The sequence below is a fragment of the Psychroflexus sp. MES1-P1E genome, assembly GCF_002836055.1.
Taxonomy (GTDB): Bacteria; Bacteroidota; Bacteroidia; order Flavobacteriales; family Flavobacteriaceae; genus Psychroflexus.
Genome location: NZ_PJBS01000159.1, coordinates 1 through 57,671, shown reverse-complemented (window position 1 = coordinate 57,671; position 57,671 = coordinate 1). Strand labels below are relative to the sequence as shown.

General features: G+C 34.7%; 57 protein-coding genes and 1 tRNA gene (1 of these 58 running past the window's edge). 26 read left to right on the top strand and 32 right to left on the bottom strand.

The features are described from left to right. Positions 1-302, top strand: partial view of a hypothetical protein gene (locus tag CXF67_RS06720; RefSeq protein ID WP_102088050.1) — the 3' portion only. Its footprint begins 298 nt before the window's first position; 302 of the gene's 600 nt are visible here — the last part of the coding sequence; the start codon falls outside the window, past its left edge; its stop codon occupies positions 300-302. Here CXF67_RS06720 and CXF67_RS06715 read toward each other — a convergent pair. The 4 genes from CXF67_RS06715 to CXF67_RS06700 form a co-directional block, all read right to left on the bottom strand. After that, positions 294-494: a hypothetical protein gene (locus CXF67_RS06715; protein ID WP_257984615.1), complete on the bottom strand. Its 201-nt coding sequence runs from the start codon at positions 492-494 to the stop codon at positions 294-296. The two genes, CXF67_RS06720 and CXF67_RS06715, sit on opposite strands and share 9 nt — an antisense overlap. Before the next feature lie 78 nt (positions 495-572). Then, on the bottom strand, positions 573-1,886 hold the full coding sequence (gene murA, locus CXF67_RS06710) for a UDP-N-acetylglucosamine 1-carboxyvinyltransferase (RefSeq protein WP_102088049.1): 1,314 nt from the start codon (positions 1,884-1,886) through the stop codon (positions 573-575). Beyond that, positions 1,887-2,528 (bottom strand): DUF4290 domain-containing protein, encoded by a 642-nt coding sequence (locus tag CXF67_RS06705; protein ID WP_102088048.1) that lies wholly within the window; start codon positions 2,526-2,528, stop codon positions 1,887-1,889. Positions 2,529-2,581: 53 nt separating this feature from the next. Beyond that, a complete protein-coding gene (locus CXF67_RS06700; RefSeq protein ID WP_102088047.1) occupies positions 2,582-2,878 on the bottom strand; it encodes a DUF493 family protein in 297 nt (98 codons plus the stop codon). A gap of 67 nt (positions 2,879-2,945) precedes the next feature. Here CXF67_RS06700 and CXF67_RS06695 point away from each other — a divergent pair, with 67 nt between their 5' ends. From CXF67_RS06695 to CXF67_RS06675, 5 genes are all read left to right on the top strand, one after another. Further along, the gene (locus CXF67_RS06695; RefSeq protein WP_102088046.1) at positions 2,946-3,494 is read left to right on the top strand and encodes an AAA family ATPase; all 549 of its coding nucleotides are present in this window, start codon (positions 2,946-2,948) and stop codon (positions 3,492-3,494) included. Continuing rightward, on the top strand, positions 3,491-5,404 hold the full coding sequence (locus CXF67_RS06690; RefSeq protein WP_102088045.1) for a RecQ family ATP-dependent DNA helicase: 1,914 nt from the start codon (positions 3,491-3,493) through the stop codon (positions 5,402-5,404). The genes CXF67_RS06695 and CXF67_RS06690 overlap by 4 nt, the downstream gene beginning before the upstream one ends. Further along, on the top strand, positions 5,401-6,354 hold the full coding sequence (gene fmt, locus CXF67_RS06685; protein ID WP_257984614.1) for a methionyl-tRNA formyltransferase: 954 nt from the start codon (positions 5,401-5,403) through the stop codon (positions 6,352-6,354). The genes CXF67_RS06690 and fmt overlap by 4 nt, the downstream gene beginning before the upstream one ends. Positions 6,355-6,519: 165 nt before the next feature. Beyond that, entirely contained in the window at positions 6,520-6,792 is a 273-nt protein-coding gene (locus CXF67_RS06680) for an HU family DNA-binding protein (protein WP_003438613.1), read from the top strand. A 113-nt stretch (positions 6,793-6,905) separates the two neighbouring features. Beyond that, entirely contained in the window at positions 6,906-7,469 is a 564-nt protein-coding gene (locus CXF67_RS06675; protein WP_102088044.1) for a YqgE/AlgH family protein, read from the top strand. Here the strand turns inward: CXF67_RS06675 and CXF67_RS06670 are convergent. Both CXF67_RS06670 and CXF67_RS06665 read right to left on the bottom strand, forming a co-directional pair. Next, a complete protein-coding gene (locus tag CXF67_RS06670) occupies positions 7,466-8,320 on the bottom strand; it encodes an aminotransferase class IV (RefSeq protein ID WP_102088043.1) in 855 nt (284 codons plus the stop codon). The genes CXF67_RS06675 and CXF67_RS06670 overlap by 4 nt on opposite strands. Before the next feature lie 13 nt (positions 8,321-8,333). Beyond that, positions 8,334-8,726, bottom strand: a complete 393-nt coding sequence (locus tag CXF67_RS06665) for an START-like domain-containing protein (RefSeq protein WP_102088042.1) — start codon at positions 8,724-8,726, stop codon at positions 8,334-8,336. A gap of 127 nt (positions 8,727-8,853) precedes the next feature. Between CXF67_RS06665 and CXF67_RS06660 the strand changes: the two genes are divergently transcribed. Continuing rightward, positions 8,854-8,927, top strand: a tRNA-Met gene (locus tag CXF67_RS06660). A 278-nt stretch (positions 8,928-9,205) separates the two neighbouring features. Here the strand turns inward: CXF67_RS06660 and CXF67_RS18125 are convergent. The 7 genes from CXF67_RS18125 to rpsF form a co-directional block, all read right to left on the bottom strand. Continuing rightward, positions 9,206-9,373, bottom strand: coding sequence for a hypothetical protein (locus tag CXF67_RS18125; protein WP_180957912.1), 168 nt, complete (start codon positions 9,371-9,373; stop codon positions 9,206-9,208). A gap of 72 nt (positions 9,374-9,445) precedes the next feature. Continuing rightward, complete coding sequence (gene hisS / locus CXF67_RS06655) at positions 9,446-10,819, bottom strand: histidine--tRNA ligase (protein ID WP_102088041.1); 1,374 nt, start codon at positions 10,817-10,819, stop codon at positions 9,446-9,448. Between the two features lie 37 nt (positions 10,820-10,856). After that, a complete protein-coding gene (locus CXF67_RS06650; protein WP_102088040.1) occupies positions 10,857-11,330 on the bottom strand; it encodes a DUF6495 family protein in 474 nt (157 codons plus the stop codon). A gap of 65 nt (positions 11,331-11,395) precedes the next feature. Continuing rightward, positions 11,396-14,551 (bottom strand): TonB-dependent receptor, encoded by a 3,156-nt coding sequence (locus CXF67_RS06645; RefSeq protein WP_102088039.1) that lies wholly within the window; start codon positions 14,549-14,551, stop codon positions 11,396-11,398. 91 nt (positions 14,552-14,642) lie between these two features. Further along, entirely contained in the window at positions 14,643-15,092 is a 450-nt protein-coding gene (rplI, locus tag CXF67_RS06640) for a 50S ribosomal protein L9 (protein WP_102088038.1), read from the bottom strand. Between the two features lie 12 nt (positions 15,093-15,104). Next, positions 15,105-15,401 carry a 30S ribosomal protein S18 gene (gene rpsR, locus CXF67_RS06635; RefSeq protein ID WP_003438584.1) on the bottom strand — a complete coding sequence of 99 codons (297 nt, stop codon included), beginning with the start codon at positions 15,399-15,401 and terminating at the stop codon, positions 15,105-15,107. Positions 15,402-15,403: 2 nt separating this feature from the next. Further along, positions 15,404-15,742, bottom strand: coding sequence for a 30S ribosomal protein S6 (rpsF, locus tag CXF67_RS06630; protein WP_102088037.1), 339 nt, complete (start codon positions 15,740-15,742; stop codon positions 15,404-15,406). Between the two features lie 138 nt (positions 15,743-15,880). Between rpsF and deoC the strand changes: the two genes are divergently transcribed. Genes deoC through CXF67_RS06615 form a run of 3 tightly spaced genes read left to right on the top strand, consistent with a single transcriptional unit; the run spans position 15,881 to position 18,088 of the window. Beyond that, positions 15,881-16,540, top strand: coding sequence for a deoxyribose-phosphate aldolase (gene deoC / locus CXF67_RS06625; RefSeq protein ID WP_102088036.1), 660 nt, complete (start codon positions 15,881-15,883; stop codon positions 16,538-16,540). Positions 16,541-16,551: 11 nt separating this feature from the next. Next, positions 16,552-17,250 carry a purine-nucleoside phosphorylase gene (deoD, locus tag CXF67_RS06620; protein WP_102088035.1) on the top strand — a complete coding sequence of 233 codons (699 nt, stop codon included), beginning with the start codon at positions 16,552-16,554 and terminating at the stop codon, positions 17,248-17,250. Next, positions 17,243-18,088 carry a DUF1853 family protein gene (locus CXF67_RS06615; protein ID WP_102088034.1) on the top strand — a complete coding sequence of 282 codons (846 nt, stop codon included), beginning with the start codon at positions 17,243-17,245 and terminating at the stop codon, positions 18,086-18,088. The genes deoD and CXF67_RS06615 overlap by 8 nt, the downstream gene beginning before the upstream one ends. Position 18,089: 1 nt before the next feature. Here CXF67_RS06615 and CXF67_RS06610 read toward each other — a convergent pair whose 3' ends face one another. Beyond that, on the bottom strand, positions 18,090-18,653 hold the full coding sequence (locus tag CXF67_RS06610; protein WP_102088033.1) for a pseudouridine synthase: 564 nt from the start codon (positions 18,651-18,653) through the stop codon (positions 18,090-18,092). 48 nt (positions 18,654-18,701) lie between these two features. Between CXF67_RS06610 and CXF67_RS06605 the strand changes: the two genes are divergently transcribed. The 5 genes from CXF67_RS06605 to CXF67_RS06585 all read left to right on the top strand — a co-directional run bounded on the left by CXF67_RS06605 (position 18,702) and on the right by CXF67_RS06585 (position 22,813). After that, positions 18,702-19,337 carry a Crp/Fnr family transcriptional regulator gene (locus CXF67_RS06605; protein ID WP_102088032.1) on the top strand — a complete coding sequence of 212 codons (636 nt, stop codon included), beginning with the start codon at positions 18,702-18,704 and terminating at the stop codon, positions 19,335-19,337. Positions 19,338-19,492: 155 nt separating this feature from the next. Then, the gene (locus CXF67_RS06600) at positions 19,493-19,762 is read left to right on the top strand and encodes a heavy-metal-associated domain-containing protein (RefSeq protein WP_102088031.1); all 270 of its coding nucleotides are present in this window, start codon (positions 19,493-19,495) and stop codon (positions 19,760-19,762) included. Positions 19,763-19,777: 15 nt separating this feature from the next. Further along, the gene (locus CXF67_RS06595; protein WP_102088030.1) at positions 19,778-21,121 is read left to right on the top strand and encodes an MBL fold metallo-hydrolase; all 1,344 of its coding nucleotides are present in this window, start codon (positions 19,778-19,780) and stop codon (positions 21,119-21,121) included. Between the two features lie 74 nt (positions 21,122-21,195). Beyond that, on the top strand, positions 21,196-22,248 hold the full coding sequence (locus CXF67_RS06590) for a thioredoxin-like domain-containing protein (protein ID WP_102088056.1): 1,053 nt from the start codon (positions 21,196-21,198) through the stop codon (positions 22,246-22,248). Positions 22,249-22,285: 37 nt separating this feature from the next. After that, positions 22,286-22,813: a porin family protein gene (locus tag CXF67_RS06585; RefSeq protein ID WP_102088029.1), complete on the top strand. Its 528-nt coding sequence runs from the start codon at positions 22,286-22,288 to the stop codon at positions 22,811-22,813. Here the strand turns inward: CXF67_RS06585 and CXF67_RS06580 are convergent. After that, a complete protein-coding gene (locus CXF67_RS06580; protein ID WP_102088028.1) occupies positions 22,779-23,090 on the bottom strand; it encodes a carboxypeptidase-like regulatory domain-containing protein in 312 nt (103 codons plus the stop codon). The genes CXF67_RS06585 and CXF67_RS06580 overlap by 35 nt on opposite strands. A gap of 35 nt (positions 23,091-23,125) precedes the next feature. On the opposite strand from CXF67_RS06580, the gene CXF67_RS06575 reads away from it, so the two are divergent. Further along, complete coding sequence (locus CXF67_RS06575; protein WP_102088027.1) at positions 23,126-24,775, top strand: M1 family metallopeptidase; 1,650 nt, start codon at positions 23,126-23,128, stop codon at positions 24,773-24,775. Positions 24,776-24,784: 9 nt separating this feature from the next. On the opposite strand, the gene CXF67_RS06570 is transcribed toward CXF67_RS06575, so the two are convergent. The 10 genes from CXF67_RS06570 to CXF67_RS06530 all read right to left on the bottom strand — a co-directional run bounded on the left by CXF67_RS06570 (position 24,785) and on the right by CXF67_RS06530 (position 38,015). Beyond that, positions 24,785-25,879: an AMP-binding protein gene (locus CXF67_RS06570; protein ID WP_102088026.1), complete on the bottom strand. Its 1,095-nt coding sequence runs from the start codon at positions 25,877-25,879 to the stop codon at positions 24,785-24,787. Between the two features lie 74 nt (positions 25,880-25,953). After that, entirely contained in the window at positions 25,954-26,898 is a 945-nt protein-coding gene (locus tag CXF67_RS06565) for a CPBP family intramembrane glutamic endopeptidase (protein WP_102088025.1), read from the bottom strand. Next, a complete protein-coding gene (locus tag CXF67_RS06560; protein WP_102088024.1) occupies positions 26,895-27,935 on the bottom strand; it encodes an o-succinylbenzoate synthase in 1,041 nt (346 codons plus the stop codon). The genes CXF67_RS06565 and CXF67_RS06560 overlap by 4 nt, the downstream gene beginning before the upstream one ends. Positions 27,936-28,011: 76 nt before the next feature. Next, positions 28,012-29,964, bottom strand: coding sequence for an endonuclease (locus tag CXF67_RS06555; protein WP_102088023.1), 1,953 nt, complete (start codon positions 29,962-29,964; stop codon positions 28,012-28,014). A 125-nt stretch (positions 29,965-30,089) separates the two neighbouring features. Beyond that, entirely contained in the window at positions 30,090-31,781 is a 1,692-nt protein-coding gene (gene ettA, locus CXF67_RS06550; RefSeq protein WP_102088022.1) for an energy-dependent translational throttle protein EttA, read from the bottom strand. Positions 31,782-31,799: 18 nt separating this feature from the next. Then, positions 31,800-31,976: a CAL67264 family membrane protein gene (locus CXF67_RS18120; RefSeq protein WP_003438524.1), complete on the bottom strand. Its 177-nt coding sequence runs from the start codon at positions 31,974-31,976 to the stop codon at positions 31,800-31,802. A gap of 108 nt (positions 31,977-32,084) precedes the next feature. Further along, entirely contained in the window at positions 32,085-32,771 is a 687-nt protein-coding gene (locus tag CXF67_RS06545; RefSeq protein ID WP_102088021.1) for an N-formylglutamate amidohydrolase, read from the bottom strand. Further along, positions 32,768-33,991: a carboxylate-amine ligase gene (locus CXF67_RS06540; RefSeq protein WP_102088020.1), complete on the bottom strand. Its 1,224-nt coding sequence runs from the start codon at positions 33,989-33,991 to the stop codon at positions 32,768-32,770. The genes CXF67_RS06545 and CXF67_RS06540 overlap by 4 nt, the downstream gene beginning before the upstream one ends. Continuing rightward, on the bottom strand, positions 33,988-35,448 hold the full coding sequence (locus tag CXF67_RS06535; RefSeq protein ID WP_102088019.1) for a RimK family protein: 1,461 nt from the start codon (positions 35,446-35,448) through the stop codon (positions 33,988-33,990). The genes CXF67_RS06540 and CXF67_RS06535 overlap by 4 nt, the downstream gene beginning before the upstream one ends. 68 nt (positions 35,449-35,516) lie before the next feature. After that, positions 35,517-38,015 carry an ATP-binding response regulator gene (locus CXF67_RS06530; RefSeq protein WP_102088018.1) on the bottom strand — a complete coding sequence of 833 codons (2,499 nt, stop codon included), beginning with the start codon at positions 38,013-38,015 and terminating at the stop codon, positions 35,517-35,519. A gap of 576 nt (positions 38,016-38,591) precedes the next feature. On the opposite strand from CXF67_RS06530, the gene CXF67_RS06525 reads away from it, so the two are divergent. After that, positions 38,592-39,959, top strand: a complete 1,368-nt coding sequence (locus CXF67_RS06525; RefSeq protein ID WP_102088017.1) for a sigma-54-dependent transcriptional regulator — start codon at positions 38,592-38,594, stop codon at positions 39,957-39,959. A 120-nt stretch (positions 39,960-40,079) separates the two neighbouring features. Here CXF67_RS06525 and CXF67_RS06520 read toward each other — a convergent pair whose 3' ends face one another. Both CXF67_RS06520 and CXF67_RS18115 read right to left on the bottom strand, forming a co-directional pair. Next, positions 40,080-40,712, bottom strand: coding sequence for a peroxiredoxin (locus CXF67_RS06520; protein WP_102088016.1), 633 nt, complete (start codon positions 40,710-40,712; stop codon positions 40,080-40,082). Positions 40,713-41,230: 518 nt separating this feature from the next. Continuing rightward, positions 41,231-41,377: a hypothetical protein gene (locus CXF67_RS18115; RefSeq protein WP_180957911.1), complete on the bottom strand. Its 147-nt coding sequence runs from the start codon at positions 41,375-41,377 to the stop codon at positions 41,231-41,233. A 165-nt stretch (positions 41,378-41,542) separates the two neighbouring features. Between CXF67_RS18115 and CXF67_RS06515 the strand changes: the two genes are divergently transcribed. The 5 genes from CXF67_RS06515 (at position 41,543) to CXF67_RS06495 (ending at position 46,839) form a co-directional block, all read left to right on the top strand. Then, positions 41,543-43,144, top strand: coding sequence for an ABC transporter substrate-binding protein (locus tag CXF67_RS06515; RefSeq protein ID WP_102088015.1), 1,602 nt, complete (start codon positions 41,543-41,545; stop codon positions 43,142-43,144). 62 nt (positions 43,145-43,206) lie between these two features. Next, on the top strand, positions 43,207-44,532 hold the full coding sequence (rmuC, locus tag CXF67_RS06510; RefSeq protein ID WP_102088014.1) for a DNA recombination protein RmuC: 1,326 nt from the start codon (positions 43,207-43,209) through the stop codon (positions 44,530-44,532). A gap of 9 nt (positions 44,533-44,541) precedes the next feature. Then, positions 44,542-45,084: an acyl-CoA thioesterase gene (locus tag CXF67_RS06505; protein WP_102088013.1), complete on the top strand. Its 543-nt coding sequence runs from the start codon at positions 44,542-44,544 to the stop codon at positions 45,082-45,084. 184 nt (positions 45,085-45,268) lie between these two features. Then, positions 45,269-45,607 carry a P-II family nitrogen regulator gene (locus tag CXF67_RS06500; RefSeq protein WP_015025800.1) on the top strand — a complete coding sequence of 113 codons (339 nt, stop codon included), beginning with the start codon at positions 45,269-45,271 and terminating at the stop codon, positions 45,605-45,607. Between the two features lie 5 nt (positions 45,608-45,612). Continuing rightward, positions 45,613-46,839: an ammonium transporter gene (locus CXF67_RS06495; protein WP_102088012.1), complete on the top strand. Its 1,227-nt coding sequence runs from the start codon at positions 45,613-45,615 to the stop codon at positions 46,837-46,839. Position 46,840: 1 nt separating this feature from the next. On the opposite strand, the gene CXF67_RS06490 is transcribed toward CXF67_RS06495, so the two are convergent. Next, positions 46,841-47,554 (bottom strand): DUF4294 domain-containing protein, encoded by a 714-nt coding sequence (locus CXF67_RS06490; protein ID WP_102088011.1) that lies wholly within the window; start codon positions 47,552-47,554, stop codon positions 46,841-46,843. 107 nt (positions 47,555-47,661) lie between these two features. On the opposite strand from CXF67_RS06490, the gene CXF67_RS06485 reads away from it, so the two are divergent. After that, complete coding sequence (locus CXF67_RS06485; protein WP_102088010.1) at positions 47,662-48,732, top strand: M42 family metallopeptidase; 1,071 nt, start codon at positions 47,662-47,664, stop codon at positions 48,730-48,732. A 64-nt stretch (positions 48,733-48,796) separates the two neighbouring features. Here CXF67_RS06485 and CXF67_RS06480 read toward each other — a convergent pair whose 3' ends face one another. From CXF67_RS06480 to aroC, 3 genes are read right to left on the bottom strand one after another with little or no spacing between them, the layout of a single operon-like run. Then, entirely contained in the window at positions 48,797-49,768 is a 972-nt protein-coding gene (locus tag CXF67_RS06480) for a T9SS type A sorting domain-containing protein (protein ID WP_102088009.1), read from the bottom strand. A gap of 29 nt (positions 49,769-49,797) precedes the next feature. Further along, complete coding sequence (locus CXF67_RS06475) at positions 49,798-51,114, bottom strand: dicarboxylate/amino acid:cation symporter (protein WP_102088008.1); 1,317 nt, start codon at positions 51,112-51,114, stop codon at positions 49,798-49,800. 5 nt (positions 51,115-51,119) lie between these two features. Next, on the bottom strand, positions 51,120-52,178 hold the full coding sequence (aroC, locus tag CXF67_RS06470; RefSeq protein WP_102088055.1) for a chorismate synthase: 1,059 nt from the start codon (positions 52,176-52,178) through the stop codon (positions 51,120-51,122). 205 nt (positions 52,179-52,383) lie between these two features. Here aroC and CXF67_RS06465 point away from each other — a divergent pair, with 205 nt between their 5' ends. Continuing rightward, positions 52,384-53,199, top strand: coding sequence for a UDP-2,3-diacylglucosamine diphosphatase (locus tag CXF67_RS06465; RefSeq protein ID WP_102088007.1), 816 nt, complete (start codon positions 52,384-52,386; stop codon positions 53,197-53,199). 38 nt (positions 53,200-53,237) lie between these two features. Next, entirely contained in the window at positions 53,238-54,044 is an 807-nt protein-coding gene (locus CXF67_RS06460) for a hypothetical protein (protein WP_102088006.1), read from the top strand. On the opposite strand, the gene CXF67_RS06455 is transcribed toward CXF67_RS06460, so the two are convergent. Further along, positions 54,033-56,963, bottom strand: coding sequence for an FAD-binding and (Fe-S)-binding domain-containing protein (locus CXF67_RS06455; RefSeq protein ID WP_102088005.1), 2,931 nt, complete (start codon positions 56,961-56,963; stop codon positions 54,033-54,035). The two genes, CXF67_RS06460 and CXF67_RS06455, sit on opposite strands and share 12 nt — an antisense overlap. 311 nt (positions 56,964-57,274) lie before the next feature. Between CXF67_RS06455 and hpf the strand changes: the two genes are divergently transcribed. Continuing rightward, positions 57,275-57,577 (top strand): ribosome hibernation-promoting factor, HPF/YfiA family, encoded by a 303-nt coding sequence (gene hpf, locus CXF67_RS06450; protein ID WP_015025792.1) that lies wholly within the window; start codon positions 57,275-57,277, stop codon positions 57,575-57,577. Positions 57,578-57,671 lie beyond the last annotated feature (94 nt).

The window sequence follows — 57,671 nt, the reverse complement described above, 5'->3', positions numbered from 1 at the left end:
AAGTAATAGGTAATTCTGCTAATTACATCGCCCCAGCAAGAAGTGTATTTTGGCAACCTTTACAAATTAGTAACAACCTAGATGGGCAAAAAAATTTCTCGCTTGCTTTTTATGGTTTATTGTACGGGTTACAAAGAACCAACGAAAAGGGATTTAATACAACCTTAGAATTTGGATTTGGTTATTACGATGGTTTTGGTGTCCCTAGTGGTTATGGACCTTTATTCAATTTTACTTTTGGTTGGGTAGCCACAAATAGAAAATCTAGGAAAGCAATTGTAGACCCCGTTATATTAGATTAAATAGTGATTCTCAGACGATCCCAGAATAGCTTCACTTCGCCTGCGTATATCTTCCAAGTCATGGCTTTTTTCAAAAGAGTTTTCAGCTACTTTCATGATCATCTCGGCATGCTGTCTCACTGCTTTTTTATGAATGCTGTGATGTGTGTAGTTATAAATAGTGATCATCGCTTCCATAAGCCGAATCACCACAGAAGGACTTCCTTTTGAAAATTGACGGATTTGTAAAAAAGCGGCATCCAGAGCACCTCGATAAGGTAAAGGCCTGTTTTAGTCGTAGCGGTTTATTTTTGCTCCAATAGCTTTTAGCCTCCCATCGATATCTTCATATCCTCGGTCGATCTGTTCTATATTGTGGATAGTAGAGGTGCCTTTTGCAGACAAGGCCGCAATTAAAAGGGAAATACCAGCTCTTATATCTGGACTGGTCATCGTTGTCGCTTTGAGCTCTGACTCAAAATCGTGACCTATAACTGTCGCCCGGTGAGGATCACAAAGTATGATCTTAGCACCCATATCAATTAATTTATCCACGAAAAAAAGTCGACTTTCAAACATTTTTTGATGAATCAAAACACTTCCTCTAGCTTGAGTGGCAACTACCAAAATGATACTGAGCAAGTCTGGTGTAAATCCTGGCCATGGCGCATCACTAATGTTCATGATGGACCCATCTATAAATGAAGCGATTTCATAACCATTTGTATGCGCAGGAATATAAATATCGTCTCCTCTTTTTTCTAATTGAATTCCTAGCTTCTTAAAAGTAACAGGGATAATACCTAAGTTGTCCCAGCTCACATTTTTGATAGTGATTTCACTCTTGGTCATCGCAGCCAGACCAATCCAAGATCCAATTTCAATCATATCTGGGAGAACGCGATGCGTACATCCCGATAAACTTTCAACACCTTCAATTTTTAATAAATTAGAACCAATGCCTTCAACTTTTGCGCCCATAGACACCAACATTTTGCACAATTGCTGGATATAGGGCTCGCAAGCAGCATTGTAGATACTTGTTTTACCTTCAGCAAGAACAGCTGCCATCAAAATATTGGCAGTTCCAGTGACCGAAGCTTCCTCCAAAAGCATGTCGGCTCCCTTCAACCCTTTTGTGGCCTCTACCCCATAAAAACGTTCTTCTCTGTTGTATCTAAATTTTGCACCGAGTTTTACAAATCCACCAAAGTGAGTATCTAAACGTCGTCTTCCAATTTTATCGCCTCCTGGTCTGGGAATATATCCTTTACCAAAACGGCCTAAAAGCGGTCCAACAATCATGATAGACCCTCTTAAACTAGTGCCTTCATCCTTAAATTTTTGACTCTCTAAGTAATCCAAATTTAGCTCATCCGACCTAAATGAATAACTTCCTTTGCCTAATTTCTGAATTTTCACTCCCAAGTTTCCAAGTATTTCGATGAGTTTATTTACATCTCTAATATCTGGAATGTTATGGATTCTGACTTCATCTGGAGTTAATAAGACAGCACAAAGAATCTGCAAAACTTCATTTTTCGCCCCTTGAGGTTGGATTTCACCTTTAAGTTGATGTCCTCCTTCAATTTGGAAAGTTGCCATTTAGTATTTGCGTTTTCTATTGTGGTTGTTGTTCTTGAAGTTTTTCTTTTGTGGCTTTGAGCGCTTGTTGGCTTGGCGAACCAAAGCATTGGCATCACTAAGCTCTTCATCGTCACTTTTCAAATCGAGTTGACCTTCACTTAAATCCCTTAAATGATCGAAAATAATTTTATCAGACACGGTATCTTTATTCCAGTTCAAATAGCATTTTTTCATGTGATTGGCGATGTTGAACATCAAACCATCTTTCATTTCACCATCCTCAATTTTAATAGCTTCATCAATCATACGTTTGATGTTATTACCATAAAATCTATATTTAGGAAAGTTTTGTGGATATGGCAATGGTTCTGGTCGAGCATATAGCTCTTCTCTGGAAGGCATAGGGAACGGAGACTCTACATCCAACTCAAAGTTGCTGATGATAAAAAGTTGGTCCCAAAGTTTATGTTGAAAATCTGGAACATCTCTTAAGTGAGGGTTCATATTTCCCATCACATCTATTATACCTCTAGCGGTTCTGTTCCGCTTCTCATCATCTTCGATGGTCTTGGCGTATTCTACCATTTTCTGAATATGTCTTCCATATTCTGGTATCTTTAGTTCGTTTCTTTCGGAATTATACTCTAAGTAAGTTATCAATGGTCTATGTGTTTTAATATTAATGCAAAATAAGCATTTAATTTTATTTCTATTTAAAGGGAGATCACATTTTCAATCTCTTCTCCGACTTGTTTGTATTTTTCAATGACAATATCTGGAGATTTTAGGGTAACATTTATAGAAACGCTGGTATATTTGCCCTTTGAAGATTGTTTAGTCGAAATTACAGCGCCAAGATTATCAAAAATGGAAATCAATTTATCCAAATTAGCTTGATCTGATGAGGGGACAATGAATTTATACAAGTACTCAGAAGGCCAATCGCTGGTTTTCTTGAGTCTTTTTCGCAACTTTGCATAAAATTCATCTGAAGAATTATCGGATGTCATTTTAATTTTTTAATGCAAATATACTGTTATTCGTCGTTTTTATAAATCATAGCCTTATAAATCCCCAATGAAAATAAAGTCCGTCAAAAATTTACTCATAGGTGGCCCAAGTACTGGAAAATCTACAGTTATAGAAGCACTGTCCGACTTAGGTTATTTTTGTTTCCCCGAAATATCAAGAGAAGTCACCTTGGAAGCAAGACAGTTAGGGATAGAGCATTTGTTTTTGGACGACCCTTTGCGGTTTAGTGAAATGCTCTTAAAAGGGCGCATAAAGCAATTTGAAGAAGCTGAAACTCTAGATACGCGTCATGTTTTTATGGATAGGGGCATCCCCGATGTGACCGCTTATATGGATCACTTTCAAGAGGATTATCCCAAGGAATTCCAAAAGGCAAACAAAACTCATGTGTATGACAATGTCTTTCTATTTCCCATCTGGAATGATATTTACACCCAAGACAATGAGCGTTTTGAAGATTTAGATCTTGCTGAGAGTCTACAAGATTCACTAGTGAAAACTTATCGAGACTTAGGCTATCCATTGATAGAAGTACCCAAAACGAGAATCCATGTGCGCATGGACTTTATTCTTAACAGCATAAAAACCAAATGAAACCGATTCCTCTAGATATACTAAAGACCTATTGGGGATATGATCAGTTCAAACCCTCACAGGAACTCGCGGTAAATTCTATTTTGATACAAAAAGATACTTGTGTGTTTTTACCTACTGGTGGAGGAAAGTCTATCTGTTTTCAAGTGCCTGCACTAGTAGAACCGGGCATTTGTATTGTGATATCGCCATTGGTCGCTTTAATGCAAGATCAAGTTGAAAATTTAAAATCTAGAGGAATAAAAGCACAACTGCTTAAAAGTGGCATGTCCCATGTCGAGGTAGACCAAAGACTAGATAATTGCATTTATGGCAACTATAAATTTCTATACCTTTCTCCAGAGAGACTTCAGCAGGAATTGGTTAGGGAGCGCATCAGAAAAATGAATGTTAATTTTATAGCTGTCGATGAAGCACATTGTATTTCACAATGGGGTCACGATTTTAGACCTGCTTACAGAGAAATTCATTTGTTGAAGGAGTTACAGCCTGGTATTTCCATCATCGCTCTTACGGCCACTGCCACAGAGAAAGTTAAACAAGATATCATCACAGAACTTGAGCTTGAAGACCCTGCGATTATTTCGGAAAGTTTTCGGCGTCCTAATATTGTTCTTCTTACTGATTTTACGGCAGATAAAATGAATGCCTTGTATTCACAACTTAATATCGCTACAGAAAACAGCATTGTCTATGTTAGAAATCGATCTGCCTGTGTAGAGTTATCTGAGTTTTTAAATAAGAAGGGACTCCGCTCGACTTATTTTCATGGTGGCATTTCACAAACAGACAAACAAAAAAAACTAGCGAACTGGTTGAAAGAAGACTATCCTATTATGATAGCGACCAATGCTTTTGGAATGGGAATCGACAAAGCCAACGTAAGACAAGTGATCCATTACCATCTGCCTGAAAGTTTAGAAAGTTATTATCAGGAAGCAGGAAGAGCGGGTCGGGATGGAAAGCCTTCTAAAGCTATCGTCCTGTTCAACGAAAGTGACAAGCAGAGGCTCAAAAATCAGTTTATCAAAACCATTCCTAGTTTCGAAGCCATAAAAAATGTCTATAAAGCTTTAATGAGCAATTTCAGAATAGCATATGGAGAGGGAGAAAATGAAGTTTTCGATTTCAATTTTTACGAGTTTTGCACTCATTATAAGCTACATACGATATTAACTTACAATACACTAAATCTTTTAGACAGACTAAGTGTCATCAGCTTGGACAAATCTTTTCAGAAAAAAGCAAAACTGAAATTTTTAGTAACCAGTAAGGCCGTGATAAACTTTATAGATAGTCACACGCGATTTGCCTTGTTAATCAGAACTATTTTGCGAACCTATGGAGGAGTTTTTGACAATGAGTTGACCTTAAACATGCAACTCATAAAAAAGAAAACAGGTTATAATAACAAAGAGGTTTATGACCAACTTGAAGCTTTAAAAAAACATGGCATCCTGTCAGCAGAATTTATCAAGCAAGATTTGAGCATTACTTTCATTCTCCCTCGTGAAGATAAATACACTTTGAATCCTTTAAGAAAGTATGTAAATGATTATCAAAATAACAAGCTTCAAAAAGCAGAAACGGTTTTGCTGTACATCGAGGAAAAGACGCTGTGTTTACAAGGTTTTATTTTAAATTATTTTGGCGAAAAAGAGCTAAAACCTTGCGGAAAATGTTCTGTTTGTTTAGCAAGTCAAACCAAAATAAATCCACAGTTATCTTCCAAATATCAAGACTTAAATGGTTGTATTTTGGAAGAATTAAAGCTATCCAACTTAAGTTCAAAAGAACTTTCTCTAAAGATCAAATATCCCAAAGAAGCGCTACTGAAATCGTTACAACAACTTCTAGAAAGCGAGAAAATAACATTAGAATCTAATAACACCTATAGTCTTAACCTATGAGAACCTTACGAATACTATTTATGGGAACGCCAGAATTTGCTGTTGGCATTTTAGATCGTTTACAAACGTCCAGCTTTAATATTGTTGGAGTGGTCACTGCACCAGATAAGCCAGCTGGACGTGGTAAGCAATTGAAATCTTCTGCAGTGAAGACTTATGCGCTTCATCACGATTTGGAAGTCTTGCAGCCTACAAATTTAAAATCTGAAGATTTCCAAGATGATTTAAAACGCTTAGACCCCAACTTGATTGTAGTGGTGGCTTTTAGAATGCTTCCAAAAGCGGTCTGGGATTTTCCCGATTATGGCACTTTTAATCTTCATGCTTCTTTACTTCCTCAGTATCGTGGTGCAGCACCAATCAATTGGGCAATTATTAATGGAGAAAAAAAGACAGGTGTCACTACCTTTTTTATCGATGAAGAAATCGACACTGGAAAGATTATTGACTCTAAGTCTATTTCTATAGCTGAAAAAGACAATGTAGAGACCTTACACGACAAATTGATGACTCTAGGAGCAGATGTCGTTATAGAAACCGTAAAGGCCATTGAACAAGCTAAAGTTGAGCCTCAAGCTCAAGCCAATATTTCTGAGTTAAAAGCAGCTCCCAAGCTAACAAAAGAGAATACCAAAATCGATTGGAAACAATCCGGGGATGCTATTGTTGATTTTATAAGAGGCTTATCCCCCTTTCCTGTGGCTTGGACTGAACTTACTATAGAAGATGAAATAAAAAAGATTAAAGTGTATAAGGCTAGCTTTGAGATATCAGACCATCAAAAGAAAATTGGATCAACAGGCTTAAATACTGAAATAAAAACAATTGATGTTGCTGTAAAAAATGGATACGTACACCTCGAAGAACTCCAATTTCCAGGGAAAAAGAAGATGGAAGTGAAGGCCTTGCTCAACGGAATGGAGTGGAAAAGTGATTACCAATTTTGTTAAAATCAATTTCAATCTTGGATTATTTTAAAGATATAGGAGAAAAAAGCCCATTTTTCGCCTATTCAGCAAGGATTTTACCCGCAATCTCTTGCACAGTAATATTTTCCATATAAATTTGTAATGTGTTAATACGATGTTTAATCAACAAAATCTAAAATTTTAATTATGAACAAAACAAATTTAATTGATGCCATGGCTGAAGATGCCGGTGTTACAAAAGCAGAAGCTAAAAAAGCATTGGAGTCTTTTCTTGAAAATGTAGAAGGTGCTCTTAAAAAAGGAGATCGTGTATCTTTAGTTGGATTTGGATCTTGGTCGGTATCTAAAAGAGCTGCTCGTGAAGGTAGAAACCCACAGACTGGAAAGACTATCAAAATTGCTGCTAAAAATGTAGTGAAATTTAAAGCTGGATCTGATTTGCAAAAAGCAGTTAACTAAAATTATAAAAGTTACATTTCTTCAGAAATTAAAGACCTTTCTTTCAAAAGGTCTTTTTTTTATTGATAAATTTTTATACTTTTAGTTAAATTGTTAAATCTTACACGTTCACTATGGAAAAACTTCAACCCCACCGAGGAGATGTTTTAGTATCAGAACCTTCTACGATTGGCGATTTAACTTTCAATCGCTCTGTTATACTCTTAGCCCACTTGGATGCTGAAGGTGTAGTAGGCTTTATTCTGAACAAACCTTTAGATATTAATCTTGGAGAATTGATTCCTGAAATAGAGGAAAATTTTAAAATTTTTAACGGAGGGCCTGTTGAACAGGAAAATTTATACTTTATTCATAATGTTCCTAACCTCATTTTAAAAAGCGTGAAAATCAAAGAGGGCATTTACTGGGGAGGCTCATTTGAAACTATCGTAGAATTGATCAATACTAGACAAATTACTTCGGCTAACATTAAATTTTTCTTGGGCTATTCCGGCTGGGATCCTTCTCAATTAGAATCTGAAATCGATATGGATACTTGGGTCATAGACTATGAGACTAAGGCGAATGACATTCTCAACTCACTGAAATACGGTCAATTCTGGCAAGAAAAAATGAAGAAACTTGGTGGAGATTATCTTATTTGGTCCAATGCGCCTGAAAACCCAAACTACAATTAAATATCTACCAATCTTGCTTTAGCATTTAGCTTTCCAACAAGGTTTCTAGCCACTGTATTGGTATACGTCTTCTTTCTATATTTAGTAATCGATTGAATTCCTTGTATGGCATTGGTAAAGAATATTTCATCTGCCTTTTGAAGTTCAAAAGGAGAAACAGACTCCTCTTTTAAAGTGAAGTCTTCAGATTTATTGAGTATTTCTATAAGCTGTTTTCTGATAATTCCATTCAAACATCCATCAGATAATGGCGGTGTTTTTATGTTTTGCCCCTTAATAATGAATACATTACCATTGGTCATTTCAAGTACTGATTTATTTTGGTTGATTAAGAAACAATTATCAAATCCATTTTCTTTAGCATAGATCCCTGCTAAAATATTTACCAACTTATTGTTAGACTTAATCGTCGAAAGCATCCCAGAAAGCACATAATGATCTTTGAATAACTCCACTTCATAAGGATCATCACTAATTGTAAAAAAAGCACCATCTAAAGGTTTTGCACTTATAAAATAACCAATTGAATTTCTTTCGGGTGTATAATAACCCCCTGCTTCTCTATGGATATTAATTTTAATGCGAACAGGTGAAGACCCTAAATCATTAGCTTTTATAAGCTCTATGATTTTTTCTTCAAGAAATTCTGGGGAAAAGTTCATCGGGATAGACATTCTTAAGATTCTCATAGATGACATTAATCTAAAGTAATGGGATTCCCAAAACATAATTTTAGAATTAATGACTCTCATAGTTTCAAAGAGACTATCGCCATAATTATAACCTCTGTTATTGAGATTTAGTGTTGCTTCATCAGATGGTAAAAGATCACCATTAAAACTTACTTTCATAACGTGTTTGATTTTAAGAAGATCCTAGAATTTGTTTTAAACCTGATACCATGTTATCCCAAAGCATCTTGCCCTCATCTTCTTCGCCTTCTTCAGCAAAATCTGTAATCATCAAAGAGACGTCTTTAGTGATCTCATCTACTTGAATTTTCATTTCAAAGAAGTAATTTAAGCCCTCTTCTTCATCTTCAGTCCATCTTAACTTGATTCTATCGTCTGCTTTTTTAGAGAGAAGTTTTGCTTCCTCTTCGCTCCCTTCCCACATAAATGTAAATAACTCGCCTCTGGAATTTACATTGTCCGCAAACCACTCGCTTAATCCAGAAGGTGTTGAAATATATTGGTATAGCAAAGATGGGGAAACCTGTATAGGAAATTCCATCTCGTATTTTACTTTATCACTCATTGCACTAAATTTTATTTTGAAAAGCAATATATGGATAATTGCGTGAAGAATAAAAACTTTATTTAAAATTATTGTACAATCAAATTTGTTAAAGCAAAAGATAATATTATCTTTGCAAAACTTAAATGGCGTGGTAGCTCAGTTGGTTAGAGCGTCGGATTCATAACTCGGAGGTCACGAGTTCAATTCTCGTCCACGCTACATAAAAAAACCTCACTATTAGTGAGGTTTTTTTATATATAAATTTTTCGAAAAAAGACTTTTAGGGCATTTAAATAAACTCTTCATATTGTTGCTAAATAACTTATAATCAAAGTTTTAAACATAGTCAAACTTATTATTTAAATGTTTTTAATATCTATAAAGCTCAAACTACATCATTTTTTACAGGATATAAAAGGCATAAGTTTAAGCCTTCGAGTACAAAAAAAGCTTTGAAGTTAACAGACCTTGGGACCATTCTAATTTTTACTCTTATCTTAAGCTTCTATTTCTTTATCAGATTGTTCTTTAAGTTTTGCTTTTGCTAAAAGTTCTCTATCAAAATGAACACCATCACCATGCATATCAGCTAAATGCAATTCGTTTTCAGCTTTGCCTCCATCCTTCTGAGGTCTAATGCCTTTATATTTATCAGTTGATCCCATAATTTTTCACTAAATATAACTATAAATTCACATTTAAATTATCTAATGAAGCGTTAAAAGTTGAGATCATTATTAATTTGATAGTTTATTTATTAATTCTTCTAGATTAAATGATTCTTGTTCTCCAGAGTTCATGTCTTTAAAATTGTAAACTTCAGATTCCATTTCAGTACTTCCCGCTAAAACCACATAAGGAATATTTCGTTTATCAGCATAAGTCATTTGTTTTTTCATTTTAGCAGCATCGGGATATAATTCAGCAGCTACAGAAGAAGTTCTTAGAGCGTTAACCGCTTTCAAAGCATACAAAGCTTCTTCTTCACCAAAGTTTATAAACAAGACTTTTGTGGATTCCTCTATAGCCTTTGGAAATAAACCCAACTCCTCTAAGACTAGATAAATCCTATCTAGTCCAAATGAAACTCCTACTCCACTCATCTTCTTTAGCCCAAAAATACCGGTGAGATCATCGTATCTTCCACCGCCACCTATCGATCCCATTTTGACCTTTTCTGGGGCGGAAATTTCAAAAATAGCTCCCGTGTAGTAATTGAGTCCGCGAGCTAGAGTCACATCCAAGTCCAATTTAGCCATCTTGAGAGGCAGGGACTGCAGGGCCTTTTCTATAAATTCGAGTTCTTGAATCCCCTTTTGGCCTACTTCAGAATTAGAAAGTAAAGATTTTAAAAGCTTAATTTTTGTTGAAAAATCACCTTCAAGGCTAAAAATAGGCTGAATGTTTTTTAGAGCGTTTTCAGAAATTCCTTTGTCAAGCATTTCCTTTTTCACGCCCTCCTCCCCTATTTTATCCAACTTGTCTAGGGCTACAGTAAAATCTATCAATTTGTCACTTTCTTCAATGACTTCTGCTAGTCCTGAAAGGATTTTTCTGTTATTCATTTTAATAGTCACCCCTTCTAAGCCTAAACTTGAAAATACAACATCATAAAGCTGAATAAATTCTACTTCTTGCCATAGACTATCACTCCCAATTACATCGGCATCGCATTGTAAAAACTCTCTGAATCTTCCTTTCTGAGGTCGATCTGCTCTAAAGACAGATTGAATTTGATAGCGTTTAAACGGAAAGTCGATTTCGTTTTGGTGTTGCACCACGTACCTTGCAAAGGGAACAGTAAGGTCGTACTTTAGAGCCTTTTCTGAAATTAGAGTCGATAATTTCAGGCTATCTTGGGACTTATAAACCTCTGAATTTAATTTTCTTAAAAAATCTCCAGAATTCAATATCTTAAAAATAAGACGATCTCCTTCATCACCATATTTTCCCATCAGGGTTTCAGAATTCTCGAATGTCGGAGTTTCTATCGGTTGAAAGCCAAAGGTTTTAAAATGCTTTTCAATTGCAGAGATGATATAGTGTCTTCTGCTCACTTCAAGTGGAGAGAAATCACGAGTCCCTTTTGGTATTGACGCCTTGCTTGCCATGTGTTGTTCTAAAAATTATAAAAAAGCTAAAATATAGTTACTTTTCAACCATACCACTAAAATATTGATAAAGTTTGCCTTTGGTAATGTGTGCTCCTTGTTTAATCAGTGCAAAAATATCCTTATTCCTGTCCTCACTTAAAGCTTTTCTAGACGTGTAGATATTTACATCCTCATTCAACAAACTATCCCGAAGCCATTGGAAACCTTGTTTAGTATTGATATCAACAGTTTCATTTTGAATTTTAATACCTATAAGATCTATATGCTGATCTGTAAATTCAAAAAGAAACAACTGTTGTGGAGAGAAATGTTCTAGGTAATTAACGTTATTCAACACCCCTTCCCAAACCAAATCACTAAATACATCCAATTCATCTTCTGCCACCTGCGGTTTGTTGGTTTTGATATCCTCCCATTCTTCATTGGTGATAGATTGGCTTGCCAAGAAATTAATAAATTCTTTGTTCATTTCCTTAAGCTGTTCCTGTGTAAGTCTTTCGTATTTCATAATTGCAAAAATAAAAAAAGATCGGTAGTTGGTCTACCGATCTTCCTTTTGTTCATTGTTTTATTTTAAAAAATGTAACGCAACCCAACTTGCATTCTCCATCTAGAGAGTAAACTAGTGTTAACTGCAAAGGTATCTACTCTATTCTCATTGTAAGTATATACTGGTTCATTGGTCGCAGGATCCACTACAACACCTATAGGCTGTTGATTAAATGGTTCTTGAACGACACCCCAATCTGAATTCAATAAATTTCCAAAGTTCAAGATGTCAAGACTTATCTGGATTGTATTGAATTTTGTATCGCTAACTTTAAAATTATAATCTTGAAGTATTTTAATATCCACTGTACTTCTCCAGGGAGCTTTAGCACCATAACGTTCAAAATAACTTCCTCGATTATCACTCATATAGTCGTTATTTTCAATAAAAGTGTTGAAAGCCTCGGCTTGTCCAAGACCAGAAAAAGTCATTTGATCTAACTCCTGAACCGAAGGGATATAAAGCAAATCATTTATACCTGACCCATCATTATTAATATCTCCTCCGTAGGTAAAATTATAACGTCCACCTTGAGCATACTCTATAAAACTAGACACGGTAGTTTCCCATTGTTTACTCTTCCCGTATTCCCAATTTTTGGAAATTACAGCTATAAACCTATGTGTATCTCCATATTTGGAAAAGCCTAACGCATCATTATTAGCATTTCCTACTGTTGGATTAAAGGTAAAAGCATCTCCTGTAATTTCTGCTTCTATAGAGTTTACATCTTTAGCATTCAAATAGCTATATGATGTGCTAATATAGAGACCATTATCAAAAAACTTTTTCAAAGTTCCTACTGCATTAAAAATGCGTCCTTTATTTGAATTTGTAAAGACATACGCATCGTTTTCGCCCTTATCTGCTGCTCTATAGATAGCTCTGCTGTCTACGCCTTCCAAAGTTCCTGTTGGCTCTTTGAGTCCCCAGTTTTGAACATGTGCGGCATTGATGTCTTCCGTATAGGAAATATCTGTACTTGCAATAAGACCATTTTCAAATTTATAATCCAGTCCAATATTGGTTCTCCAAACTTGTGGAAATTTAAAGTCTGGATCTACGATTTGGAAAAATCCCTGATCGGCTCCACTTACCTGATTACCGATCCAAACAAAAGGTAATCTACCGGTAAATACTCCGGTTCCACCGCGAATCTGAAAGGTTTTATCATTTCTAACATCCCAATTGAAACCCATTCTAGGAGATATTAAAAACTGATCTGTAGGTAATTGAGTTGAATTTAAAGTCGTTTCTGCATTCGTTTCAGGATCAAAATAGACCGTGGTTGGATCCACTGAAGCGCCATTATCGATATCTATATACTCTTGAATCTTCTCGTCGGTGTCAAAATATAAGGGTTTATCTAAACGCAAACCAAAGGTGAGCTTGAAATTGTCAGTCATACTCCATTCATCTTGAGCATAAAAAGACAGCTGACCTACATTGGTTTCAGAAAGTCTCCATCCACCATCTTGTCCAACTCCATTGGCATTTCTAGATTCGAAAGTAGATTGAGCAAAAGCAAGATTTTGAGCAATTGCACTCTGAGCGCCTGCACTTGCATCTGCTAGAAATGCATCGACGGAAGGATAAGGATTAAAAGTTCCAAAATAATTAGGATTACCAAAATTATCATAACCCGCTAAATTAAAGGAGTTGTCAAATTCGAATCGTTCAAAAGCCCCTCCAATAGTTATCGAGTGGTCCCCCACAAAAATATTGACATTATTGGTTACTTGAAAAACCTTTTGTTGCAATTCATTATTGATAGAAAAAGGTTCGTGTCCAGCAATGATGTAATTGGATCCGTTCCCGTCTTGTATTGTAATAGGAGGTGCTGGAGTCGAATTTGGATTTCTAAAGTCATCAAAATAAGTATAACCAGCTTGAAATTTATTGGAAACGTTTCCAAACGTTGAATTCAATTCAAATTGAAAAGAATCGAGATTGTTGTTGATTTCATAGGCTGAATTCTCAAATTGAATAACCGAAGGACTTGGACCTCTAAAGCCTAAAGCTGTTCTGTTGGCTGGAGTATCTTTTGATGCTTTTAAGAAATTATAGATAAAAGCAGCTTTGTGATTTTGATTGATATTCCAATCCAATTTAATAATTCCCTTGGTAGATTCTGAATTGAAATTAAAATCTTCAAAACGTCCCGTATCGTAGCCCAAATCTGACAAAGCTTGAGAAACCGCAATCATATCTGAAGCTAAGACTCTAGACTCATTAATAGCTCCTGTACCTCTATTTGGTGAAAATGGAGATCCAAGATCTGTGCGATCATCTTTTTCAAAATTGGCAAAGAAAAATAATTTATTTTCGACAATTGGCCCCCCAATACTCACTCCATATTGTAGTTGCTCTAGATCTGCTTTGGGAACGTCCTGACCTTCAATTTTACCACCGGTTAAATTTTCATTTCTAAAGAAAGAATATACGGTTCCTTTAAAGGTGTTATCACCACTTTTAGTCACCGCATTTACAGACGCTCCTGTAAAACCAGAAAGTGTTACATCATAAGGTGCTGTGGTTACCTTTATTTGCTCAATAGCATCTAAGGAGACAGGCTGGGCCCCTGTTTGACCACCAGGAGTTGGTGAATCCAATCCAAAAGGATTATTGAAAACAGCTCCATCTAACGTAAAGTTGTTGAATTGATCATTTCTACCTCCAAAAGAATTTCCACTTGCTGTAGGTTCCAGCCTTGTGAAATCTTGAGCTGATCTGGAAATGGTGGGTAAGCGTTTTAAATCTCTACTCGTGATTTGAGTTGCCGCTCCAGTTCTCTGACTTGAGAACGTAGGATTTTCAGATACGGTAATGGTGACTTCATCTAAGGCATTAGAAGAAATAAGTAAGGCCGCTTCAATGTTGAACGTTTCGCCAAGGTCAAGGTTGATATTTTCCAAGATCCTAGTTTCAAAACCAACATAAGAAATAGTGACTGTATAAGGCCCACCTATTCTCATGTTGTTGATCCTAAATCTTCCATCGATATTGGTCATTGCTCCGTATACAGATCCTGTGGGAACATGAGTAGCAACGATGTTTGCTCCGGGAAGCGTAAGGCCAGAATCGTCTTTTACTAAACCTGACATGGTAGAGGTCGTCACCTGAGCAGTACTCGCAAAACCAATTAAAAATAAGATAATTAAAAAGTAATTTTTTTTCATTGTAAATTGTGTTTAAAGTTTAGTTTAAAGAAATAAAAAAAGCCAACTCGTTTAGGAGTCAGCTTTTTTTATTAAAATCTTTTTAAAAACATTAGTTTTCAGTGATTACTTCGAAAGAAAAATCTAATATAACATCTCTGTGAAATCTTAGCTTAGCGTCATATTGACCTAAACGCTTTATGTTTCCACCAAGAATAGTAATGAATTTCTTATCGATATCTACTTCGTGTTTCGCTAGATAATCTTTAAGGTCTGAAGTTGTAATACTTCCAAACAATTTATCTCCAGTTCCAGTTTTTGAAGTGATCTTAAGGTCAAGCTCTTTTGCTTTGTTAGCACGAGTCTTAGCCTCATCAATAACTTTTTTCTCTTTATAAGCACGTTGCTTTATATTTTCTGCCAACACTTTTTTCGCAGAAGGAGTCGCCAATACAGCAACGCCTTGAGGAATTAAAAAGTTACGTCCATATCCGTTTTTCACAGATACAAGATCGTCGGTAAAACCAACATTGTCAACGTCTTTTTTTAGTATAATTTCCATTTTTCTGCCTTTTTATTTTAATAAATCACCTACATATGGCATCAAAGCTAAATGACGTGAACGTTTGATAGCTTGAGAAACCTTTCTTTGGTATTTTAAAGATGTACCTGTTAAACGTCTTGGTAAAATTTTACCCTGTTCATTTACAAATTCCATCAAGAAGTCGGCATTTTTGTAATCTACATACTTTATACCAGCTCTTTTAAAACGACAAAAACGTGTTTTGCTCTTTGTTTCAATATCTAACGGGGTAAGATACCTAATCTCACCATCGTTTTTTCCTTTTGATTGTTCTTCAATTGTTGCCATAATTACGCGCCGGTTTTAATTCGTTTAACTCGTTCTTTAGCCCAATCGATAGCATGTTTGTCTAGCTTAACAGTTAGATAACGCATCATACGCTCATCTCGTCTAAACATGACTTCTAAAGGGTCGATAGTAGGTCCTACTACCTCGTACTCAAACATGTGGTAAAATCCACTCTTTTTGTGTTGAATTGGGTATGCTAATTTTTTTAGCCCCCAATCTTCTTTGTTCACCATCTTGGCACCTTCAGAAACAAGAAAATCTTCGTATTTCTTCACTGTTTCCTTTATCTGGTCTTCAGATAAAACGGGATTCAAGATGAAAACAGTTTCATAATGATTCATAATTTTACATTTTAATTTAATGGGTGCAAAAGTACACTATATTTTGAATACTGCAAACTTGGTTTAAAGTTATATTATCAGGCACTTCTGTTTATTAAAATAAATTCAAACTCTTATCTTTACTCAAATTTTCCATTTATGATAAACACGTATATAGACCATACCTTATTGAATGCTGAAGCCACTTTAGCACAAATTCAAAAGTTATGTGAAGAAGCCATTGCTTATAAGTTTGCAACGGTCTGCATTAACTCAAGTTATGTGAGTGCCGCCGCAAAGATCTTAGAAAAGTCCGACGTTAAAGTGTGCACCGTTGTAGGATTCCCCCTTGGTGCAACCTCTACAAAATCTAAAGTTGAAGAAGCCAAACAAGCCATTAAGGATGGTGCCTCAGAAATTGATATGGTTCTTCATCAAGGGCAGTTGAAGAGTAAAGAATTTCAATATGTTGAAAACGATATAAAAGCTGTCAAAAATTGTATAGGAACTCATACCTTAAAAGTGATCTTAGAGATCTGCAATCTTACAGATGAAGAAATTGCTGAAGCTTGCCTGATAGCCGAACAAGCAGGCGCTGACTTTGTGAAGACTTCAACTGGATTTGGCAGTCATGGGGCTACGCTAAAGGCTGTCCAAATCATGAGAGAAAACATCTCAAATCGAGTTCAGATTAAGGCGTCTGGAGGCATTAGGGATTCTAAGACCGCTCAACAATACATAAATATAGGTGTAACACGAATTGGAGCTTCTTCAGGAATTGCTATAGTAGAAGGTACGTCTTCATCCACTAATTACTAAAAATCAAAAAAATGAGTGTACATATTAATGCCAAAAAAGGAGAGATCGCAGAAACTATACTCCTACCTGGTGACCCATTAAGGGCAAAATGGATTGCAAAAACTTATCTAGAAAATATCAGTTGTTATAACGAAATTAGGGGGATGCTTGGGTACACTGGTACTTATGAGGGTCGTAAAATTTCAGTACAAGGAACTGGTATGGGTATTCCGTCTATAAGTATTTATGCCCATGAATTAATTACGGAATTTGGAGTAAAAAACCTCATACGTGTAGGAAGTGCAGGAGCCATAAAAAAGGACGTGAAAATGGGAGATATTATTATTGCTATGGCAGCGTCTAGTTCATCTTCTTTAAATAGAAATCGGTTTAATGGTGGAGATTTTGCTCCAACCGCTAGTTTTAATTTATTCGATAAAGCGATAAAGACCGCTAGAGATCAAAAAATCTCATTTAAAGCAGGAAATGTTTTGTCATCAGACTTTTTCTATACGGACGATCCTTTGGATTATGAAAAATGGGCTGCCTACAACGTCCTTTGTGTGGAGATGGAAGCCGCTGGTTTGTATTCTATAGCCGCCAAACACAACGTCGATGCATTAGCTATTTTAACCATCTCTGATTCTTTGATTACCGGAGAACAAAGTACCGCACAAGAACGAGAATCAACATTTAATAACATGATAAAAATAGCCCTAGAGCTTGAATAGTAAAGATTCCGATTTACAAATCCTAAAGCAATACCAAGGATTTTTGAAAACTGGATTGATGGTAAATCAACTTCCAGAGACAAAGATCCTTGCAATGCAATCCACTCTGAATCCAAAGGCTACACCCTTAGGAATTTTTCCTTTTGAAAAGGCTAGAGCCTTCAGCTTTTTAGGAAAGCGCGCTGAAGTATTTTTTCAATTATATCTGAGACAGTCCAAACGCTATAGAGAGATCGCTTATAGTCTTCAAATCATAAAAGACAAAACAACTCTTGGTGAGTTCGATTTTATCTGTTTTGATAATGACATTGGTAAAGTTGTCCATATAGAATTAGTAAACAAGATTTATTTATTTGATGATGGCCTCCATGAAGATCCAGATTTTTGCTGGATAGGTCCTAATAGGCGGGACCGATTTATAGATAAGGCAGAGAAGTTAAAAACTAAACAATTTCCGTTATTGTACCATCCAGATGCTGAAGCCACTTTACATAAGCTTGATTTAGATCCATGGAAAATTCAGCAAAAACTTTGCTTTAAAGCTATATTGTTTCTACCCGAAAATAGTCATATAAGGTTCCATAAGACAAATCTCAGTTGCATTTCTGGCTACTATTATACCTTAGATGAGTTTTTAGACAAGCCCTGGAAAGATCATAAATTTTATATCCCCAAAAAAATCAATTGGTTTACAGATGAAAGTCAGCATACCCTTTGGTACTCTTATTCCAAAATTTTAATACAGCTTAAATACTTGGTGGAGCAAAACCAATCTCCAATGCTGCTTAGAAAAGACAAAAAGGAAAACACGTTTAAATGTTTTGTGGTCTGGTGGTAAATCATGGTTGCATTTCGATCACTTCTTCTACTTGCATTTGTTCGATGGTCTGCTCTCCTATTCGATAGCGAACTAGTCTAAGAGTTGGAAGGCCAATTTTGGCAGTCATTTTTCTTACTTGTCTAAATTTACCTTCAGTAAGCGTGATAGACAACCAAGAGGTTACTCCATGATCGTTTTCATTTCGAATATCTTTAGCGCGTTTTGGTAAATCTTGAGGTGGCTCCATCAGTTTAACATGACAAGCCAATGTCTGGTAAGGTTTACCATAAATACTGATCTCTAAACCTTTAGACAATTTTTCAACATGCTCTTTTTTTGCTATACCATCCACCTGCACCCAATATTCCTTTTCCATTCCAGAGGAAGTAATATGATGGCTAAATTTACCATCTGTTGTCAAAAACAATAAACCTTCAGAGTCTTGATCCAATCGACCCACCGACATTATTCCTTGAGGAAAATTGCTAAGCTCACCTAATAATCTCTTATTTTTGCGTCGCTTTTGGTTATAAACAAATTGACTTAACATGCCGTATGGTTTAAAAGTTTTGTAATAAGCCATTAATAAAAGTTTCAATAATTATATTTTAGCAAAAATACACTAAGAAGTATGACAGATCAAATAAAAAGGAACTACGGACATATATTTGAGGAGGAGTTGTTGCAAGAAATCAATGAGGTTGGAATTATAAAATCTATTGAAGCTGGAGGAGAATTGATTCGCCCTGGACAGTACATGAAGGCTATGCCATTATTACTAGAGGGTGTTATAAAAGTGATGCGTGAAGACAAAGATGGTTTTGAACTTATGCTATATTTTTTAGAAAAAGGAGAAACTTGTGCTATGACTCTCTCTTGTTGTACTGGTTCTGCAATTAGTGAGATAAAAGCTGTAGCAGAAACCGATTCGGATTTATTAATGATTCCTATTGAAAAAATGGAAGAATGGTTAGGAAACTACAAATCTTGGAGAAACTTTATTTTTAAAAGCTACCATGAACGCTTAATGGAGGTTCTTGAAACCATAGATAATATAGCCTTTAAAAAAATGGACGAGCGTTTGTTAGATTATCTTAGAAACAAATCCAAATACTATATTGATTCAGAGATTAAAATAACCCACCAAGATATTGCCTACGACCTACATACAAGTCGTGTTGTTATTTCAAGACTTTTAAAACAACTAGAAAAAATCAACAAAATCAAACTTAACAGAAATTCTATTAAATTATTAAACATTGGATAGTGAGTAACTTTTGTTACTGTCTTTTTTGTTTAAATACCGTTTATTTGTTTAAAATTTAGTGAGTCTTTTAAAGTGCTATTCAATGGATTTAAAATAGAAATGTTTACTATTGAATTTATTATAAAAAGATTAAAATTAAACAATTAGATAAAAGCATGACAACTACAGTGGTAATCCAGAATTTGAAATGCGGTGGCTGTGTCCATACAATTACAAAAAAATTACAAACTTTAGAAGATGTTTCTCAACTAGAAATAGATGTTGAAAACGACAGGGTTTCTTATAATTTCAACAATCGATCTACAGTAGACCAAGTCAAAGAAAAGCTGAAAGTTTTAGGATATCCAATAATGGGAGAGACTAATACTTATTTTAATAAAGCTAAGTCTTTTATAAGTTGTGCTACTGGAAAATTAAATCAATAATTTAAAAAAGCAGCTATGACAATTAAACAATATAACGACAAACCCTTATCTCATTTATCCTACGCTATTGTAAGCGATGGAAAAATGGCACTTGTAGATCCCGCGAGAGATCCACAAGCTTATTATGACTTTGCAGAAGAGCAAAAAGCAAAAATAGTTGCTGTCTTTGAGACGCATCCTCATGCTGATTTTGTGAGCAGTCACCTGCAAATACATCAAGAAACTGGTGCTGCGATTTATGTGAGTAAATTGGTGGGGGCCAATTATCCTCACCATAGTTTTGATGAAGGTGAAGAACTCAAAATGAATGGTATCACTTTTAAATGTATCCACACGCCAGGACATTCTCCAGATGGAATAACCATTCATGCTGTGGACAAAGCCACTACTAAAGAGGCTATTTTCACAGGAGACACTCTTTTTATTGGAGATGTAGGCCGACCAGATTTAAGAGAAAAAGTAGGAAATATGACTGCAAAGCGAAAAGAACTGGCGCAGGCTATGTATAAAACAATGACTACCAAATACAATCACCTTTCCGATAATGTATGGGTCTATCCTGCCCATGGAGCTGGAAGTTTATGTGGTAAAAACATGAGTTCAGATACCACAAGTACATTAGGTAATGAGCGTATAGGTAACTGGGCTTTTCAAAAGCAAACCGAAGAAGAATTTGTAGGTGAAATCTTAGATGGACAACCGTTTATTCCTTCTTACTTTGGGCATAATGTAGATATCAATAAAACAGGGGCTGCTGTATTTAGGAAGTCTATTTCTGATATTCCCGTTCACCTGAACGTAGAATCTTTTGATGCAGATGCACCAGTGATAGATACTCGTCCCCAAGCAGTTTATAAAGCCAACCATTTGGCAAAAAGTTTCAATATAATGGCCAGGTCTGAAAATGATAAAATTGAAACTTGGATTGGAGCAATAATTCAACCTAACGAACAATTCTACCTCGTATTAGACTCTATTTCAGATTACGATGAAATTCTATCTAGAATTGCTAAAATAGGATACGAATCTCAAGTAAAAGCGGTCTTAACGCTTGGCCAAGTAAATTTTGAATCTTCTAATGCTTTAGAGTATGCGGATTTTAAACAACATCCAGATCACTATACTATTATAGATATTCGGAATGTAAGCGAATTTGAAGACTCTCAAATATTTGATTCTGCCAAGAATTACCCTCTTAATGAATTGAGAGCTTCGGCTATAAATATTCCTACAGATAAACCTATTATGGTCCATTGTGCTGGGGGGTATAGAAGTGCTACGGGAAGTAGTATTATAGAATCTATCTTGCCTAAAGCTAAAGTTTACGACTTAAGTGAACGCATTAACGATTTTGACTAAATAAATTTACAATTCATTTATTTTAAAGGTTGGTGAGTTCTCAGCACCCTTTTTTTTATAGTATTTTTGTTATTATGAATAAAAATATACTTTACCTCGGTTTTGCGTTAGCTTTAGTTGGCTGTATGCAACCTCTAAAAAAAACCAGTAATAAACAAACTTTTTTAGTTCAAGGGAGTATCAATGGAGATTTTGAAGACTATATTTATATTCGCTTTGATGGTGCTCTAGACAGTGCTGAAGTTATTAATAATAGCTTTCAACTTGTAGGAGAAGTATCTTCTCCTAAGGCCTTTCAATTCAAATTTGATTCGATCTCTACCTCAGATGTTTTTTATTTAGAAAACGATACACTTCTTTTTGATATTCTTATTGATGAAGAAACCATAGACGGACAAAATTTTAAGCTCTACCAAACTAAGCAAGTGAGCGGAGGTAAAACTCCAACTCTAAAAAAAGAAATAGAAACCTATTTCAAATCTTTTTCCAAATCCAAGAAAAGCAGAGATGCTCTCTACTTAAAGATGGACAGTTTAATTAAAAAGTATCCAAATCATGACTATTTAGGAAAGGTACTTTCACAAATAGCAATGGAACAAAATTTACTATTTAATGACATTAGAGGCTTATATTCTAACTTGGATGTTGATGAGCTGAACCCAAATGATGTCGCTATTTTAGAAAATTACCAAAACAAACGAAAAGTTTTTCAAATAGGAAATGAGATTCCTAATTATGAATTAATATCTATAGACTCTAAAGCAGTTGAATTCAAATCCCATTTAACTCAGTATACTCTAATCCAATTTTGGAACAGTTGGTGTGAAAAATGCAGACTTCAAAACAATAAATTGAAGGAAATCTATGAAAAATATAATTTTAAAAACTTTGAAATTATAAGCATATCTTTAGATACAAATCAAGAGGATTGGATATCTTCGGTTATAGAGGACTCTTTACCTTGGGAGTCCTATAGGATTGAAAAAGGATTTACAGGTAAAATGTCTTCTGATATGGGGATTATTCATCTCCCTCAGTCTTATCTAGTCGATGAGAAAGGTAGAATTATTGAAATTAATTTAAGTATAGATGAGTTGGATGCGATTTTATCTGCTTTGTTAAACTAAACTAAATTTAAAAACGTTATTGTAAAAACTTTTAAGTATGAAAAATGTTATAAAAAGTGTTGTCCTAGTATTTGTTTTCTTTTATTCATTTCAGCTTAGCGCTCAAAGTTTAGATTTGGGAATCAAAGGAGGTGTTAATTATGCATCTATATCTAATCTAGATTCTGACGGAAGATTAGGCTTTACAGGAGGTGTTTTTGTTGGAGCTCGGTTCAACACCTTAGGGCTTCAGGCAGAAGTTCTTTTCTCTCAACAAGGGGGGCGTTTTAATCAAAGTGAGATCGAAACGGACTACGTTTTGGTTCCTGTTCTCGCCAAATTGCACTTTTTAAGAATTTTTAATATACAGTTTGGTCCACAATTTAGCTATCTTTTAAATGAGAAAGATATTTTAGGATCAGAAAAAGTAGACATTTCTGGAGCCGTTGGACTGGGTTTGAGCTTGGGTTCTGGACTTCGTGCAGATGCCAGATATAATTTTGGATTTACAGATGCCGTTGCTTTCGATGGTGCATCAGGAAAAAATAGATTTATTTCTCTAGCTCTGGGGTATTCTTTTTTATAAGTTTAGCTTGAATATCGTCTTGATTTTCGTCAATAGTTAATCTAAGCATTTCATAAGTGGGATGGGTAAAAATAAGCTCATCTCCCCTATTTTTTGTATTTATCCTAAAGGAACCATTTGAATTTGTTTTGGAATTTAGATCGGTACCCATAACCTGTACCAAGACATTTTCCAGGGGTTCGTCAGTTTCAGTTGTGACTTTACCATCGACAAGTTGACTATCGCTTCCACAGGATAAAAATGCAAAGGATAGCAGAATAAAAGTAATTTTTTTCATAGTATTTTTATAATAAATCTGATATTAAATTTCTTATGAAACGAATATACATTTTCCTTTTCATCTTCTCTTTTTCCTTAACACTGCACTCACAAATAGTGAATGCTAATCAAGAACTATTTAGCAGAGCAGATACTTTAAGAGGAAGCTTACGCCCAGAACGCACAAGTTTTGATGTACTCTCCTATACTTTGGATATTAAAGTAAATCCTGAGAAGAGATATGTTCAGGGTTTTAATGAGATTGAGTTTGAAGTCAAAGCTCGAACCAAGCGCATACAACTGGATTTATTTCAAAATATGAAGATTGACTCTATTATTTTTAAAGGTAAATCTCTGAATTATAAAAGAGAGTTCAATGCGGTTTTTATCAATTTCGATAAGCCACTTAAAAAAACATCTGTCCAAAGCCTAAAATTTTATTATTCAGGATATCCAAAGGTTGCGAAAAATGCTCCTTGGGATGGTGGTTTTATTTTTTCTAAAGATAGTGATGATAAGCCATTTATAGGCGTAGCTGTTCAAGGAACAGGGGCGAGTTTATGGTATCCTAATAAAGACCACCAAAGCGATGAACCAGAGTCTGTTGATATAAAAGTGAGTGTTCCCAATGGACTTATGAATGTTTCCAACGGAAGATTAATTGCTGAAACAGCCTTAGAAAATGGTTATACACAGTGGCACTGGAGAGTAGAACACTCTATTAACAACTATAATATCACGTTGAATATTGCTGATTATGTTCATTTTGAAGACCAGTATAACGAGTTGTCTTTAGATTATTATGTTCTTAAAGGAAATTTAGACAAAGCAAAGCAACAGTTCCAACAAGTTCACCCTATGATGGATTGTTTTTATGAAAAATTTGGAGACTATCCATTTCAAAAGGACGGCTTCAAACTAGTGGAAACCCCTTATTTAGGGATGGAACATCAAAGTGCTGTAGCTTATGGAAATGGCTACCAAAATGGATATTTGGGGACTGACCTCTCCAAAACTGGAATTGGTCTTAAATGGGACTTTATTATCATCCACGAATCTGCTCACGAGTGGTTTGGAAATAGCGTTTCTGCAGCAGATATAGCGGATATGTGGATACATGAAAGCTTTACAGCCTATGCAGAATCTGTTTTTGTTGAATGTGAGTTTGGTAAAAAAGAAGCGATAAGGTATTTATACGGCCTTAGAGATATTATAGCGAACGATAGGCCTATAATAGGCAAATATGGAGTAAATCATGAAGGTTCTGGAGATATGTACTACAAAGGAGCTAATATGCTCAATACACTGAGAAGCATCATTGATAACGATGAAAAATGGTGGAGCCTATTAAAAGAGTTTCATAAAACGTTTAAGTATCAAACCATCCATGCTAACGATGTTATCAATTTCTACAATAGCAGGACCGAACTTAATCTAAAACCTATTTTCGACCAATACCTCAATTACATCTCTATTCCTGAATTGCAACTTAAATTTGACAAGAATAAAACACTATATCTACGCTGGAAAACAGATGTTGAAAATTTCAAAATGCCTATTGATTTTCAAAATGTAGAGGAAGGTCACTTATCAAGAGCCCTTATAGACAAAAATTGGAAAAAGATTGAAGTAGAATTGGAAGATCTTGGAGATTTGGCCATCAATAAATATGGATACTATATAACTATTATCCAAGTGAAATAAAATGGGCATTTACCCCATCAATTTTTTTAAGGTCTTTTGACGATGAATTTTACCAGAAGTAGTTTCTTCAAACTTTTCTATGAGATAAACATTTTTAGGCCTTTCATATTTATCAAATGTCTTTAGTTTTTTGACGACCTCTTTTAAATCGCTTAAGAACTTTTCGTTATGGGGAGCTTCTACAAACAAAACCACTTGTTCACCTAAAGAATCATCTGCTAAACCTGCTATAAAAAAACGCTGAGTAATACGTTTTTGAAGTTTTTCTTCAACAGATTCTGGAAATATTTTAACGCCACCAGAATTGATGATGTTATCCAACCTTCCTTTCCAATAGAATTTTTTAAAAGTTAAAACCTCAACGATGTCGTTCGTCTGAAGCTCTTCTTCTAAAATTTTTGGTGCTTTTATAATAAGACAATTATCCTCGTTTTTTGAAATGCTTACATTTGGTAAAGCTTTAAAAGGACGCTTTTCTTTATTATCCTTTTTAGGATTTAGCCTTCTGGCTGCAATGTGAGAAATGGTTTCTGTCATTCCATAAACTTCAAAAACTTTGGCGGGTATACCTTGGATTAAACCAATAAGATGTTCAGAAACGGTACCACCGCCAACAATTAATTTTTTAATTAAATGCAATCTCCCTAAAGAATAGTCCATTTGAAAGGGAGTCATAGCACAGAAATCATAGGTTTTAAAAAGATTATCTAGGGGGTTGGATTTAGGCTCTACAATGTCCAAATCCCATCCTAAAATCATTGCTCGAACCAACATCATTCTGCCACCGATATAATCTGCGGGTAGGCAGAGTAAAGCTTTGGTGCCCTCTTTTACATTGAAGAATTTACCTGTAGCTAGGGCACTATTAACCATCTTTTGTTTGTCTATAAAATAGATTTTAGGATCTCCAGTAGACCCAGAAGTTCTTACTTTAATTGTATCATAATCATCATTAAGCCAATCGATTAAAAAATCTCCAATTTTTTCTTCAAAAGCCTCACCTTCTTTTACATAACTATAGGCGACTGAATACAATTCATTTCTATCAAAATGAATCCCATTAATTTTAAAATTAGGATGTATTGCTAGATGAGTATTGACCATTATAATGTTGTATTTATGATATCAATACTAGATATTATAAATACAATAATCAATATTAAAATGTTAAATTTACATTATCGTGTTGATTCAGGCAAAATCACCTTTCCAAAAAGTTTAGATTTCCAATTTTTCCATTTATAAACCTTAGCCATTACCAATAAATAAATAGGATAAACAATAAGAACTGGAAAAAAGACATCAAAACCTACCATAGGTTCTTCCGTATAGATCAAAATTGACTCTGTCTGAAAAACAGTCCAGTCTGCTGTAACCAATAAAGCTGTAACTAAATTGTTCCCGGCGTGATAACCAATTGATAATTCTAAACCTTCATCCATCAGCGCCATAATTCCCAAAAGAAAACCAGTACCAATATAACTTACCATAATGATATACCCGAGTTTTCCAACTTCTGGATTTCCAAGATGTAGAAGTCCAAACCCCAGTGAGGTTGCGATAAGAGGCAACCATCTATTTTTAAAAATAACACCTAAACCTTGCATAAAATACCCTCTAAAGTAAAGCTCTTCAAAAGTGGTTTGAATAGGAACCATTATAATACCAATACTGGCTAGAATGATAAATTGATCCCATTTAAGGTTCCATAAATAGTCATCTGGATTAATCACATAGTCCAAAATAGTCATAATTGCTATAAAAAAACCAACGATGCTAAACCCAAATGCAACACGCTTCCAGTCAAATCGAGCTCTTGTGGTTAAGAGGTCTTTAAATTTCTGATTATGAAAAAATCTTACTATAAGCCAAACTCCAAAAAAACCAACAGCGAAAGAAAATAACATCAAGAAAAAAGTGAGGTTGGAATCTAACGCCCCCATTAATACTTCATAATTACCGATTTCGGAAACACCCTGTCCATCTGCCATCAATTTATATGTAACAGCAGCTAAAAAAGGAATTGACCCCACTTGCCAAATGATGAATACTAAAAATGCGCCTACCAAATATCTCCACCATTCATGATATCCTTTTGATGCTAATGCGATGTAATCTTTCATAAATTGAATTTATTTTCCCAAGGGTATTCTGGTTTGTACTTGATTTTTTCTCCCTCTATCGTTAAGGGACTTTTCATATTATTTGTATAAAGACCCCCAGTTCCTAAGCCTTGTGGCATTTTATTGTGCTGCATAAATGTAAATTGCGAAATTGCATTTAGCCCAATATTGCTTTCTAAGGCGCTAGTCATCCACCATTTTATGTGGTGTTTATTTGCCAAATCTATCCATTCCTGTGAGCCTTTAAAGCCACCGATAAGACTAGGTTTTAAAATAATATACTGAGGTTGTATAGTTAGTAAAGCTTTTTCCTTATTTGTTACATTTTTAAGACCAATTAATTCTTCGTCTAAAGCAATTGGTAGAGGTGTTTGTCTGCATAAGTCTGCCATAGACTCCCATTGTCCAGCGGCAATAGGCTGTTCGATACTATGTAGATTAAATTCACTGAGTTGCTTTAATTTTTCTAAAGCAGAATCTTTAGAAAATGCCCCATTAGCATCTACTCTCAATTCGACTTCTGACGCTGAAAATTCACTTCGGATATACCTCAACAAGTCTAATTCTGATGTAAAGTCGATAGCTCCAATTTTAAGCTTAATACAGCTGAAACCTTGTTTAATTTTCTCTTGAATTTGAGATTTCATAAAGGACTTCTCGCCCATCCAAATCAATCCGTTAATGACCATTCCCTTTTTTCCTTCAGTAAATTCTGAAGGAAAAAGAACATAAGAGTTTGAAGAAGAAAAAGAGTTGAACGCCATTTCTAATCCAAATTGAATAGAAGGATAATCTGCTAATTTAAGATATAAAACATCTAAGCCTAAATGGATATTTTCACACACCCAATGAAGAGTTGCTTCATACTCTTCTATAGGATCAATACTCAATCCTTTTAGAAGTCCACACTCACCTATTCCATACTTAACATCGTTCTCAAATTTGATAAACCAAGAGTCTTTTGTTTTCAAAACTCCTCTTGAGGTTCCGCTTGGTTGTTTGAAATTCAGCGTATGTTTAAAGTAAGTTACTTTCATTTTCAAAATTTGCATAAAAATAAAAAAAAGCCAACGTTTTCATAACAGCTTTTTCATAATAATTAAAAAACATCAATTAATTGATGATAAGTTTTTTGGTTATCACTTTGGAATTACTCATAACTCTTAAGAGATAAATACCAGCACTTAACTCCAGTGCTATCCGATCTCCAGAGTTTACTTTAGTCTCCAAAACTTTTTTACCTGTCATTGAATACATTTGAATAAAAGAGTCATTTGAAATTCCTTGAAGCTGAATATAATTTGAAGCAGGATTAGGATAAATCGATATCTCTTCTGTCCTGTTTTGAGTTACTGAAAGGGACTGATCCCAAACCTCCCCTTGATTATTTCCCCAGATATAATTTGCTAGCTCTGGATAATCTATAAAGGGATTTCTATTGTTTTGCCAAGTATAGGCTATATTATTCCTGTTCATTTCAAAATCATCAGCTGGATCATCGAGATGCCATTGCAATAAGGTTTGCAAATCGCCAAGCTGACCAGTGCTATCTGGAAAACCATCTACGACCGAAAGATTATTAAAGCGTATAGATAAATAAAATACAGCTCGTGCTACGTCTCCTCTAAAACTACCTAGAGTTCCTTCGGGTCCTATATATTCTCCAAAATGTTGGTTACCTCTTGAACTATTCTCATTAGCATCTGTGGCTCTTAGGCCATGAGCATCAGAATTTGCATGTCTTAAGGAGTCTGCATTGGTCACCCACCATTCATTAATTCCTGTAGCAATTTCATCGTCTTCTATACTGAAAAAACCACCCCTGGACCTAGGATATACATGCTCCCTGTTCCAAAATCCAGTTCCTGATGAACTCAGTTGATAGAGGTATTTGGGTCTAGACTCCTCTCTGTAGGCTAACCAGACTTCGTTGCTATTCATCGGGCTTTGATCAGCAGATTTAAGAATATCAATAATATCTGAATAGGTATGAATCTTAACCACTCCTTCTTCTGCAATGATATCTTGTATAGCCTGACTTAGATTAGGACCAGATTCTCCATTTAAAATTTCGAAATAATCAGATGGTCCCGTGGGCTCGACTTTATCGAAAGTTGGATGAATAGGAGTCCCCCAATCGGCAACGGTAAAATCGTCATCAATGGCAATAACTTGAATAAAATTACTATTCAAAATAAAGGGCTCACCAAGAATATCAACTGCAATGGAGATAAACTCATCGCCTTCGTCTACCTCATCATCAACTAGATTAATAACTACAGAACCTGAGTTTGTTCCTGCAAAAAGAGTGACAGAGGTCTGTCCGGTATAATCCTCTTCAGTAAACCCTCCGTTGATCAAACTGAAAGTAATCATAATCTCCTCCATCAACGTTTCTGAAGTTTCAAAATCAATGGTAAAGCTATCACCTTCGTTGACAAGATTGGAACTTGGTGTGACGTCTATAAAAACAGGAGTTATTCCACTTCCATCATTTGGTATTCTAGGAGTTGGTGTGCTGACAAACCAAGATCCATCAAAGTTTCTTTGCATGGATTCTAAGTCCGAATTACCATTCACATCTTCGTCTATTTGTTCGGTTTGTGCAAGGAGATTTAATAAGTTTTGATCTTCTGGATCACTTGTCCCGTAAACTAGGGCGTCTACAAGATCATCTATAGTGGCGAGGGTTCCTTCTTCAAAATCTTCCACACTGCCCCTATACACAGCAACAGCATCTGCTCCATTTTGAATGAAATTTCTAAGCAATCGATAATTAGGACTTGGAGTAAGTTCAGGTCCACCTAGTACAAATAACCCGTTAAAGTCAGTCACAAAACCGTCAAGACTCAAAGCAAAGTAACTGGAGTCTGCTCCTGAACTGGATCCATTAAAAAGAACGAGAACATACCCGTCCAATGGTGACTCTACAACTTGAGTTCTCAACTCTATAAATTCTTGAGTATCTACGCCAGGGGTATCAGAATCTACTTCGTTTATTATAACTTCTTGAGAAAAGATAAACTGACTTAATAAACAGAATCCTAAAAAAGTAATTTTGTTCATCACATGTTTTTACAAAGATAATTAAGTTTTCTCTTATCAACTGAAATTCAGATAACTATATGATTAATACAAAAGCTCTCTACAAGATTGTAGAGAGCTTTTGTATTTAAAAAAATCGCTTAATATTATCTAACCAATTTTTTATATTTAATTCGTTTTGGCATTAAATCACCGCCCAAACGTTTTTTCTTATTTTCTTCATATTCACTAAAGCTACCTTCGAAAAAATAAACTTCAGAATTTCCTTCAAAAGCAAGAATATGAGTACAAATTCTATCTAGAAACCATCTGTCGTGAGAAATAACTACAGCACACCCTGCAAAGTTTTCTAAACCTTCTTCCAAGGCTCTAAGTGTGTTAACATCTAGATCATTGGTTGGCTCATCCAAAAGCAAAACATTACCCTCTTCTTTCAACGTCATTGCTAAATGAAGTCTGTTGCGTTCTCCACCAGACAATTTGTTGACTTTCTTATTTTGTTCGCTACCATTAAAATTAAAACGACTTAAATAAGCTCTAGAATTAACTTTTTTACCGCCCATCATGACTAGATCTTGTCCTTCACTAAAGTTTTCCCAGATGGATTTATCTGGATCAATATTAGAGTGAGCTTGGTCTACATAAGCAATTTTAGCAGTTTCACCAACTACAAATTCACCCTTATCAGGTTGAATTTCATCCATTATCATTTTAAAAATAGTCGTTTTACCAGCACCATTAGGGCCAATTACTCCAACAATACCAGCTTGAGGAAGTTTGAAATTTAAGTTGTCGTACAATAACTTCTCATCAAACCCTTTGCTTACTCCACTGGCATCAATTACATTGTTACCTAAACGCGGTCCATTAGGAATATAAATTTCAAGTTTTTCATCAAGTTTTTCTTGGTCTTGACTCATCAACTTATCATAATTATTCAATCTAGCTTTTTGTTTAGATTGTCTTCCTTTTGGAGCCATTTTAACCCATTCTAGCTCACGCTCCAATGTTTTTTGGCGTTTGCTGGCTTGCTTATTTTCTTTAGCCATTCGCTTAGATTTTTGATCTAACCAAGACGAATAGTTTCCCTTCCAAGGAATCCCTTCTCCTCTATCTAGTTCCAAAATCCAACCTGCTACGTTATCCAGAAAATATCTATCGTGAGTTACTGCAATGACAGTTCCCTTGTATTGTTGCAAATGATGCTCAAGCCAATGCACAGATTCTGCATCTAAGTGGTTGGTTGGCTCATCGAGAAGAAGAACATCTGGTTCTTGAAGAAGTAAACGACATAAAGCTACACGCCGCTTTTCTCCACCAGATAAATTTTCGATTTTTTGATCGGAAGCCGGTGTTCTTAGAGCATCCATAGCTACTTCAAGCTTATTATCGAGTTCCCAAGCATTGGTAGCGTCAATTTTATCCTGAAGTAATGCTTGACGATCCATTAATTTTTGCATCTTTTCGGCATCTTCGTATACCTCTGGTAACCCAAAATCATCATTGATTTTGTTGTATTCATCTAAGATCGCTACCACATCAGAGACTCCTTCTTTGACAATCTCAAGTACTGTTTTTTCGGGATCCAGTTCAGGTTCTTGCTCAAGATATCCTACTGAATAGTCTTGGGAAAAGACAACATCACCACGGTAGTTTTTTTCGATTCCGGAAATTATTTTCATCAAAGTAGATTTTCCAGAACCATTAAGCCCTAAAATCCCAATTTTTGCACCGTAAAAAAAACTTAAATATATATTCTTTAAAACAGGCTTATCTTCACCTGGGTATGTTTTGGATACTCCCGACATGGAGAATATCACTTTTTTATCATCTGCCATTATTTATTTTTTTCTTAATTAAACTCTTCCTTTTAGCGCATTAAACACCCAAGCTATGGCAAAAAAACCAATCCCTACGGAAGCAAAGCCCCATCCTGCAATTTCATTATACCTGAACGCTCCTAAAGCAATTAGTCCTAAGCCTACAATGATCATAATAAAAGTAGCCCAGGCTAAAACAGTATTCTTATTCATACCTTATCTTTTTATAATCGGCTAATTTACAAAAACGATTTTAAATCTTATTTCACAAGCCTTAACTATATTGATAATTTCTAAGATAAACACAAAGAATTTCACCTTTTACCAATCTAAGTTCTTCTGTAGAGATTTATAAAGTGCTCTATCAAAATACTTACTATGCCCTATTTTTGCAAATAATTTCTGATTTAATTCTAATTCTATTCCGATATATCGCTCTTGAAACTCCTGCCTTAGACTGGTTGTAAAGCCATCTGCTTTGCCTAAATAGGGATAGTTCATCCTTATTCGTTGATCTGATAAATGGGCATTTAAGTCCTTTTTAAAATGCATCGCCCATTTTTTTTCTTCAGATCTTCGGGGATCATAGAGCAAACCCACCTCTGTATTTCTTGTCTCCCCCTCCAGGACTGGTGTAAAACTATGTACCGACAGATGCAACACAGACTCTCCCTCTTTGATATAGGTATATATTTTTTTCTGAATCTCTTCTCGATATGGCTTATAATAATCTTTTATAAGTTCTCGCTTTTCTTCTTCACTAAATGATTTTGAAATACTAGAAAAAAGTTGAGAATGCTGAGGGGATCTATTGACTTCTATCAAAAGCCGACTCCAGCGATAATACGATGAAAATGTAGCTAGAGGTTTGAGGTTTTTAAATATCCTGAACGCTCCAAGATCATATCCTTGATGTGTTTCTAACCTTTGCTTGAATTCGGAAAAATATGATTTATATTTTTTTGGCAAAGCATTATTTGCATGCTCACAAGTCAAGACCAGTTTCAAGATCGAAAAAGTTGATTGGTAGATAAACAGTTTTCGAGTTGTTTATAGACCCGCAGAATATTGGTCTCAGAATAATCATCTTGAATAGCTTTTAAAGTTCTCGTTGACAAACTCCCTTCTGCAAGAATAAGACCAATAGCGTCTTGGTGTCGCTTGTCCATGCGGTGACTTACTCTTTCAAACAAATGAGTCCATATAGAACTAACTTGCATAGACTCCGAATTAATGCCTAGTACCTTTAAGTATTTTTCATTAATTACTGTAGCTCCTTCAGCTTGACATATGGTGGTTTCCAAAATGTCAAACAAATCATTCTCATGCCACGACTTTTGGACACTAAGATTAGAATAAACTTGATCGACTAACTCTTTTAGGACCTCTACAATAAAAGAGCTGATAGAAATATCTGCCAACGGACATTCCTGTAAATCTAAAATCCGAATTTCGATGGCATTCCTATCAAATCTGGCAATGGCTCCCCTGGAATTTAAAAAATGATGCTCCAAGATATTTTCTTTATCGTAAGGAGCTATAGCAGTATTAATAGGGTCGAAAATCTTAATTTGATAGTCGTGCTGAGTAAATACTTGCTCAGGGATAACTTTACCTGTCATTTCAGGGATTTGTTGTTGATTGGTCAGATACATCTTCATCCTTGCATCTTTAAACCCAGTATTCTTTCCATTTAAAATCGGAGAACTTGCGCTTAAAGCTGGAAGAATAGGAAGAATAAGTCTTACTGCTGCATGTAGTTTTTCGAATTCCAAATCATCATAAAAAGGGAGGTTGATGTGCATACTTTGCACATTGGACCAGCCATGACCTTTACAGTCAAAAATCCTGTTATAAAGAGCATATACGTCACTATATGAATGCTCCCAGAGTTTCATTTCCAAATCTGGATTCATCAAAGGATGACAAGCCGTTGGCCATAGTACCATCTCTTTTAGTTTCAATAACTTATTGATCTCAAGGATGTTTTTATGGAACTCGAGATCTAGTTGATTCAAATCTTTGGTAGGTCCATTGGTCTTTAGTTCAATGACATGGGCCGCCAATTCATTACTCCATTCTATAGTTCCATTATCCACATCAGACACCAATTGACCTGTTTTAAGCTTCATCAATTCATCTACTGCAGGTTTAATTCTTCCTGTAGAGCTATCTACAAGCATGTATTCTAGTTCTATCCCGAAGACTTCAAAAAGATGGTATTTCATAACTCCTGCTTTGAATTAAGACGGTCTTTTAGAGATGTAAGAATTGTATTGTAAACAAGATCTCCGTAAAGGCCATCTTCCACTCCAAAATCTATATTGGGATTGTCATTTATTTCTATAACTAGAGCCTTTCCTTCGACTTCTTTTATATCAATTCCATAAAGACCTTTGCCCATTATTTTAGCTGATTTTAGAGCAGCTTTCATCACTTTTTCTGGAACGTCTTCAATTGCAAAACAGTCTGCATTTCCATCTTGATCATCCTTTTTATCGGCAGACCAATTGTAAATTTGCCAGTGTCCGTTCGCCATGAAATAGCGACAAGCATAAAAAGGCTTATCATCTAAAATACCAATTCTCCAGTCATATTCTGAAAAGGTATATTCCTGTGCAATAACCAAGTCTGAAGTTTTCAGCATCTCTGTAAGCAAACTTTCAAACTCTTCCTCATTTTTTGCCTTTTTTACTCCGAAAGAAAAAGTAGAGTCTGGTGATTTCAAAACACAAGGTAAGCCTGTTATTTTAAGAACTTCATGCATATTTTCTTTATGAACGATAACGGTTTTAGGCGTGGGAATTCCATTTTTTTGAAGCGCTTCCGCCATAAATACTTTATTGCAGCACTTTAAAATTGAATCCGGATAATCAATGATAGCTAAACCATCTTGTAAGGCCTTTCTAGCAAAAGCATAAGCTTCATTATTTACCTCTGTGCTTTGTCTGATAAAAAGAGCATCAAAAGAAGAAAGTCTGTAGAAATCTTTTGGCGTTAAGATTTCCACGTAAAAGTTCATTTTTTCTGCCAAGTCTACGAATTTCTTAAGAGCTTTAGGGTTACTTGGTGGAGCAGGATCGTTGGGCTGGACCAAAATTGCTAAATCATATTCTGCCTTATTGGCCTTTGGTGTATCATATCTTTTTTTGGAAAAATACTGTGAAGCAAAATAATACATGCTTTCCAAGTGCTCTTTTGGAATTTCTGAAATTGAAATTGCCTTGATCGACTTTATGTTCCATTTAGTTGAATGTTTAAAAATTAACCTTAAAAATGGAATCTGAAAATGCCTAAAAATAAGTGTACTTAAAGCCTTATACTTTTGAGCTACATTTTGACCAAAATAAATACTGAGTGTAAACTCTTGTGACTTGATGTTTTTTAGACTTTTTTGAATCTCTTCTTCAAATTCTTCTGAAACAATTTTGACGAGCTTCCTCTCTCCTAAATCTACAAGATTATTAATAGTAGGTACTGCCAGATGGCCGCGAGCTTCTGCTAGTAAGGAGACGTAATAGCCTTTAGATTGATAGCTATATTGATCACTAAGATTAAAAACTCTCGCGTTTTTTAAATTTGCGTACTCTGGCTTTGTTAAATAATCTTGAGAAGTAATAATGGACGTATGATCGCTTGAAATAGGCCATTTCTCAGGTTGGCTTACCACTATCAATTTATTCATTTAAGGGATATAAAATAAATTAAAAGTAACCTAAATATCAATTCAAAAGTTGATGCAAAAAAATAGTTTTAAACTTTTTTGTCAATAAATTTTCTCATCCTTTCATTGATGTTTTTCCAATATTGATAAAGGTCAACCAAGGTTTTTTGATCCACCTTGCCAGTATTCTCTCTTAAATTTAGCTCGAGTGTTTTAAGGTTTTGAACCGATTTAGCATTTACTTGAGCAAAGCGAGAAGACAACTTATGGATAATTTCAGCTAAAGCCTTATTATCTTTTGCACTTAAAGCTAAACTAAATTTGGAAAGTTCTTTATCGTTTTCTTCAACTAAAGTCTCCACCAAGTCTTTTAAAAGGTCATCATCATCGTTAGCATACACCATAAGATCTTTAAAATTGAAAGACTGTCCCTCCTCCTTTTTTTTCAAATTAGTAGAGTATAACTCTTCGGTACTTTCAAGATGTAGAAGTTTTGCAACCTTTTCCAAGATCACCTCTCGTTTTACTGGTTTAAAAACCTGAGCATCAAAACTATCTAGCATCCCTTTTTCAGTCTCATCTAACATGACATTAGCAGTGGAGACCAAAGTATTCTTCAAAACAATATTTTCTTTTTTGAGATTCTCAAGCACTTCATAGCCTGTCATAAAGGGCATTTTGAAATCTATTAAATATAAATCATAATCATGATGGTCTAAAAGATGTTCAAAACCGAGTTTAGCATCAGTAAAAACGATTAAATTGGGATGATAAGGCTGGAATAGTTTTTCATAAAGTCTAGCGATCAATTTATCGTCATCCAGAATAAAAATACGTTTCCCCTTTAAAGCATTGTCAGATAAATTAAACTCCTTTCTTTTTTTCACGATGGTACTATCCTCTACTTTTTCAAATTCAAAATTCAGTTTAAAACTCGTTCCCTTATCGAGTTCGCTTTCCACATCGAGCTTCCCTCCCATTTGCTTCACTAGCTTTTGAACGATGCCCAGCCCCAATCCAGTTCCTTTCATTTTGTTTTTATGAGTTCCCGCTTGCTGGTAGTCTTGAAAAACAGTTTTCAATTCCTGTTCCGTCATGCCAATACCAGAGTCCTCAATCACTATGAATACAGCAAGTTTATCATTTTTTTCTTCAGATCTCACCTCAAGCTTTATAAATCCATCCTCTGTATATTTCAAAGCATTATGCATTAAATTATAAAGGATTTGCTGTAGCCTATGTGCATCTGCCTTTACCAATAAATCTTCTTTTGGAAGATTAAAAATAGGATCTAGCTGCTGATTCTTAATTAACTCTTTAAAGCTGCGTTTGATGTCATCAAAAACTTTAAAAAGATTACTAGGAGTGGTTACTATGTCAATAATTCCAGCTTGTATCTTAGCCATGTCCAAAATCTCATTGGTCATTTGGTAAAGATAATTGGAGGCTACTTTGATCGATTTTACATTTTCATCCGTATCATCTAGCATATCAGAATACCCTATAATGGAAGTTAAGGGAGTCCTCAACTCATGACTCATAGTCGATAAAAACTTTTGTTTTTCTATGGCATCTCGTTTTGCTTTTTCTTCGTCTGCCTTTAGTTTATTTTGATAAAAAATACTTTGGTTGATATCTTTAAAGATAATGAAAATGGCAATGATGGTAATTAAAATCAAAATAAAAATGATGGCTCCTAGTTCAAAGAAATAAGTCATCGAGTCTGTTTTCAGATTTTTAATAGAGTTCTGATAATGTTCATATTCTTCAAATAAAATTTCGTTAAGGGTATTTTCAACATAATTATTGACTTCAATGTTTTTTCTAAAAATCTCCTGTTCTTGACGTTTTAGGGAATTTAAAAGTTGGGTGCGATGACGCTGATATTCTTTTATAGCGGGAAGAATATCAAGCGTTGCTTTTTCTTCTTTATTTCTTGAAAAGACAGTATCTATAGACTCTCTAACCAAGGTATCCCTAGAACTAGTTCTAGATATCGTCGTATCATTTTCTGGTCTTGAAGAACCAAATAATCGTTGAAAAAAACCTCGCTCATCTTCTCCTTGCTGACTAAGCTCTGTCTTTTCATAGATTTCAGAGTTGATTTGTTTTATAATAGTAATAGAATCTGAAGGTTTTGCTTCAATTTTAGAAAGTTCATTATCAACAAGACCTCTGAGTTCATTTATAAATACTTCTTGAGTCTGTTCTTTTTTATTCTGTAGCTCAAAGTAATCATCTCGAATTTGTCTTAAAAGTTTTGGAATAGTATCCAAATTTCTGTCCTTGAGAATACGCTCTTGGTTAATATTATTTTTAACAGAATCTACGTTCTTTTCAATATTTGCTATTAAACTGTCGGATTTAATAGAGTTAAAACGATCTGAATCTACCAGATACAAGTTATTCAACTTGTTCAGATCTACCATGATTTTCTTCAGGTTATCAGATCTTTTATTGGGTGAAAGAGTATTTTCTACCTTATCTCCCAAGGCATTGAGACTATCATAAAAATAAAAACCTATCGCCAAGAGTCCACTAGCAAATAGGGCAAACAGCCATAACATTTTTCCTTTTAGCTTAAACATACTGTTACACGTATTGATTTATAAATTTAAAATCTTTTTAGGAATCAATAGCCTTTTAATAAAGTTCTAAACTATATATTTATGGGTTTTCCTACCAAAACCTTAACTAAAAGACCTTTAGAATTTTTATTCTTTTTCATTCAGCACTCTACTCACCTTAAGCCTTTTTACATTAGGTAATCTATAATCTAAATCTATAAAATCAAAGGTATACTTATCTATCAAATCTTTTGCAAACATAGTGCTTGGCGTTTTATGTCTTTCAGCAAAGCATTCATATATCTTTGTCTGGCAGGGCTAATTGAAAACAAAATAGATCAACTAAATAAATAATTTACAAAAATTGTGCAAAGTCTCAATTTTTAATAGCGATGTGATCTACCCGCTTTCTTTCATGGCAAGTTTTACTTTTCAGGAATCTGATGATTTGAAGGAAATTGCAAACAAAATCGACATACTGTTGAAGAGTTCAACAAAATGAATACTTTTGAGTAAAAGAAAAATAAAATCAAAAGTTATTATTTTAATTTAAGCAATTCGATAGACTTTGATTTAATATTTTAGCAAGAAAATACTGTGAGCAAAATCTTAATAGTCGACGACGATCCATTTTTCAATAAAACGCTTTCCAATTATTTAAGGAGATTCGATTATAGCATAGAAACCTCTAGCTCTTCTGAAGAAGCTTTAGAACTTTTAAAAACAGAAACTTTCGACTTAGTCATCACAGATTACAGATTACCAAAAATGAATGGCTTAGAATTAATAGAAAAGATTAAAACACATTGGAACACCCGTGTCATTTTAATCACTAATTATTCTGATATTAGAACTGCTGTGAAGTCTATTAAACTAGGGGCTTTCGAATTTGTTTCCAAACCCGTTATCCCCGAAGAGTTTAAATTAGTCATTGAAAATGCACTGAATTCTCCTTTGATTTATTCAACTAAAGATCGAAGTTCATCTGTAAAAAAGAGCCTATCTAAAGGAGCTAGTTCGACTTCTGTAGTTAAAGGAAGTAGCGAACAAGCCCAAGAACTATGGTCTTATGCAAAACAGGTGGCACCTACTCAAATGTCGGTAATGATAACCGGAGAAAGTGGTACTGGCAAAGAATACGTCGCCAAATTCATACATAACCACAGTAAAAGAAAAGACCAAGTTTTTGTGGCTATAGACTGTGGTGCTTTGCCAGAGAGTATTGCCTCTAGTGAACTTTTCGGCCACGTAAAAGGTGCTTTTACCGGAGCAGATCGCGATAAAAAAGGGCAATTTGAATTTGCCAATGGCGGTACTTTATTCCTCGACGAAATTGCAAATTTATCTTACGAATCTCAAGTAAAGCTACTACGAGTCTTACAAGAACGAAAAATAAGACCTGTTGGAGGAAACAAAGAGATTGAAATTGATGTCAGAATTATCGCAGCAACCAATGAAAATTTAACTACTGCAATTTCTGAAAATAAATTTAGAAATGATTTATTTCATAGGTTAAATGAATTCTCTCTAAATATTCCTTCCCTTAAGGAGCGACTAGAAGATTTTGAAGAATTTATTCACTTTTTTATTGCTGAAGCTTGTGACGAACTTGAAAAGGATACTGTAGATATAGACCTTCAACTTCTAGAGGATTTAAAAACATACGATTGGCCTGGAAATTTAAGAGAGATGAGGAATTTGCTGAAACGGGCGGCTTTACTTTGCCAAGAAGGCACAATTTTACACAAGCATTTACCACAATCTATTTTTGAAAAAAAAGAAGCATCTGTCGACATGACACTTCTCTCTAATGATTTAAAAGAAGTTAAGGAACATCATGAAAGGGAAATGATTCTTAAGTGTTTGAAGAAAAATAAATACAATAAAAGCAAAACTGCTAAGGAATTAAATATAGACAGAACTACACTTTATAATAAAATAAAAAGCCTTGGGCTGGATGTATAATCCATACCTCCAAAACAAGAGAGTCAATTTTATAAGGTCTTATTGATAAAATTCTATTGAAAATAAAAACCTTTGCTGGAGTATACCAACAAAGGTCAATTTTAATTTTTAAGAAATAACTTATTTTTCAGTAGGAGTCGTTCTCAAATAGGATTTTATGGCTTTATATCCAGGGAATTGTTCTTTTGCATCTTCATCACTTACCGATGGAGAAATAATAGCATCCAAACCTGGCTTCCAATCTGCTGGGGTTGCTAACTTTTTATTAGCCGTTAATTGAAGGCTATCAATAACTCTTAGCAATTCATCAAAATTTCTACCTGTAGAGGCTGGATAGGTCAATGTTAATTTTATTTTTTTGTCTGGACCAACCACAAATACGGAACGCACTGTGCCCTTTTCAGAAGCATTTGGATGAATCATGTCATATAACTCTGCTACTTTTCTATCGCTATCTGCTATAATCGGAAAATTAACAGTGGTGTTTTGAGTCTCGTTTATGTCTTTGATCCACTCATGATGGTCTTCTAAAGGGTCTACACTTAAGGCAATAACTTTTACATGTCTTCTATCAAACTCATCTTTAAGCTGAGCTGTTCGACCAAGTTCAGTCGTACATACGGGTGTAAAGTCTGCTGGGTGAGAATAAATGATTCCCCACTGGTCTCCTAACCAGTCATGAAATGAAATATTTCCTTCAGTTGTTTCAGCAGTAAAATCTGGAGCTGTATCTCCTAATCGTAAATGTGCCATAATATGAGGTTTTAGTGTTAATACTTTTTTGCTAATAAGTAGATATTTTACCGACCATAAAATTAAACAATGGAATGGAAGGTGAAGGACCTAAACCTAAGTTTAGCTTTTTATTTAGACTTTATAAATTCTTCTCATCCTAAAAAATGGAAATTTTCATTATTAAAAATAGCAATCGGCTCTTCGATGAAATCAATTTTACCAAGCTATCTAAACCCTTAGAAAAGCTCCTGTAGTATTTTATATGAAGAAAGAGCCCACAGTGAAGCCTGCTTCGTTAATCTCACATGAAGTGTACTTCGCCAAAATATTTGTTTATCAAATCTGTTATAAAGTCGGTAACTTTAGATTTTAATGTGACCTCTAAGACCAGATTATATTTATAATGCCGTATGAATAAATTAGATTATTTTTTAATTGAAATTAAAAATAATCAGCATAGGCCTTAGCTACGGTAATTATTTTTTATAAAAAGCAGGCGTAAAAAAGGCGATTTATTGCGGCATTATAAGTCTAATTTAGTGTAAAACCAAATCTACTTTATTTATATCGGCGAACTCTTCTGGTTTAAATTGAGCATAGCTGCCAATTCGAATAATGGAGACGTCACGATCTTCTTGAAACTCAACTCTTTTATAACCTTTATTTACAAAGTTACAGACCATAGTTGAGGTTTCAGATAAATTAAATTTAAAACTTAAGAAACAAAAAGTAACTTTTGAGTGGACAATTTTTAGGTGTTTTGATCTATATGAGTGCAACGAGATAAATAGAATCTTCTATCTTCGCAACGTCTGGAAAAGATAATAACCATAATTTATTTTATAAAATTGAAATACCTTTCATCACTTTCGTTTATTTTTCTGTTGAATTTATTAATTCTAGCTTCATGCTCTTCTCCAGAAGTAAATAATCGAGATCACTTAGTCTTTAGATATAATGAGCATGCCAATATTACATCTCTAGATCCAGCTTTTGCTAAAGACCAACGGAACATTTGGCCTGCTCACCAGATGTACAATACTTTAGTAAAACTGGATTCGAACCTCTCCATAGAAGAGGATCTTGCCCATTCTTGGACAATTTCTGAAGATGGTTTAACGTATACTTTCCAACTGAGACAAGACGTGTTATTTCATAAACATACTATCTTCGGAAAAGACTCCACCCGTCATGTTTCTGCAAAAGATGTAGAGTACAGTCTCAAAAGGCTTACAGATCCTGAGGTTGCTTCCCCTGGAAGTTGGGTCATGTCTAACGTAAAAAACATTGAAGCGAAAACTGATGATTTGATTGAAATTGAGTTAGAACACCGATTTCCTGCATTTCTAGGCTTATTGTCTTCAAAATTCTGCTCGGTGATTCCAAGAGAAATGCAAAACTTAGATTTTCAAACTTCGCCTATTGGAACAGGTCCATTCAAATTTAAACGTTGGGAGATCGGAGAAAAGATGGTGTTGAGAAAAAATAAATTGTATTTTAAAACAGATGCTAAAGGAAATGCTTTGCCCTATTTGGAAGCCATTTCTATCACCTTTTTACCAGATAAACAAAGTGAATTTTTAGCCTTTATCCAAGGTAAGCTTGATTTTTTAAGCGGTTTAGATCCTTCCTATAAAGACGAACTTATCACCACCAGCGGAAAGTTAAGTTCGAAATTTGAAGCTCGTGTAGATATGGATAAAAGCCCCTACCTAAACACAGAATATTTGGGGTTTTACTTAGATTCTCCTTCAACAGAGATTCAATCTCAAGACTTTAGAAAAGCAATCAATTATGCATTTGATCGAGATAAAATGATCAAGTATCTAAGAAACAATATTGGAATCCCTGCACATAAAGGTTTTATTCCAGAAGGATTGGCTGGCCAGACCACTGTAGATGGCTATTCTTACCAACCTAAAAAGGCAAAAGCTCTTATAGAGAAGTTCAAGAATGAAACAGGAATCATCTCACCAAAATTGATAATAAGCACCAATCCCTCCTATATAGATTTGGTGGAATTTATTCAAAAGGAGGTACAAAAAATTGGAATTCAAGTAGATATAGATGTCATGCCACCTTCCACCATTCGTCAAAAACGCTCTGCAGGACAATTGGATAATTTTAGAGCTAGCTGGATTGCCGATTATCCAGATGCTATCAATTACTTATCCTTGTTCTACAGTGATAACTTTTCACCCAACGGTCCTAATTACACCCATTTTAATAATGACACTTACGACAGACTCTACGAAGAAGCTTTGAAGATAACAGAAGACACAATCCGGTATAAACTTTATTCACAGATGGATTCTATCTTAGTAGAAAAAGCTCCAATGATTCCTCTCTATTATGATGAAGTGATTCGTTTTAGGTCAAAATCTGTAAGTGGGTTGGGCATTAACCCTTTTAATTTACTTGACCTATCAAAGGTTAAGAAATCTAAGTAGACCCCAAACCAAAAATTGGTTTATAGTGAAGATTCTCTTTATATCTTTGAAAAAATATCTCTATGGAATACGCATCTTATATATTTCTTGGCTTGTTTGCTCTGGCTTTAGGCTTTTTGTTGGCAAAGCTGATGGATAAATCTACGATTGCTACTTGGCAAACCAAATCATCCCACTTTCAGTCACTATATGAAGAGTCCGTTCGACGAGAGCAAAAATCAAAAGACGAGTTCATAACCGCTACCGAAAAACTTAGAGCTGAATTGAAAAGTGAAGAAAATGAACGCTTCCAAATTCAGAATAGACTCATAAGAAAGGAGACAGAATTGGAAGGTTTGGTTAATAAATGGAGGGAGCAAAAATCTGAAATGCAAGCCCTTCAAAAAAAGTTTAGTGAAGAATTTGAAAACCTTGCCCAAAGGATTTTAGAACAAAAATCTGAAAAGTTCACACTCCAAAATCAAAAAAATATAGCTCATATTTTAGACCCCTTAAAAGAGAAGTTGACCTCTTTTGAAACCAAAATTGAAAAGACGAATTCTGATTTTTTGAAAGGTCATATTCAACTTGAACAACAACTGAAATATCTCAACGAACAGAATTTGAAAATTTCAGAAGAAGCCAATAATTTAACTAATGCTCTAAAAGGCAGTAGTAAAACACAAGGCAACTGGGGAGAAATGATTTTGGAAAAAGTTCTGGAAAAATCTGGACTGACAAAAGGGCGTGAATACAGAGTACAACAGCACTTTAAGGATGAAAATGGCTTGAGCAAATTGCCTGATGTTGTAGTTTATTTACCCAATGAAAAGAAAATGATCATAGATTCTAAAGTGAGTTTAAAAGCCTACGAACGGTACATCAATTCTGACGATGAGCAAGAAAAAGCTGGACATTTAAAAGCGCACGTGAAATCTATGGAAACTCACCTTAAAGGCCTAAAAGATAAAAACTATGAGCTGCTTGGTGGAAATTCTACACCAGATTTTATTTTGATGTTTGTCCCCATTGAACCCGCCTTATTCCTTGCGCAAAGTGAGAATTCAAATTTCTTTTACTCCGCTTTCCAAGATAATATTTTGATGGTAAGTCCTACTACTTTACTCTCTACATTAAGAACTGTAGACATGGTTTGGAGCAATGAAAAACAACAACAAAATGCTGTGCAAATCGCTAAACATGCTGGTGATTTATATGATAAATTTGTTAATTTAATTGAAGGCTTAGATGAGGTTGGAAATCGCATTGATTCTACAAAATCTACTTACGATAAAGCCATGAAAAAATTGACTGGAAAACAAAATTTGATAAAAGATGTAACGTCATTAAAAGAGATGGGCGTTACTTCCAAAAAAGTCCTAAACTCAAAATGGACAGAAACTCAATAAAACTAAGCTATGACTAAAAAATTCAAACATCCTTCAGATTCTATAGTAATCTTATCACAACTCATGTTACCCTCCCATTCAAATTTTGGAGGAAAGATTCATGGTGGATTTATTCTATCACTTCTGGACCAAGTTGCTTTTGCATGTGCAGCCAAGCACTCCGAAAATTATTGTGTCACGGCAAGTGTAGACCGCGTAGACTTTTTAAACCCTGTGGAGGTTGGAGAGCTTCTTACCCTAAAATCTTCGGTAAATTACGTTGGAAGGACGTCGATGGTTGTTGGAATTCGTGTAGAATCTGAAAATATACAAAACGGAGACAAAAAACATTGTAATTCCTCCTATTTTACCATGGTAGCTAAAGATGATCATGGAAAATCTATTGAAGTTCCAGGCCTTAGATTAAGCGCTGAAGATGACTACAGGCGTTTTATCAAAAATATCAAAAGAATGGAAAATAGGAAACAACACGATGAGACCTTCAAAAATTTTAATTTTATTAGAGCAGAATACAATGAAATTTTAAAGAACTATAATGTCAAGCTTGAGTAGTTAAGGGCCATTGATAAATTTCTATCAAGACACTCGTCACTAAATTTTTTAACTCAACAAGTATTAGAGTAACTATATTTAGCTAAATCAAAACATATAATAAAATAAAACACCCCCTATTTCGTAGGGGGTGTTTTATTTTATTATATGTTTTATATATATTTACATTTAAATTTTAGGGGATATGAAAAAAATAGAGGCGATTATTAGAAAGTCTCGTTTTGATGAAGTTAAAGAAGCACTCCATCAAATAGAGGTGAATTTCTTTAGTTATTGGGACGTCACGGGTGTAGGAAATGAAAAACAAGGTCACTTATATAGGGGGATTTCTTATAGCACAAGTGATATTCAAAGACGATACTTAGTGGTTATTGTGTCTGATGATTTTGTTGACAAAACCGTAGAAACCTTAATTGAAAAGGCTAAAACTGGAGATGTTGGAGATGGAAAAATATTCATTTCCAATATTGAAGAATGTATTAGGATAAGAACAGGTGAACGTGGAACTCAAGCAACTAAATAAAAACTATGGAAAACGCTCTATTTACTGCAAATAATATATGGATGATGCTTTGCATCGCTTTGGTTTTTTTAATGCACCTAGGTTTTTCTCTTTTAGAGATTGGCTTAACTCGTCAAAAAAACACCATTAATATTTTATTCAAAAACTTTTTTATCATTTGCTCTGGACTAGTTCTCTATTATATTGTAGGCTTCAACATCATGTATCCAGGAGACTTTAATGGATGGTTTAGTCTAAGTGAAGTTGGATTGCATCTGCCAGACAATGGTCTAACCGCAGATTATGCGGATGCAGGCTATACCTATTGGACAGATTTTTTATTCCAAGGGATGTTTGCTGCGACAGCGGCAACTATAGTCTCTGGTGCTGTCGCAGAACGTATTAAAATTGGCGCCTTTATGGTATTTTCAATTATTTACGTAGGTTTTATATACCCTATTAGTGGATCTTGGCTTTGGGGAGGTGGATTTTTAAGTGATTTTGGTTTTTATGATTTTGCAGGGTCTACATTGGTGCATTCTGTTGGGGGTTGGGCGGCCCTTATGGCTGTGGTTTTCCTAGGCCCCCGTATAGGAAAGTTTAAGGGTAAAAAGATTTTTGCCATTCCAGGCCATAATATTCCTTTAGCTGCAACTGGAGTGTTTTTACTCTGGTTTGGTTGGTTTGGATTTAATGGAGGCTCAGTACTTTCTGCAGATCCAGCCAGTACTTCTATCGTACTCGTCACCACAAGTTTAGCCGCTGCATCTGGAGGCTTAGGAGCCTGCATCAGTAGTTTTTTGGTCTTCAAAAATTTTGATGTAACGATGTTTATGAATGGTATATTAGGAGGACTTGTAGGAATAACAGCAGGCGCAGATTTGATGTCCCCCCTAGAGTCAATTGCCATAGGACTCATTGCTGGGCTAATCATTATTCTAGCCGTTAAATTAATGGATATTATAAGAATAGACGATCCTGTAGGAGCAATTCCTGTTCACTTGTGTTGTGGTATCTGGGGAACTTTGGCAGTAGGCCTATTTGGAAATATGGCAGGAACAGAACAGTTTTTTATACAGTTGGTATCTATAGCAACTGTTGGTGGGTTTTGTTGCTTCAGCGCTAGTATCATCCTATGGCCTATCAAGACATTTATGGGCTTAAGAGTATCATCTAAACACGAAGTTGAAGGTTTAGATATTCACGAACATGGTATGGATGCATATGCAGATTTTGGTTTAAATCAACATTGATTTAATACCGATTGGATCTTATGGCAGAAGGAGGTATCAAACCAGATTCTTTTTGCCATTTTTCCATTAAGTCCATAAGATTAATTTTAAACTTAGGAGATTGTCTTTCAAGATGTTCTGATTGAAATTCTCTTTGTAAAATATCTTCAATATAAAAGTCTTCTTTAATTTCTGAAGGATTAAATTCTTCTTTTAAAGAAATATTAAACAAACTAGCGGTGGTATTATACCAAAAGGCTCGCCATCCAGAACGGAGGTCTTTTACCAAATCGAAGGTGGTTACACCAGTTTGGCGATGAATTAGTTTAACTAAGATTTGACCTTCAGTTTTTGTTAGTTTTTTTAATTCTTCTGTAAACTCCTCTTCTACATACCTTTGAATAACTCTGGTATACTGTCTTTTTGAAGGTTTAGAGTCAATACTCGATAAGCGTTTGTTTAAAGTTTCAAAACGTTCTGAAGCTAGCTTTACATAAGGCCATACCTTTTTAGTTTTGCGTTTTAATATGAGGTAATCTCTAAAATCGTCTCGACTTTTAAATTTAAGTTTAGGATATATCATTACTTCCTCTAACTCAACTTCACTTACCCAAGAGGCATCTTTACCTATGATTAGGTATTGTTGATTGGAGCAAGTTGATGTCTCTTGATATCTTGCCTCCTGAGCACTTACTGAGACACCTGCTAACAGAAAAAAAGCTATAGCTAATTTCAAAATAAAATAATTTATAGTATGAACCTCTAAAATTGTTCCAAAATTAAGGATTCGTTTTCAACTATATCTCAATACTTTATTAAATTCGCACAACAAAAAGAATAGATATGAACGATAATTCACTAAAATTTTTAGAAAAGTATTTAAATAATGCCGCTCCAACTGGTTATGAATCGGAGGGTCAAAAGCTTTGGATGGACTATCTAAGACCTTACGTAGATGAATTCATTACAGATACTTATGGAACAGCCGTTGGTATTATAAATCCTGATGCCGATTTTAAGGTGGTTATAGAAGGTCATGCCGATGAAATATCCTGGTACGTCAATTATATCACTGATGAAGGTTTAATTTATGTGATAAGAAATGGAGGCAGCGATCATCAGATAGCAACTTCCAAGCGGGTAAACATCCATACCAAAAAAGGCATTGTAAAAGGAGTTTTTGGATGGCCAGCCATACACACCAGAGATAAATCGAGCGAGCAATCCCCTAAATCTGATAACATTTGTATAGATGTTGGTTGTGATACTAAAGAAGAGGTTGAAAAGCTTGGAGTCCATGTTGGTTGTGTCATTACCTATCCAGACGAATTTTTCATTCTGAATGGAGATAAGTTTGTGTGTAGAGGTTTAGATAATAGAATGGGTGGTTTTATGATTGCTGAAGTGGCTAGAATGCTAAAGGAAAACAATGTAGTGCTACCATTTGGATTATACATTACTAACTCTGTTCAAGAAGAAATTGGCTTACGAGGAGCTGAAATGATAGCCCAAACCATTAAGCCTAATGTAGCTATTGTCACTGACGTTTGTCACGACACGACTACGCCAATGATAGAAAAGAAAAAAGAAGGTTTTACTAAGATTGGGGCAGGTCCTGTTATAAGTTATGCTCCAGCAGTACAAAACAAACTGAGAGAACTTCTTATCGATACTGCAGAGAAACACAATATTCCCTTTCAACGTTTAGCTGCAAGCCGAATGACAGGTACAGATACTGATGCGTTTGCTTATAGCAATGGCGGTGTAGCATCAGCGCTTATCTCTTTACCGTTAAAATATATGCATACCACCGTAGAGATGGTACATGAATCTGATGTTGAAAACGTCATCAAATTAATTTATAACTCTTTACTTGAAATTAAAAATGGGGAAGATTTCAGTTATTTCAAATAGTAACGAAATCATCATCAAATTAAAAAGGCAGCTATATAGCTGCCTTTTTAATATAAATTTAGAATTAGCGTTTAATTATTTTCTTAGTAAAGGTATTGTTGTTTGAATTTATCCTAACTAAATATATACCATTTGGAAGGTGTGAGATATTAATTTCTTTTTCATTTGAATTTAACAAAACAACTTGACCTAATAAAGTATAAATTTCAGTTTCAAATTTGGATAAGTTCGTTTTTATATTAATTATTTCAGAAACAGGGTTTGGGTATAAATCGAAATCCAAATCAATGAAACTAGAAATATTTAATGTTGTATTCCTAAATTCATAAACAGTATTTTCTGGTATTGTACCGTTAAGCACATAAGGTTCATCTAAAAATTGCCCAGCTAGTATGGTTTCTACTGTAGGATCATCAGGACGTTCTGTTAAAAAATAGGCATTATCTAGGAATCCATCATTTAAAAGATCATTAGAAGAAGCAACAGCTACAGATGTTCCACTTAAGAAATCATAAACTTCATCAGCATTACTGATTTGAACAGAACCATAATGATATTCAATTTTATTCAAATTTTCATATAGCCACATTTGGACATTCATAAAATCCTCTCTTGCTTCGTCATTAAAAAATCCAACATTTTTCCACTGAATTTTTAAAATTTTACCTTCATCTCCTTCTACCAACTTATATGAGATATCAGATTCCGACACATTTGATTCTAAACCTCGATCGATATAATCTAAGGTGGTTGGTGCAAAAATAGGTGAGTTATTAAAATCGCTTGGGCTTAAAGTTACTTCTGCACCTAATGAAAATTCTTCATTTATATACAAAGTATTAAAAATATTTGAGCTCAGTTCAAAATCAAACCCAAGTGGAATAACTAAATCCGGATCATCCCATACTAGACCGTTTGTAAGTGAAATAGGATTATCCAAATCCTCGTAAACTTCTGAGCGTGTAATAACTTCAAACTCAGTTTGAGCAAAAAGGTTGACGGAGAAAAAGAAAACACAGATGTAAATTTTTTTCATAATTTTTATTGCAAAAATATGACAAAAACTTATTTAAAATCTTTTTCTTTTGTGAACTTATCATTCCAGTTTTTCACTTTTGGATCGCCTAATTTGTTTTGTGATTTTGCCACTAACATAGCTACAGCGGCGTCACCGGTCACATTTACAGAAGTTCTTAACATGTCTAAGGGTCTGTCTACAGCAAAAATAAGAGCAAGACCAGCTTCAGGTATTCCAGCCTGACCAAGAACTATAACAAGCATAACCATTCCTGCTCCTGGTACTGCTGCGGAACCTATTGAGGCTAAAGTTGCAGTAGCAATAATCCCAAGCTGAGCAACAAAACTCAGCTCCATACCAAAAGCTTGAGCGATGAACACGGCAGCTACTGCCTGATATAAACTAGTTCCATCCATGTTAATAGTTGCACCTATGGGTAATACGAAACTGGAAACTTGAGGATGTACCCCGAGATGCTCCTCTACTCTTTCCATTGTTACGGGTAAAGTTGCAGCACTAGAACTTGTAGAAAAGGCCAAGAGTTGAGCTGGTGAGATACCATTGAGAAAGAAACGCGGTGATTTTTTGGTGAAGATGCCTACAATTAACGCATAAACTCCAATCATAATAATTAGCCCACACACGACACACAAGCCGTAAAATGCCAAAGCAATAAAGAGATCTGCGCTTGGTGCTTCAACGACCAAGGCTGCTAATAATGCAAAAACACCATAAGGTGCTGCTAACATAATAAGATCTATCATTTTCAATATAACCTCATTTAAGGAATCAAAAAATTCTTTGATGGGCCTAGATTTTTTTTCTGGTATTAAAATCATGCCAATACCAAAAAAGATAGCAAAGAAAATAACTTGTAGCATATTAGAATTGCTAGATGCTGCTCCAAATATATTATCTGGCACCAAGTCTTCTAAGGCTTGCAGAGGTCCAGAATCCTTTTGCCTTTGGGCATTTTGCCTGGTTAATTCTGCATCACCCCCATAACTTTGTACGAGTTCTTCTCGGGTTTCACTTTCTATGCTCTTACCAGGCTCGAATATATTAACAATAGCAAGACCGATGCTCACCGCAATAACTGTAGTCGCTAAATAGGTAAGAATAGTTCTTAGGCCCATTTGTGAAAGGCTTGAAATATCCTTTAAATCAGATACTCCTTTGATAAGAGACGCTAAAATCAAGGGAACTGCAATAAGTTTAAGGGCATTGATGAACATACTACCAAATGGCTTAATCCAATCGGTGATAAAATCGCTTCCCCAGCTAAAAAAAGATAAAATGTATGCGAAAGCAATTCCCAATCCCATACCAATAAGGATTTGCCAGTGTAATTCTAATTTTTTCATTAAATTTAATTAAGAGATTTATTTTGTAAAAAGGCGTCTGCCAAAACTAAAGCCGACATAGCCTCAACAACAGGAATAGCTCTAGGAACTACGCATGGATCGTGACGACCTTTGCCTTGCATTTCTACTTCTTGAGCGTTTTTGTTTATCGTTTTTTGCTTTTGCATAAGGGTAGCCACAGGTTTAAAAGCTACTCTAAAATTGATATTCATCCCGTTGGAAATACCACCTTGTATACCACCACTATGATTGGTTTTAGTGGTTCCATCTACATTGAACAAATCATTATGTTCACTCCCTTTCATCGAAACACCTTCAAAACCAGAACCATAATCAAATCCTTTTACAGCATTAATAGTCATCATAGCTTTACCTAAATTAGCATGAAGTTTTTCAAAAATAGGATCACCTAGGTTTTTAGGAACATTGGAGATTATACATTTAACAACACCACCAATAGTATCTCCCTCTTTTCTTATTTTTTTAATATAATCTTCCATTTCAACAGCCCTCATTACATTAGGACATCTAACAGGATTCTTTTCGATAACATCAAAGTCAACACTATCTTCACTCTGTAATTCTAAACCTCCTACAGCGTGAGTATAAGCCGTGAAATGGACATCATTCAGAATTTGTTTAGCTATAGCACCAGCAACAACCCAAGAAGCAGTTTCCCTCGCGCTAGATCTTCCTCCGCCTCTATAATCTCTTTGGCCGTATTTTTGATCATACGTGTAATCGGAGTGATTTGGTCTATACACATCTTTTATATGACCGTAATCTTTTGATTTATTATCTGTATTGTGAATTTCGAATCCAATTGGTAACCCTGTGGTTAACCCTTCAAAAATTCCTGACTTAAAGTGAACGATATCAGACTCTTTACGTTGAGTGACTATTGCAGATTGACCAGGTTTTCTTCTATCCAAATCTTTCTGGATTTTCTCTAAATCCAATTGGATTCCTGGAGGAACTCCATCTAGAATTCCACCAATGGAGACTCCGTGAGACTCACCAAAGGTTGTAAGTTTAAGAAAATTTCCGAAGCTATTTGATGCCATATGTGGTTTTAAACAAATGTAATCGTTTTCATCAATAATCAAAAAACAATCTAAGTAGATTACAGTAAAAATCGATATTCTGTCTTGAAGGAGGTAAATTTTATGTTAACCGTTTATATCAGTTAATAATCTTTATATCAACCTTTCATAATGTACAATTTACCTATTGGTAATATGTTCTCGCTTACTTTGAATAAAACTTCTCATTTTGAAAAGAAAAGTCAACTTAGTGGTTTTGTCCGATATTCATTTAGGCACCTTTGGATGCCGTGCTGATGAATTATTAATCTATCTGAATTCAATCCAACCCAAAAAAATAATTCTAAACGGTGATATCATTGATATTTGGCAATTCAAAAAAAATTGCTTTCCAAAAACTCATTTAGAAATCATCAAAACTTTAATTGAATTCTCAATGACAGGAACAGAGATTACATATATTACAGGTAATCATGATGAAATGCTGAGAAAACTAAGCACTCTTGAAATCGGAAATATTAAACTTGTCGACAAACTGACCTTGACTCTTAACGGTAAAAAGGCTTGGTTTTTTCATGGCGATGTGTTCGATATTTTTATCCAAAATGCAAAGTGGGTTGCAAAGCTTGGTAGCTGGGGGTACGACTTACTTATATTAGGCAATAGATTTTTAAACTTTTGGCTTTTAAAGTTTGGTAAAGAAAAATATTCATTGTCCAAAAAAATTAAAAACTCCGTCAAAAAAGCAGTGAAATGTATTGATGATTTTGAAAAAACTGCAACAGATTTGGCTATAGAAAAGGGTTACCACTATGTGATTTGCGGACACATACATCAGCCACAAATATCCAGAAAAGTTAACAAAAAAGGAACTTGCCTATATTTAAATTCTGGCGATTGGGTTGAAAACTTAACTGCCCTAGAATTTCATAATAACCGTTGGAAACTCTTCCGCTATTCTGATTTAGGAAAAAAAGAAATAAAAACTAGTGATGAAAATTGCACAAGTGCCTCTATTGTTATCAATGACAAAGAAGCTTAGTCGTGAAAAATACCTAAATTGCATAAAATGTCCATTTTATGAAAAAAGTAAGTGTTTATCTAGGTATTATTTTACTTTTGATTTGTTACTCTTGTGCAAGCGAGGATGAAAATATCCTCTTATCAGACTCAAATTATTTCCCTCTAGCTTTAGATAATTCTTGGATTTATGAGAACACCGCTATAGAAAATTCGAACACCATAACAGGTCGTGAAAACTTAAGTGTTTCTAGGGTCAATGCTGAAAACCCACAACGCTTTAGTTTTACCAAAACGGTTACTAATTTTTCTGGGGTTTTTACCACTATTCTTAGTTCAGGAGAAGTCTTTAAACAGAATGGTGAGCAAACCGTCATTTTTGATGGAGAATATTCAGTTTTTCTCAATGATGAACTTCCAAACTTTACGATACCTTTATCAGAGGTTACTCTTTACGATGCAGCCTTAATTCAAGGAGACGTTCTTTATTCTTCTTTAGGCGGAATTGAAAGAAACATAAATGGTTTTCCAGTAAGCCTTGAGTATGAAATCAATTTTGCTCATGCTGGTTTTATGGATAATATGACTGTAAACGGTCAGACCTATTCAGACGTATACAGCTCAAAAATCAACCTTAGTTTATCGGCAAGTGTTTTTATTGTCTTTTCTGATTTTACGATTCTTCAAGAGCAGAACGCCTCCACGATAATTAATTACTACGCAAAAGATATCGGTTTAATTAAAAGTGATGTCAGCACAGACCTTACTTTTGAAGATATCCCAGAACAGTTGAATTTTGAAATTCCAGATGTCTCTATTCGGTCCAATCAAAAACTGATAGACTCTTCGATAGATTTAAACTTCTAAGACAAATTTATTTAAAATAGTCACTGGATGTAAAGCCTCTTTTTGAGTGCCATCTTTTATTTGATGTCTACAACTGGTTCCATTTGCACAAATGATAGCCTCTTTTGATTTTCTAACTGCTGGAAACAAAACAAGTTCTCCTATAGATTGGCTCACTTGATAATGCTCTTTTTCGTAACCAAAACTTCCTGCCATTCCACAACATCCTGAAGGTATTAAAGTAACTTTAAAATTTTCAGGTAGATTTAGAAGATTGAACGTATGAATTTGGCTGGATAACGCTTTTTGATAACAATGGCTATGAATTTTTATATCTTGTTTTTCACTAGAAAACTGCTTAGAAGTCAAGTTCCCTTTTTGAATTTCAGCATTTAAAAATTCTTCAATAAGAAAAACATTCTTGGACAGCTCATTTGCTGAAGATTGATCTGAAGCCAACTTCAAATACTCGTCTCTAAAACTTAAGATTGTTGAAGGTTCAATACCTAACAACGGAAGGTCTTCAGAAATTATATCTTTAAAAATTTCAACATTAGCATCCACAAACTTTTGAGCTTCATCCAATAAGCCTTTTGAAAAATAACTCCTTCCACTTTCAGGGTGATCTATAATTTTGACTTCATAGCCCAGTTTCACTAAAAGCTGAACAGCATCTACACCAATAGTGACATCTAGATAGTTTGTAAATTCATCGATAAATAGATAAATGGATTGTTTTGGTTTTCCTTTAGGATAAAGTGAGATTTTTCCATTTTTTATTTTTCGCTTTAATGATGTAGAATATAAAGTAGGTAGACTTCTTTCTCTTGCAACTCCAGCAATTTCTTTAATGACAGGGGCTATCAACTTATTAGTGTTTAACCAATTATAAAGTGGGGCTATTTTAGAGGCTAAAGTATTGATGGTATTATTTTTAGCAAAGACCATGGTACGAAGTTTTACACCATTAGCCTTTTGATATTGATACTGAAATTCAGTTTTGAAAGCACCGACATCTACATTACTCGGACATTCGTTTTTACAAGCTTTGCAACTAATACACAAATCAAAAATTTCTTTAAGATTTTCATTGTCAAACGGATTTTTACTTTCGTGACCATTTGTCAAAACCTCACGGAGCATATTGGCTCTTGCTCTAGTCGTATCTTTCTCATTACGAGTAGCTTGGTAACTTGGGCACATTCCTCCTTCAAACTCATGAGATTTTCTACAATCTCCACTCCCATTGCACTGTTCTGCTGCTCGAAGGATTCCCATACTTTTAGAAAAATCCATTTTTGTAGAAATCTCAGGCTCTACTCTATCCACCTCATACCGTAAATCTGAATCAATAGGTTTTGGGTTGACTATTTTTCCTGGATTAAACAGATTTTGAGGATCAAATAGATGTTTAATTTCATTGAAAACTGCATAACATTCCTCTCCAACAACTAGCCTTGTAAAAGGCGCCCTAACTCTTCCATCTCCATGCTCACCACTTAAGGCGCCTTTATAAGACTTTACAAGATTGGCGACATCCTCAGAAATATTTTTAAACTCTTCAACTCCTTGGGATGTTTTTAGATTTAGGATAGGTCGTAAGTGAAGCTCACCAGCACCAGCATGGGCATAATACACAGCTTTCTGATTGTATGATTTCATTATTTTTGTAAAATCTGCTATGTAATGCGGTAAGTCTGGAATAGCCACTGACGTGTCTTCAATACAAGCTATTGCTTTCCCATCTCCTATAAGATTACCTAGAAGACCAAGACCCGCCTTTCTCAACTCTGTAGCCAACTCTATTCCGCCATTTTTTAAGACTGGTGAAGCATAAGCTTTAGTTTTCAGTTTTATATCATCGAGTAAATTTTGAACTTGAAGTTCCAGGTCACTAAGAGAATTCGATTTTAACTCTAACATTAAAATCGCCTCAGGATCTTGTTCAATAAAAAAACGATGATCCTTGTATTTCATACTTTCTTTAGTACAGTCTAAGATGGTTTTGTCCATCATCTCACAAGTAAATAAATGATGACATAGTGTAAGCTCTACGGACTCCAAGCACTCTGAAATACTACTAAAATGTGCGGCAATCATCGCTGAATGTCTAGGAGCAACATGGTCTAATTGAAGCTCCATTTCTGTAGCTATAAACAAAGTACCCTCACTTCCACATAAAAGTTTATTAAGGTTGAATTCATCAATAGACTCTTTGTTAAAAAAGGATGAATTGTATAACTCGTCTATGGCGTAACCTGTATTTCTTCTATGTATGGAAGATTTAGGAAATCCATTTTCAATAATATCTTCAATATCTAGCCTTTGAAACAACTCATTGAAATACCTGTAAATTGAGCCCTCTAAAGATTCTAATTTTAACTTGTTTTGGAATTCATTTTTATTAAGAGTTTTAACTTCGATATAACTACCATCGGATAAAAACCCCTTAGAAGTTATAATTTTATCCCTGGTCACGCCGTATCTTATTGAGGTCGTCCCGGAGGAGTTATTACCAAACATACCACCAACATTGCAACGGTTACTAGTTGACGTATTTGGACCGAAGAATAAGTCATGACTAGATAGAAATTTATTCAAACTATCTCTTACAATCCCTGGTTGTAGTCTTATACTATTAGTGATCTTATCAAAATTAAGTTGAGACGTAAAATACTTACTTAAATCCACCACCATTCCATCTGTGACGCATTGACCCGCTAGAGAAGTTCCTGCGGCTCTTGGAGTTATTGATATATTATATAGGGCGGAAAATTTTATAATTTTTTTTAAATCATTTTCGTTTTTAGGATAGCAGACAGCAAGTGGAAGTTCCCTATACACAGATGCATCAGTTGCATAAATAATTTGATGAAGGTCATCTTGATAAAGTTCTCCTTCAATTGATTTTGATAAGTCTTGTAAGTAGGAGGCTTGCATTGTGAATTGAGAATTTTAGATATTTAATTATGCTAAAATACCATGAATACTATAAAGTTTTACAGAAACGAAAGATAAGATTTGGATGCTCAAGATTATTTATTAAATCCAAACTTTTAAATAAATAATAACACATGCACAGTACTTAAAGTTAAATATTAAATATTTTAATTAAAATTTTGAAAAAAATAAGTATTGCATATTTTATTTATTAAAGTTATATAAGGAAATTATTTAAATGAATAATTTCACTTGCAAAGCTTACACTCTTTGTAATATAACTGAATAATAGATTATTAAAATTAAAAATTATGGACATCAATTTTAATTACGTACACGTTACGGCAAGTGAAAGGCTTGAAGAGTTAGTGACTAAAAAACTCGAAAAGCTTCAGGATAGATATGATTGGATTGTGAGATCTGAAGTCTTTTTCAAAACAGAAAACACATCTAGTCCTAAAACAGGTATGATTTGCGAAATCAAATTAAGTGCTCCTGGTCAAAATTTATTTGCATCCTCTAATGAAAAAGGATTTGAAGTTGCCATTACCAACACAATTGATGATGTTAAAAGGCAGCTCCAAAAAAAGAAGGAAAAGATGTCTTCACATTAATTCTATTTGATAAATTGTTAAACAAATAAGCTGAGCGTTTGTAAACGCTCAGCTTATTATTTGAAAAAAAATATGTAACCTATTATTCTTGTAA

Bases quoted from the DNA above. Each gene is read 5' to 3' on its own strand.
- murA (WP_102088049.1), bottom strand. From the start codon at position 1,886: ATGGCAACTTTCCAAATTGAAGGAGGACATCAACTTAAAGGTGAAATC.
- CXF67_RS06700 (WP_102088047.1), bottom strand. From the start codon at position 2,878: ATGACATCCGATAATTCTTCAGATGAATTTTATGCAAAGTTGCGAAAA.
- CXF67_RS06695 (WP_102088046.1), top strand. From the start codon at position 2,946: ATGAAAATAAAGTCCGTCAAAAATTTACTCATAGGTGGCCCAAGTACT.
- CXF67_RS06690 (WP_102088045.1), top strand. From the start codon at position 3,491: ATGAAACCGATTCCTCTAGATATACTAAAGACCTATTGGGGATATGAT.
- fmt (WP_257984614.1), top strand. From the start codon at position 5,401: ATGAGAACCTTACGAATACTATTTATGGGAACGCCAGAATTTGCTGTT.
- CXF67_RS06680 (WP_003438613.1), top strand. From the start codon at position 6,520: ATGAACAAAACAAATTTAATTGATGCCATGGCTGAAGATGCCGGTGTT.
- CXF67_RS06675 (WP_102088044.1), top strand. From the start codon at position 6,906: ATGGAAAAACTTCAACCCCACCGAGGAGATGTTTTAGTATCAGAACCT.
- CXF67_RS06670 (WP_102088043.1), bottom strand. From the start codon at position 8,320: ATGAAAGTAAGTTTTAATGGTGATCTTTTACCATCTGATGAAGCAACA.
- CXF67_RS06665 (WP_102088042.1), bottom strand. From the start codon at position 8,726: ATGAGTGATAAAGTAAAATACGAGATGGAATTTCCTATACAGGTTTCC.
- CXF67_RS18125 (WP_180957912.1), bottom strand. From the start codon at position 9,373: ATGGGATCAACTGATAAATATAAAGGCATTAGACCTCAGAAGGATGGA.
- hisS (WP_102088041.1), bottom strand. From the start codon at position 10,819: ATGGCAAGCAAGGCGTCAATACCAAAAGGGACTCGTGATTTCTCTCCA.
- CXF67_RS06650 (WP_102088040.1), bottom strand. From the start codon at position 11,330: ATGAAATACGAAAGACTTACACAGGAACAGCTTAAGGAAATGAACAAA.
- CXF67_RS06645 (WP_102088039.1), bottom strand. From the start codon at position 14,551: ATGAAAAAAAATTACTTTTTAATTATCTTATTTTTAATTGGTTTTGCG.
- rplI (WP_102088038.1), bottom strand. From the start codon at position 15,092: ATGGAAATTATACTAAAAAAAGACGTTGACAATGTTGGTTTTACCGAC.
- rpsR (WP_003438584.1), bottom strand. From the start codon at position 15,401: ATGGCAACAATTGAAGAACAATCAAAAGGAAAAAACGATGGTGAGATT.
- rpsF (WP_102088037.1), bottom strand. From the start codon at position 15,742: ATGAATCATTATGAAACTGTTTTCATCTTGAATCCCGTTTTATCTGAA.
- deoC (WP_102088036.1), top strand. From the start codon at position 15,881: ATGATAAACACGTATATAGACCATACCTTATTGAATGCTGAAGCCACT.
- deoD (WP_102088035.1), top strand. From the start codon at position 16,552: ATGAGTGTACATATTAATGCCAAAAAAGGAGAGATCGCAGAAACTATA.
- CXF67_RS06610 (WP_102088033.1), bottom strand. From the start codon at position 18,653: ATGGCTTATTACAAAACTTTTAAACCATACGGCATGTTAAGTCAATTT.
- CXF67_RS06605 (WP_102088032.1), top strand. From the start codon at position 18,702: ATGACAGATCAAATAAAAAGGAACTACGGACATATATTTGAGGAGGAG.
- CXF67_RS06600 (WP_102088031.1), top strand. From the start codon at position 19,493: ATGACAACTACAGTGGTAATCCAGAATTTGAAATGCGGTGGCTGTGTC.
- CXF67_RS06595 (WP_102088030.1), top strand. From the start codon at position 19,778: ATGACAATTAAACAATATAACGACAAACCCTTATCTCATTTATCCTAC.
- CXF67_RS06590 (WP_102088056.1), top strand. From the start codon at position 21,196: ATGAATAAAAATATACTTTACCTCGGTTTTGCGTTAGCTTTAGTTGGC.
- CXF67_RS06585 (WP_102088029.1), top strand. From the start codon at position 22,286: ATGAAAAATGTTATAAAAAGTGTTGTCCTAGTATTTGTTTTCTTTTAT.
- CXF67_RS06580 (WP_102088028.1), bottom strand. From the start codon at position 23,090: ATGAAAAAAATTACTTTTATTCTGCTATCCTTTGCATTTTTATCCTGT.
- CXF67_RS06575 (WP_102088027.1), top strand. From the start codon at position 23,126: ATGAAACGAATATACATTTTCCTTTTCATCTTCTCTTTTTCCTTAACA.
- CXF67_RS06570 (WP_102088026.1), bottom strand. From the start codon at position 25,879: ATGGTCAATACTCATCTAGCAATACATCCTAATTTTAAAATTAATGGG.
- CXF67_RS06565 (WP_102088025.1), bottom strand. From the start codon at position 26,898: ATGAAAGATTACATCGCATTAGCATCAAAAGGATATCATGAATGGTGG.
- CXF67_RS06560 (WP_102088024.1), bottom strand. From the start codon at position 27,935: ATGAAAGTAACTTACTTTAAACATACGCTGAATTTCAAACAACCAAGC.
- CXF67_RS06555 (WP_102088023.1), bottom strand. From the start codon at position 29,964: ATGAACAAAATTACTTTTTTAGGATTCTGTTTATTAAGTCAGTTTATC.
- ettA (WP_102088022.1), bottom strand. From the start codon at position 31,781: ATGGCAGATGATAAAAAAGTGATATTCTCCATGTCGGGAGTATCCAAA.
- CXF67_RS18120 (WP_003438524.1), bottom strand. From the start codon at position 31,976: ATGAATAAGAATACTGTTTTAGCCTGGGCTACTTTTATTATGATCATT.
- CXF67_RS06540 (WP_102088020.1), bottom strand. From the start codon at position 33,991: ATGAAATACCATCTTTTTGAAGTCTTCGGGATAGAACTAGAATACATG.
- CXF67_RS06535 (WP_102088019.1), bottom strand. From the start codon at position 35,448: ATGAATAAATTGATAGTGGTAAGCCAACCTGAGAAATGGCCTATTTCA.
- CXF67_RS06530 (WP_102088018.1), bottom strand. From the start codon at position 38,015: ATGTTTAAGCTAAAAGGAAAAATGTTATGGCTGTTTGCCCTATTTGCT.
- CXF67_RS06520 (WP_102088016.1), bottom strand. From the start codon at position 40,712: ATGGCACATTTACGATTAGGAGATACAGCTCCAGATTTTACTGCTGAA.
- CXF67_RS18115 (WP_180957911.1), bottom strand. From the start codon at position 41,377: ATGGTCTGTAACTTTGTAAATAAAGGTTATAAAAGAGTTGAGTTTCAA.
- rmuC (WP_102088014.1), top strand. From the start codon at position 43,207: ATGGAATACGCATCTTATATATTTCTTGGCTTGTTTGCTCTGGCTTTA.
- CXF67_RS06505 (WP_102088013.1), top strand. From the start codon at position 44,542: ATGACTAAAAAATTCAAACATCCTTCAGATTCTATAGTAATCTTATCA.
- CXF67_RS06500 (WP_015025800.1), top strand. From the start codon at position 45,269: ATGAAAAAAATAGAGGCGATTATTAGAAAGTCTCGTTTTGATGAAGTT.
- CXF67_RS06495 (WP_102088012.1), top strand. From the start codon at position 45,613: ATGGAAAACGCTCTATTTACTGCAAATAATATATGGATGATGCTTTGC.
- CXF67_RS06485 (WP_102088010.1), top strand. From the start codon at position 47,662: ATGAACGATAATTCACTAAAATTTTTAGAAAAGTATTTAAATAATGCC.
- CXF67_RS06480 (WP_102088009.1), bottom strand. From the start codon at position 49,768: ATGAAAAAAATTTACATCTGTGTTTTCTTTTTCTCCGTCAACCTTTTT.
- CXF67_RS06475 (WP_102088008.1), bottom strand. From the start codon at position 51,114: ATGAAAAAATTAGAATTACACTGGCAAATCCTTATTGGTATGGGATTG.
- aroC (WP_102088055.1), bottom strand. From the start codon at position 52,178: ATGGCATCAAATAGCTTCGGAAATTTTCTTAAACTTACAACCTTTGGT.
- CXF67_RS06460 (WP_102088006.1), top strand. From the start codon at position 53,238: ATGAAAAAAGTAAGTGTTTATCTAGGTATTATTTTACTTTTGATTTGT.
- CXF67_RS06455 (WP_102088005.1), bottom strand. From the start codon at position 56,963: ATGCAAGCCTCCTACTTACAAGACTTATCAAAATCAATTGAAGGAGAA.
- hpf (WP_015025792.1), top strand. From the start codon at position 57,275: ATGGACATCAATTTTAATTACGTACACGTTACGGCAAGTGAAAGGCTT.